This is a genomic window from Opitutaceae bacterium (assembly GCA_015075305.1).
GTDB lineage: Bacteria > Verrucomicrobiota > Verrucomicrobiia > Opitutales > Opitutaceae > UBA6669.
In genome coordinates, this window is sequence record JABTUS010000003.1 from 1 (window position 1) to 57,671 (window position 57,671).

The 57,671-nt window shown below is 61.5% G+C and carries 51 protein-coding genes (1 of these 51 running past the window's edge); 23 read left to right on the forward strand and 28 right to left on the reverse strand.

The genetic code is table 11. The annotated features are described in order from the left end of the window. Positions 1-371: 371 nt before the first annotated feature. Positions 372-3,488, reverse strand: a complete 3,117-nt coding sequence (locus HS122_06740) for a PQQ-dependent sugar dehydrogenase (protein MBE7538091.1) — start codon at positions 3,486-3,488, stop codon at positions 372-374. 465 nt (positions 3,489-3,953) lie between these two features. On the opposite strand from HS122_06740, the gene HS122_06745 reads away from it, so the two are divergent. From HS122_06745 to HS122_06770, 6 genes are all read left to right on the forward strand, one after another. Then, positions 3,954-5,540, forward strand: a complete 1,587-nt coding sequence (locus tag HS122_06745) for a ComEC/Rec2 family competence protein (protein ID MBE7538092.1) — start codon at positions 3,954-3,956, stop codon at positions 5,538-5,540. Positions 5,541-5,557: 17 nt separating this feature from the next. Then, the gene (locus HS122_06750) at positions 5,558-5,842 is read left to right on the forward strand and encodes a hypothetical protein (protein ID MBE7538093.1); all 285 of its coding nucleotides are present in this window, start codon (positions 5,558-5,560) and stop codon (positions 5,840-5,842) included. Between the two features lie 104 nt (positions 5,843-5,946). Further along, positions 5,947-7,473: a glycine--tRNA ligase gene (locus tag HS122_06755; GenBank protein ID MBE7538094.1), complete on the forward strand. Its 1,527-nt coding sequence runs from the start codon at positions 5,947-5,949 to the stop codon at positions 7,471-7,473. Positions 7,474-7,498: 25 nt separating this feature from the next. Next, positions 7,499-9,688: a tetratricopeptide repeat protein gene (locus HS122_06760; GenBank protein MBE7538095.1), complete on the forward strand. Its 2,190-nt coding sequence runs from the start codon at positions 7,499-7,501 to the stop codon at positions 9,686-9,688. Positions 9,689-9,751: 63 nt separating this feature from the next. After that, the gene (gene dusB / locus HS122_06765; GenBank protein MBE7538096.1) at positions 9,752-10,870 is read left to right on the forward strand and encodes a tRNA dihydrouridine synthase DusB; all 1,119 of its coding nucleotides are present in this window, start codon (positions 9,752-9,754) and stop codon (positions 10,868-10,870) included. A gap of 7 nt (positions 10,871-10,877) precedes the next feature. Beyond that, complete coding sequence (locus tag HS122_06770; protein ID MBE7538097.1) at positions 10,878-11,573, forward strand: MarC family NAAT transporter; 696 nt, start codon at positions 10,878-10,880, stop codon at positions 11,571-11,573. Positions 11,574-11,589: 16 nt separating this feature from the next. Here HS122_06770 and HS122_06775 read toward each other — a convergent pair whose 3' ends face one another. Further along, a complete protein-coding gene (locus HS122_06775) occupies positions 11,590-12,843 on the reverse strand; it encodes a hypothetical protein (protein ID MBE7538098.1) in 1,254 nt (417 codons plus the stop codon). A gap of 88 nt (positions 12,844-12,931) precedes the next feature. On the opposite strand from HS122_06775, the gene HS122_06780 reads away from it, so the two are divergent. Next, a complete protein-coding gene (locus tag HS122_06780; protein ID MBE7538099.1) occupies positions 12,932-13,198 on the forward strand; it encodes a hypothetical protein in 267 nt (88 codons plus the stop codon). A 97-nt stretch (positions 13,199-13,295) separates the two neighbouring features. Continuing rightward, positions 13,296-14,225 (forward strand): EamA family transporter RarD, encoded by a 930-nt coding sequence (rarD, locus tag HS122_06785; protein MBE7538100.1) that lies wholly within the window; start codon positions 13,296-13,298, stop codon positions 14,223-14,225. A gap of 34 nt (positions 14,226-14,259) precedes the next feature. Here the strand turns inward: rarD and HS122_06790 are convergent, their stop codons facing one another. The 3 genes from HS122_06790 to HS122_06800 form a co-directional block, all read right to left on the reverse strand. Further along, positions 14,260-14,754: an FKBP-type peptidyl-prolyl cis-trans isomerase gene (locus HS122_06790; protein ID MBE7538101.1), complete on the reverse strand. Its 495-nt coding sequence runs from the start codon at positions 14,752-14,754 to the stop codon at positions 14,260-14,262. A 10-nt stretch (positions 14,755-14,764) separates the two neighbouring features. Then, positions 14,765-15,457, reverse strand: a complete 693-nt coding sequence (locus HS122_06795) for a uracil-DNA glycosylase (GenBank protein ID MBE7538102.1) — start codon at positions 15,455-15,457, stop codon at positions 14,765-14,767. 104 nt (positions 15,458-15,561) lie between these two features. Beyond that, the gene (locus HS122_06800; protein MBE7538103.1) at positions 15,562-15,927 is read right to left on the reverse strand and encodes an RNA-binding protein; all 366 of its coding nucleotides are present in this window, start codon (positions 15,925-15,927) and stop codon (positions 15,562-15,564) included. 290 nt (positions 15,928-16,217) lie between these two features. On the opposite strand from HS122_06800, the gene HS122_06805 reads away from it, so the two are divergent. Next, positions 16,218-16,736, forward strand: coding sequence for a peroxiredoxin (locus tag HS122_06805; protein ID MBE7538104.1), 519 nt, complete (start codon positions 16,218-16,220; stop codon positions 16,734-16,736). Positions 16,737-16,781: 45 nt separating this feature from the next. Here HS122_06805 and HS122_06810 read toward each other — a convergent pair whose 3' ends face one another. The 5 genes from HS122_06810 to rodA form a co-directional block, all read right to left on the reverse strand. Further along, positions 16,782-17,717 carry a hypothetical protein gene (locus tag HS122_06810; protein MBE7538105.1) on the reverse strand — a complete coding sequence of 312 codons (936 nt, stop codon included), beginning with the start codon at positions 17,715-17,717 and terminating at the stop codon, positions 16,782-16,784. Positions 17,718-17,821: 104 nt separating this feature from the next. Then, positions 17,822-19,162, reverse strand: coding sequence for an HlyC/CorC family transporter (locus HS122_06815; protein ID MBE7538106.1), 1,341 nt, complete (start codon positions 19,160-19,162; stop codon positions 17,822-17,824). Positions 19,163-19,302: 140 nt separating this feature from the next. Next, positions 19,303-20,184 (reverse strand): NTP transferase domain-containing protein, encoded by an 882-nt coding sequence (locus HS122_06820; GenBank protein ID MBE7538107.1) that lies wholly within the window; start codon positions 20,182-20,184, stop codon positions 19,303-19,305. A 91-nt stretch (positions 20,185-20,275) separates the two neighbouring features. Further along, positions 20,276-22,024 carry an Rne/Rng family ribonuclease gene (locus HS122_06825; protein ID MBE7538108.1) on the reverse strand — a complete coding sequence of 583 codons (1,749 nt, stop codon included), beginning with the start codon at positions 22,022-22,024 and terminating at the stop codon, positions 20,276-20,278. A gap of 99 nt (positions 22,025-22,123) precedes the next feature. After that, positions 22,124-23,326, reverse strand: coding sequence for a rod shape-determining protein RodA (rodA, locus tag HS122_06830; GenBank protein ID MBE7538109.1), 1,203 nt, complete (start codon positions 23,324-23,326; stop codon positions 22,124-22,126). A gap of 72 nt (positions 23,327-23,398) precedes the next feature. On the opposite strand from rodA, the gene rny reads away from it, so the two are divergent. Next, positions 23,399-25,069 carry a ribonuclease Y gene (gene rny, locus HS122_06835; GenBank protein MBE7538110.1) on the forward strand — a complete coding sequence of 557 codons (1,671 nt, stop codon included), beginning with the start codon at positions 23,399-23,401 and terminating at the stop codon, positions 25,067-25,069. Positions 25,070-25,156: 87 nt separating this feature from the next. Next, complete coding sequence (queF, locus tag HS122_06840) at positions 25,157-25,543, forward strand: NADPH-dependent 7-cyano-7-deazaguanine reductase QueF (protein MBE7538111.1); 387 nt, start codon at positions 25,157-25,159, stop codon at positions 25,541-25,543. Between the two features lie 38 nt (positions 25,544-25,581). On the opposite strand, the gene hisN is transcribed toward queF, so the two are convergent. Next, positions 25,582-26,370, reverse strand: coding sequence for a histidinol-phosphatase (gene hisN / locus HS122_06845; GenBank protein ID MBE7538112.1), 789 nt, complete (start codon positions 26,368-26,370; stop codon positions 25,582-25,584). A 79-nt stretch (positions 26,371-26,449) separates the two neighbouring features. Here hisN and HS122_06850 point away from each other — a divergent pair, with 79 nt between their 5' ends. Next, positions 26,450-27,115, forward strand: coding sequence for a 3'-5' exonuclease (locus HS122_06850; GenBank protein MBE7538113.1), 666 nt, complete (start codon positions 26,450-26,452; stop codon positions 27,113-27,115). Positions 27,116-27,135: 20 nt separating this feature from the next. Here HS122_06850 and HS122_06855 read toward each other — a convergent pair whose 3' ends face one another. After that, positions 27,136-27,783: an HAD-IA family hydrolase gene (locus tag HS122_06855; protein MBE7538114.1), complete on the reverse strand. Its 648-nt coding sequence runs from the start codon at positions 27,781-27,783 to the stop codon at positions 27,136-27,138. A 139-nt stretch (positions 27,784-27,922) separates the two neighbouring features. Here HS122_06855 and HS122_06860 point away from each other — a divergent pair, with 139 nt between their 5' ends. The 3 genes from HS122_06860 to HS122_06870 all read left to right on the forward strand — a co-directional run bounded on the left by HS122_06860 (position 27,923) and on the right by HS122_06870 (position 30,752). Beyond that, positions 27,923-28,897: an ABC transporter substrate-binding protein gene (locus HS122_06860; GenBank protein ID MBE7538115.1), complete on the forward strand. Its 975-nt coding sequence runs from the start codon at positions 27,923-27,925 to the stop codon at positions 28,895-28,897. 83 nt (positions 28,898-28,980) lie between these two features. Beyond that, positions 28,981-29,964, forward strand: a complete 984-nt coding sequence (locus HS122_06865; protein ID MBE7538116.1) for an iron ABC transporter permease — start codon at positions 28,981-28,983, stop codon at positions 29,962-29,964. Next, complete coding sequence (locus HS122_06870; GenBank protein ID MBE7538117.1) at positions 29,961-30,752, forward strand: ABC transporter ATP-binding protein; 792 nt, start codon at positions 29,961-29,963, stop codon at positions 30,750-30,752. The genes HS122_06865 and HS122_06870 overlap by 4 nt, the downstream gene beginning before the upstream one ends. 19 nt (positions 30,753-30,771) lie before the next feature. Here HS122_06870 and HS122_06875 read toward each other — a convergent pair whose 3' ends face one another. Genes HS122_06875 through HS122_06890 form a run of 4 tightly spaced genes read right to left on the reverse strand, consistent with a single transcriptional unit; the run spans position 30,772 to position 33,881 of the window. Further along, positions 30,772-31,680: a metal ABC transporter permease gene (locus HS122_06875; protein ID MBE7538118.1), complete on the reverse strand. Its 909-nt coding sequence runs from the start codon at positions 31,678-31,680 to the stop codon at positions 30,772-30,774. Continuing rightward, positions 31,677-32,417 (reverse strand): ABC transporter ATP-binding protein, encoded by a 741-nt coding sequence (locus HS122_06880; protein MBE7538119.1) that lies wholly within the window; start codon positions 32,415-32,417, stop codon positions 31,677-31,679. Before HS122_06880 ends, HS122_06875 begins: the two co-directional genes overlap by 4 nt. Before the next feature lie 15 nt (positions 32,418-32,432). Beyond that, complete coding sequence (locus HS122_06885; GenBank protein ID MBE7538120.1) at positions 32,433-33,353, reverse strand: zinc ABC transporter substrate-binding protein; 921 nt, start codon at positions 33,351-33,353, stop codon at positions 32,433-32,435. A gap of 18 nt (positions 33,354-33,371) precedes the next feature. Beyond that, on the reverse strand, positions 33,372-33,881 hold the full coding sequence (locus tag HS122_06890) for a hypothetical protein (GenBank protein ID MBE7538121.1): 510 nt from the start codon (positions 33,879-33,881) through the stop codon (positions 33,372-33,374). A 281-nt stretch (positions 33,882-34,162) separates the two neighbouring features. Here HS122_06890 and HS122_06895 point away from each other — a divergent pair, with 281 nt between their 5' ends. Then, on the forward strand, positions 34,163-35,563 hold the full coding sequence (locus HS122_06895; protein MBE7538122.1) for a sulfatase-like hydrolase/transferase: 1,401 nt from the start codon (positions 34,163-34,165) through the stop codon (positions 35,561-35,563). 197 nt (positions 35,564-35,760) lie between these two features. After that, on the forward strand, positions 35,761-36,000 hold the full coding sequence (locus HS122_06900; protein MBE7538123.1) for a prevent-host-death protein: 240 nt from the start codon (positions 35,761-35,763) through the stop codon (positions 35,998-36,000). 28 nt (positions 36,001-36,028) lie between these two features. Here HS122_06900 and HS122_06905 read toward each other — a convergent pair whose 3' ends face one another. The 3 genes from HS122_06905 to HS122_06915 form a co-directional block, all read right to left on the reverse strand. Continuing rightward, entirely contained in the window at positions 36,029-36,871 is an 843-nt protein-coding gene (locus tag HS122_06905) for a sel1 repeat family protein (GenBank protein ID MBE7538124.1), read from the reverse strand. Between the two features lie 76 nt (positions 36,872-36,947). Beyond that, positions 36,948-38,042, reverse strand: a complete 1,095-nt coding sequence (gene recA, locus HS122_06910) for a recombinase RecA (protein ID MBE7538125.1) — start codon at positions 38,040-38,042, stop codon at positions 36,948-36,950. A 192-nt stretch (positions 38,043-38,234) separates the two neighbouring features. After that, positions 38,235-38,951 carry a DTW domain-containing protein gene (locus HS122_06915; protein MBE7538126.1) on the reverse strand — a complete coding sequence of 239 codons (717 nt, stop codon included), beginning with the start codon at positions 38,949-38,951 and terminating at the stop codon, positions 38,235-38,237. Between the two features lie 341 nt (positions 38,952-39,292). Here HS122_06915 and HS122_06920 point away from each other — a divergent pair, with 341 nt between their 5' ends. Then, on the forward strand, positions 39,293-41,896 hold the full coding sequence (locus HS122_06920) for a serine/threonine protein kinase (protein MBE7538127.1): 2,604 nt from the start codon (positions 39,293-39,295) through the stop codon (positions 41,894-41,896). Between the two features lie 35 nt (positions 41,897-41,931). On the opposite strand, the gene HS122_06925 is transcribed toward HS122_06920, so the two are convergent. Continuing rightward, on the reverse strand, positions 41,932-43,152 hold the full coding sequence (locus HS122_06925) for an anion transporter (protein ID MBE7538128.1): 1,221 nt from the start codon (positions 43,150-43,152) through the stop codon (positions 41,932-41,934). 32 nt (positions 43,153-43,184) lie between these two features. Further along, the gene (locus tag HS122_06930; GenBank protein MBE7538129.1) at positions 43,185-44,159 is read right to left on the reverse strand and encodes an NAD-dependent epimerase/dehydratase family protein; all 975 of its coding nucleotides are present in this window, start codon (positions 44,157-44,159) and stop codon (positions 43,185-43,187) included. Between the two features lie 179 nt (positions 44,160-44,338). On the opposite strand from HS122_06930, the gene HS122_06935 reads away from it, so the two are divergent. The 5 genes from HS122_06935 to HS122_06955 all read left to right on the forward strand — a co-directional run bounded on the left by HS122_06935 (position 44,339) and on the right by HS122_06955 (position 51,951). Further along, positions 44,339-44,674, forward strand: coding sequence for a glutaredoxin (locus tag HS122_06935; GenBank protein ID MBE7538130.1), 336 nt, complete (start codon positions 44,339-44,341; stop codon positions 44,672-44,674). A gap of 147 nt (positions 44,675-44,821) precedes the next feature. Next, complete coding sequence (gene gltB / locus HS122_06940) at positions 44,822-49,453, forward strand: glutamate synthase large subunit (protein ID MBE7538131.1); 4,632 nt, start codon at positions 44,822-44,824, stop codon at positions 49,451-49,453. Between the two features lie 30 nt (positions 49,454-49,483). Further along, positions 49,484-50,962 (forward strand): glutamate synthase subunit beta, encoded by a 1,479-nt coding sequence (locus tag HS122_06945; GenBank protein MBE7538132.1) that lies wholly within the window; start codon positions 49,484-49,486, stop codon positions 50,960-50,962. 104 nt (positions 50,963-51,066) lie between these two features. Beyond that, a complete protein-coding gene (locus HS122_06950) occupies positions 51,067-51,528 on the forward strand; it encodes a DUF5069 domain-containing protein (GenBank protein MBE7538133.1) in 462 nt (153 codons plus the stop codon). Positions 51,529-51,597: 69 nt separating this feature from the next. Then, positions 51,598-51,951, forward strand: coding sequence for a hypothetical protein (locus tag HS122_06955; protein MBE7538134.1), 354 nt, complete (start codon positions 51,598-51,600; stop codon positions 51,949-51,951). A gap of 31 nt (positions 51,952-51,982) precedes the next feature. On the opposite strand, the gene queC is transcribed toward HS122_06955, so the two are convergent. From queC to HS122_06990, 7 genes are all read right to left on the reverse strand, one after another. Then, positions 51,983-52,678, reverse strand: coding sequence for a 7-cyano-7-deazaguanine synthase QueC (gene queC, locus HS122_06960; protein ID MBE7538135.1), 696 nt, complete (start codon positions 52,676-52,678; stop codon positions 51,983-51,985). A 63-nt stretch (positions 52,679-52,741) separates the two neighbouring features. Next, complete coding sequence (locus HS122_06965; GenBank protein MBE7538136.1) at positions 52,742-53,173, reverse strand: PIN domain-containing protein; 432 nt, start codon at positions 53,171-53,173, stop codon at positions 52,742-52,744. Further along, the gene (locus tag HS122_06970; GenBank protein ID MBE7538137.1) at positions 53,170-53,463 is read right to left on the reverse strand and encodes a hypothetical protein; all 294 of its coding nucleotides are present in this window, start codon (positions 53,461-53,463) and stop codon (positions 53,170-53,172) included. Before HS122_06970 ends, HS122_06965 begins: the two co-directional genes overlap by 4 nt. 66 nt (positions 53,464-53,529) lie before the next feature. After that, positions 53,530-54,936 carry a sulfatase-like hydrolase/transferase gene (locus tag HS122_06975; protein ID MBE7538138.1) on the reverse strand — a complete coding sequence of 469 codons (1,407 nt, stop codon included), beginning with the start codon at positions 54,934-54,936 and terminating at the stop codon, positions 53,530-53,532. 120 nt (positions 54,937-55,056) lie between these two features. Then, positions 55,057-55,575, reverse strand: coding sequence for a right-handed parallel beta-helix repeat-containing protein (locus HS122_06980; protein ID MBE7538139.1), 519 nt, complete (start codon positions 55,573-55,575; stop codon positions 55,057-55,059). A 43-nt stretch (positions 55,576-55,618) separates the two neighbouring features. Beyond that, complete coding sequence (locus HS122_06985) at positions 55,619-57,220, reverse strand: sulfatase (protein ID MBE7538140.1); 1,602 nt, start codon at positions 57,218-57,220, stop codon at positions 55,619-55,621. Between the two features lie 60 nt (positions 57,221-57,280). Then, positions 57,281-57,671: the final stretch of a rhamnogalacturonan acetylesterase gene (locus HS122_06990; GenBank protein MBE7538141.1), read on the reverse strand. It continues 404 nt past the right edge of the window; only the last 391 of its 795 coding nucleotides appear in the window; the start codon falls outside the window, past its right edge — the gene reads right to left on this strand; its stop codon occupies positions 57,281-57,283.

Consider the following 57,671-nt stretch of genomic DNA (forward strand, 5'->3'; position numbering starts at 1 on the left):
GAGAACCAAATTCGAGAGAATTGTGCCGCCCCTTCAGGGCTCTCTGTTCTTGGTTCACCCGTGAACCCATGGCGTTGCCATGGGCTGGGGATATGGCGCCCCTTTGGGGCTCCCGATTCCGACTCAGTCGGTCACGTCGAACCGGGGGTAATGCGCCCCTTTTGGGCTCCGGATTTCGGCTCACTGGGAACCCATGGCGTTGCCATGGGCTGGGGCTGTTTCGCCCCGTTGGGGCTGAGGCATGGTCGTACAACCTGAGATCATATTGTGCGATTCCGATGGGGGAATTGAGCTGGCGGCGTCTTGCGATCATCGACCCATTCCTCTCCCACTTCTTCACCTGCTCCATGGCGATCCGGAGACTTCGCGGATCAATCCGGCTGAACTTCGTAGATTTCAACGAGGGCGATGCCTGCCACACCGTTGGTCGAACTGACGTGGATGGTGTAGCCGCCGGGTTCGAGAGTGAGGAGGAGTGCGCTGTCGGCGCTGCCGTCCGCCAGGGGAAACGCGCCGGCACGGGTGGATTCGGCGCGAATCACATCGGCGTTTGGAGCCGTGTTCCATCGAGTGTTGGATGCCAGGATGCTTGATCCGCGATAGACGCTGAGCGAAGGCTGCGCCAGGAATCCGGGCACGTTGTACGCCGCGAGCCCGGGGCCGACCGCCCGGATCAGAAGTGTCTTGGGAGATCCGGGAGCGAGAACGATGCCCGGGATGAGTATGCCTCCACCCGAGCCAACCTGGGCCCGGATTGACGCATTGGTCAGGCGCGACGCGGCGGTGCCGCCTGCTCCTGCGATGTCGGCATCGTAGACCTCGATCAGACCTATTCCGGGTTCGCCCGACGCCGAGGTCGCATGGGCGGTGTATCCTCCAGGCGGCAGTGTGGTGACGAGAGCGGAGTCCAGGCTGCCTTCCTCAAGGGGAAAGGCTCCCGCGGCTGCTGCGGTGCTGCGCAGTTCGGAGGCGCTGATGGACGTGCCCCAGATCACATTCGCTGCAATCTGCGTGCTACCGCTCCACAGGCTGAGTGCCGGCCTTGCGAGCACACCGCCGACGCCATAGGCCTCCAAACCCGGACCGACTGCGCGAAGGAGGATGCGTTTTTCGCCGCCGCCCGTGATCGTGAATCCCGTGATGAGTGTGGAGCCGCCCGAGGTGACCTCCGCCCTCGAGGACAGATTGATGATGCGGGATGCCCCGGCTGGCGCCGCCAGCGAAATGATCCAGTCGGACAGGAGCTGTTCCGCGGCCAGGTCGTGCTCGCTGCTTCCGATGGGTGGCATGCGGTCGGATCCGCCCGATGCCAAACGCTGCAGAAGGATTGAGTGAAGGCTGTCGCCGGGCGCGACGACACGATTTGCGGGATCGCTGCCGGGGTTGACGAGCGGGCCGTTGAGAATGCCCGCACTTGTCAAGGGAATGGCGGCTCGCGCGTCCCAGTAACCCAAGGCGGGGCCGCCTGGCTGATGACACTGGGAGCAATTCACGTCCAAATAGGAACGGGCCCGCGATTCGAGCGGTTTGACGGAGTCGTAAATCGCCGTCAGTGCCGGCAGCGAAGATGTGTCGCCGGTTGGAGCCGTGCCCGGTGTGAGGTAACCCGCCTGGGCTAGTGCGCTGATGATGTTTGCGCTCCCGCTGGAGAAACTCTGTTCGTGGTTGAGCTGCCGCGTGTTGAAACCAAGCGCGAATCCGCCGGCGCTTGTGTGGCAGCGCATGCAGTCGGATCGGCTGGGATAACGCCAGGTTTGCCGGTGGTCCACGCCGTTTTCGCGGACAACAAATTCCTGGGAGGCTCCCTCTTCGGGAACCAGCGTGGCATCTGTCTGCTCCTGGTTCCAGCGATAGGTGACACCGTAGGCGCCAGACGGAGTTTTCACGAGGAATCGCGTTTCGACGCGCCTGGCTGAAGCGGGATTGCCACGGGTGAGTTCGAGATCGAGATGCTCGATCCAGACAGCTCCGGTTGGAAGGGACCAGTTGCCTGCCGCGGAGAACCCGAAGGAGGATGATGCATCCTTGAGTGCTAACCAGCGCAGTTTCGATGCGTGGTCGGACCATGCGGACGCGATGGGAGAGTAGGGCACGACTCCTGGTGCGGGAGTCAGCGCAACCAGTGACGTGAACGCGCCTGTGGCGCTCAGTGTGGCAGGTGGCAGCGGGCTGCCGGGTGCGGGTGCGGCGGCGATTCGCTTGATCACGTCATCGAGATGATCCGCGAAGAGAATGTCGCCCGTCGCCGGATTCAGGCCGAAGCTGCTGATGCCCCCGTCGGAGGCGATCTGCGTGACGCGATCGGCGCTGACCTTGTTGCCGCCGTCCGGTCGCAGGGCCCAGATGCGACCGCTTGAGTAGTCGGCGAAAATGTAGCGACCGTAGAGCGAAGGCACCTTGTTTCCGCGGTAGACGATCCCGCCGGTCACCGAACCACCCTGGGAGCGCGGGTAGTCCCAGACGGGATCGACAAATGTGGCGGACGCAGGCGGGTTGGGGCGTGGCCCCGCGATGGCGCCCTCGCGATAATTCCAGCCGTAGTTGCCGCCGCGGACAATGATGTCGATTTCCTCGCGCGCACCTTGTCCCACATCTGCGCACCAGAGGCGGCCGGTGGCGGTGTCGAATGACATGCGCCAGGGGTTTCTCAAGCCGACCGCCCAAAATTCGGTGCGCACCGTGGCGGGGGCGATGGCGGCTCCGTTGAAGGTGGTTGCGCCGACGAAGGGATTGTCGGCGGGCACGGAATAGGATTCCGGATGGACGGACGGGTGGGGGTTGGGTGCGAGCGAACCCGGCTTGCGATCGACGTCGATGCGGATGATGCCTGCAAAGAAGTCGCGGGTGATGAGCTGGCTGTTCTGGTATGCATCGTCGCCGCCGCCCTCGTCGCCGAGGGACAGGTAGAGGTATCCGTCGGGTCCGAAGGCCAGTTCACCGCCGTTGTGGTTGTTTGCCTGGTCACGCTGGGAAATCAGCGGGACTTCGGAATCCGGTTCAGCGGCGTTTGGGTTGGATGGGGAAACGGAGAAGCGGGCAAGCCGATCGTGCATGCCAGTGCCGGCGCCCGTGGTGGTTTGTGTCGTGTACCAAACGTAGAAGAAACCGTTTGACGCGAACTGGGGATGGAAGGCCAGGGCAAGCAGGCCGCGCTCGTCGCTGTCGCCTGTGGAGGTGATGGTGCGGCCTGTGATGTCGAGAAAGAGCTGTCGGGTGGGGACAGGAGCCGTGACATCTGGGACAACCCAGATCCTGCCTGGCTTCTCGACGACGAATAGTCGTCGGGTGTCACCCGGTGGCGAAACGAGGGCGACGGGCTGGGTGAAGGAAAGGGATGGGAATACGCGTTCGGTGGCGTATTGGGTCGCCGGCAGATCCGGCGGCATCGCCAGAGACGTTGCGTTGGTGCGGATGAGTGGCTGGGCGACAAGAGAGGCGGCAGTTGTCGCGAGCGCCGGAAGCAGGAGGTAAAGTGGGATTCGGACCATGCGCATCAGTACCGAGAGAACACGAAGCGAAACACGGAGCGGGACAGAATTGGAATGGGTCAATGAGAATACGTTCCGGCGTTGTGGCGCAAGGCGCGTTCCCTGGGCATGACAAAGCATGTCATCTCCAGCGGAGGGGGGGATGCGTGCCACGCCAGCGGAGAGGGGATGCATGCAGCAATGGCGGGTGCATGGCTGGTCAACGCCAGCGGAAGTTTTCTTTATTTTGGAGATGACATGCTTTGTCGTGCCCTGGGGACGTGCGTCGCAATACAGCGCGAGATAGTCGAATCCCGGCAAGTCAAGGTGGGGAAGGACTCGGGAAAGTCCGTTGGTTGACATGCAACCCTGAATTGGGGTGACGGCGGGCGTGCGGTTTTTCGGGAGCGGGCGCAGGATTGTGGAATGGCGGAGGAATTGTCGTGTTGCGAACGGGCGCCGGTGCTCTGGCTATTGCTTCCGTGGATGGCGGGACTCTCGCTGGGGCGGGTCGTTGAGGCACCGTTGAATCATGCGGTGGTGCTCGGGGCTGGTGTTGGCTGCACGCTCCTGTCCGCGGTGTTTTCGCACCGGCTCGTGGTCTGGGTGATTGGGTTGAATGCTGGTGTGATTCTGGTGGGTGCGAGTTGGTATCAGCTCTGCAGGAACCGGCTGCCGGAATGGGAAGGGCGGGCACCGCGGGAAGTCGTTGTTGGCGTCGAGGTCGAACGCCTCTTTGCGGCCAAGCCGGATCCGCGAAAGGCATCAGGCCTCGGACGCATTGTGCATGCCCAGGCTCATCTTGCCTCCCTCGTGGGGCAGTCGGTTCAATTTTCCGGCAGGCTGCGCGGTGGCGTGCCGAGGCTAGTTCGATCTGCGGTTGTTGAGATGATCGGTCAGCTCGAAACCGTTCCGCGCCTGGCGCCGCCTTCGACCTTTGAAGGTTACCTGTCGGGGATTGGAGTGAACTTCAAACTGACGCGGGCACGAATCACGAAGGAGCGTGTGCCGGCGTCCGTCTATTGGAAATGGTGCGATCGCATGCAGGGTGAGATGGCGGATCGATTGGCCAGGGGACTTGAGAAGCATCCGGGGCTTGTCGCTGTTCTGCGTGCGGTGCTGCTGGGAAGCATCGGTGAATTGAGTGAGCGACAGGACGAGTGGTTCACGCAAAGCGGCACGCTGCACTTGTTCTCCGTGAGCGGGCTGCACATCGGGGTGATGGCTCTGGCGTTGACCGGCATGCTGGTTGTCCTCCGTGTACCCGCATGGGCGCGATTCTTCGTGATCGCGATCCTCATCTGGCTCTATGTCGACATCACGGGACGGGTGCCATCAGCGGTGCGTGCGTTTCTCATGGTCATGCTGTTTCACGGTGCGCGCGTGATGCGGCGACCGTCGAACAACCTGTCGATGCTCGTCGCAACGGCAATGATCGTTCTCGTCGTCGATCCCCTGCAGTTGTTCAGCGCAAGTTTTCAGATGAGCTATGGCATTGTTCTCGCGCTGCTCGCTTTGGGTCTGCCGATGACGCGCGCATGGGAGATTCGCCATCCGCCTTATCCCGGCGTGCCGGTGGCGCTGTGGAGCTGGCGGCACCGGCTGCTGGATGCGATGCGCAGGAGTTCGATCGGTGCGGTGGCGGTGGGCCTGGCCACGATGCCGGTCAGTGTGGTGACGGGGCTGCTGACGTTTGCCTTGATCACACCGGGTGCGTTGATCGCGAATCTGGTCTGCATTCCCCTGGCATCGATCGGACTGCTTGGAGGATTTGCATCGATTGTGGCGGGTGCCTGCGGCGAGACGTCGCTCAGCATCCTGTTCAATCACGCGGCCGCGCTTGTCCTCGCACTGGTCGACCGCGGGGCGGAACACTTTGTGGAACTCCCGGGCGTTTCCATTACCGGAAGCTTCCGGGCTCCATGGATCGGTTATCTTGTGCTCGTAACACTCGTCGCGCTCCTGCTGACTGGCCTGCAGAACGGCTGGTCGCGGCGCGTCGGGGGGTTCTGGCCGCCATTCGTTTTCACCGGGCTGGTGATCATCTTCCTGGTGACATTTCACGGCGGATAGATCAGACTGCCGGAAACATGAAAAGCGCCTACGAACTCGCGATGGAACGTCTTGCGAAGTCCGACCCGATCCAGGGTCGCCCGTTGACCCAGGAGAAGAAGGTGCGGCTGAGCGAGATTGACACGATATTCAAAGGAAAGATGGCGGAGCGCGAAATCTTCCTGAAGAAGCAACTGGAGGAGGCGCTCTCCGCGGGAAAGTTTGAGGACGCCGAGAAGGTGCGGGCGCAGATTGCTTCCGAGCGCGCACGTCTTGAAGAGGAGCGCGAGGACGAGAAGGAACGCGTCCGCCGGTCGGAGTAGACAGCGATTCGCTGCAAGTCTTCAGACCGAAAGCGCTGTTGCCAAATGGCGTCGACAAGACTGCGTTGACCCTGGGCTGAGGCGGCGCATAGGATCGTCTCTTTATGTCCACGCCGTCCGCCACGCCCGACAATCTCATGGATGCCGTCGTTTCGCTCGCGAAGCGACGCGGCTTTGTTTTTCAGTCATCGGAAATCTATGGGGGGCTGAATGGCTTCTTCGACTACGGTCCGATGGGCGTGGAGTTGAAGAAGAACATCAGGGATGCCTGGTGGCGCGACATGGTGCAGCGCCGGGACGACATCGTTGGTGTCGAGACCTCGATCATCATGCACCCGAAAGTCTGGCAGGCTTCGGGTCACGTCGAGGGGTTCACCGATCCGTTGGTTGACTGCAAGGCCTCGAAGCAGCGCTTTCGGGCGGACCAGCTTTTCTTCGCCCCGGTGCTTGTCGATGGAAAGACCGTGGGCTATGTGTCGGTGCTCGAGAGCGAGCGCACGACCGAGGATCTCCAGGAGGCGGCGGAGCTTTTCAAGCGCAAGCGCGGAATCCAGGGGCAGCTGGCGCCGGTGCAACCCCGCGACATGACCGAGTGCAAGCCCGAGGAGGTGGCGTTGATTCCATCTCCCGCGACGGGCGAGCCCGGCAGCCTCACGCCGCCGCGCGCGTTCAACATGATGTTCGAGACCTACGTGGGTGCGCTGCGCGACGCCTCGGCGGTCAGCTACCTGCGACCGGAAACTGCGCAGGGCATGTTTGTGGATTTCAAGAATGTCGTGGACACGGGGCGCGTGAAGCTGCCGTTCGGCATCGCGCAGGTCGGCAAGTCGTTCCGCAATGAGATCACGCCGCGCAACTTCATCTTTCGCTCGCGCGAATTTGAGCAGATGGAGATGGAGTATTTCATCCACGAGGACGCCGACTGGGCCAAGTGCCACCAGGAGTGGATCGAGTGGTGCCGCCAGTGGCTGATCTCGATCGGTCTGCCGGAGTCCCATCTTTCGCTCTACACGCACCCGAAGGAGAAGCTGTCGTTCTACTCCAAGGGAACCGTCGACATCATGTTCCGGTATCCCTTTGGCGTGCAGGAGCTGTGGGGCATTGCGGCGCGCGGCAATTACGATCTCAGCCAGCACGCGCAGGCCTCGGGCAAGCCGCAGGAATTTTTCGACGAGACGTCGAAGAAGAAGTTCGTTCCGCACGTCATCGAGCCTGCCGTCGGTGTCGATCGCATCTTCCTTGCCGCGCTCTGCGCCGCCTATGCCGAGGAGGAGGTGAAGGATGAAAAGGGTGCGGTCGAGAAGCGCACCGTGCTGCGCCTCAGTCCGCGCATTGCGCCGGTCAAGGTGGCGGTGTTTCCGCTGCTCAAGAACAAGGAGGCGCTTGTGGGCCGCGCGCGCGAGCTCTACCGGAGGCTTCAGCGCCGGTATGCAGCCTTCTACGATGACGCGGGCGCCATTGGACGCCGCTATCGCAGGCAGGACGAGATTGGCACACCCTGGTGTGTGACCATCGATTTCGACACCATTGAAAAGGACGGCACCTTCACCCTCCGCGAACGCGATTCGATGCAGCAGAGGCGGATTGGCGAGGATGAGCTGATGCGCCTGCTCGACGAGCAGGTCTATTGAGGAACCGGCGACACCTCGCGGCAGCATGTTGCGCTGGAGTGGAAGAATCCTGATCGCCTATCTGTCCGTTTGGGCGGCGGTCCTGCTGTTCACTCCATCCTGCCGCCGGGCGGACACGAACGAGGCGGCTGCGCAACCGATGACGGTGACCCAGGCGGTCACGCAGACCTCGGAAAGCTGCCGGACCTGTCACGACGGGATCCATGCAGCGTGGGCACCGACGGACCATGCCCTGGCGAATCGGGCGACCGGCCACTCTCCGGAAATCGCCGAGGCGCTGAAAACGTTTCCCGTCGCGGCCGACAAGGCCGAAGTCGAGGCCTGTGAGATGATACTTGGTCACCTGCCGCTCTGGCAGCCGCTGGTCAAGCGCGATGGCGGGCGTTATCAGCCCCATGAGTTTGCCTACGATCCGAAGGCGAAGGAGTGGTTCAATGTGTTCGGCAACGAGCAGAGGCGACCGGGTGAGTGGGGACACTGGACGGGTCGCGGCATGAACTGGAATTCGATGTGCGCCCACTGTCACATGACCGGATTCCGGAAGGGCTATGATGAACCGGGCGACCGTTACCATTCGACCTGGGTCGAGCAGGGCGTGAGCTGCATCCAGTGCCACGGGGCGATGCCGGCGGATCACGGCAGGGGTGCTGCCAAACCGGCGGCACCGGCGTCCGCGGAGTCGCCGGCGAAGACGGCGGAGCGCCGTATCCAGGAAATGCATACCTGTGCGCCCTGCCATGCGAGAAACGAGCCGCTGACCTCGTCCTTCCAACCCGGGGACAGTTACTTCGATCATTTTCGCGTGGAGTTGCCGCTGCGGCGCGGGGTCTTTTTTCCGGACGGCCAGCAGCAGGATGAGGTGTTCAACTGGACGTCCGTCCTGTTGAGCCGCATGGGTCATGCCGGTGTGACCTGCATGGACTGCCACGATCCCCACACGAGCAAGACGGTTCTTCCGGTGTCGAACAATGCTCTGTGCATGCAGTGTCATGCGGCGCCGGGCCGGGTCATGGTCGGCGGAATTCACGCGGTTCCGATCGATCCGGTTGCTCATTCGCATCACGGAGCGGGCAGTGCCGGCAACCAGTGTGTGAGCTGCCACATGCCGACGACGAACTACATGCAGCGCGCTCCGCGCCATGATCATGGCTGGCTCAAACCCGATCCGTTGATGACGCAGGAGCTTGGAATTCCGAATGCCTGCAGCCGGTGTCACGCGGACAAGCCGGTTTCCTGGGCGATTGAGAAGACCGACGCCTGGTATGGAGAAAAGATGGATTCGCTCCAGCGCCGCCGCGCGCGTGCGGTGGATGCCGCGCAGAAGGCGGATGCCAGGGCGGCGTCCGCGTTGCTGGCTTTGCTGAAGGAGGAGCAGATTCCAGCCTGGCGGGCCACCTACATTGGACTTCTTGCGGAAGTGACGGCACCATCCGCCGAGGTTTTCGCCGCTGCGGAGGCGGCGCTTGCGGCCGCGGATCCACTCGAACGCTCCGCAGCCGTGCGGCTGCTGGCGTCGCATGACGCGTACCTCCCCAGGCTCAGGCCGCTTCTCAAGGATCCGGTGCGCCTGGTGCGACTCGATGCGGCGTGGGCGCTCTCCCGGGAACTGACCGCGGGCTCTCCCGAGCGGGCGGAGCTCGACGCGATGTTGAACCTGACGATCGATCAGCCGGCCGGGCGTGCGCGGTGGGCGCAGGATCTTGCGAACCGCGGTCACCTGCCCGAGGCTGATCGCGAGCTCGCGCTCGCCGAAAAGTGGGATCCCTTTTCGCCGGGGCTCAAGGAGTCGCATGGATTCGTGCTGAACGCCATGGGGCGCAGTGCCGAGGCTGCCGCGCTTTTCTATCGCGCGGCCCAACTCGATCCTTCGGCGAGCGACCCCGCCTTTCGCGCGGGGCTCGCCTATGCGGAAGCGGGGCGCATCGCCGAGGCGGAGACATCGCTTAGGCTCGCGGTTCAGCGCGACCCGGCGCTTCACCGGGCCTGGTACAATCTCGGACTGCTGCTTGCGGGACAGGAGCGTCTGCCGGATGCGGCCGATGCGCTTAAACATGCGGAATCGCTGGCGCCCAGTGAGCCGGACTATCCCTATGCGCTGGCCACGGTGCTCCTTCGCCAGGGAGACGCTGCGGGGGCTGCGGCGGCTGCAAATCGCGCACTTGAGATCGATCCTGGGAACGCTGGCGCCCGCCAGTTGCTGCAGCAAATCCGCTAGCGCATCGCGCACAACGGATTCTTTTGTCTTTCGGGAACCACCGCGCGGATGCAGTCTCACGCCATGCGCATCGGCACGCATCCGCTCACCTCGAATCTGTTCCTGTCACCGCTGGCGGGTTACACGAACCTGCCGATGCGATTGACGGTGCGCTCGGTTGGCGGGCTGGGCTGGGCGACCACGGATCTTGTGAACGCCCGGTCCCTGCTGGAGAGGAACCGGGTGGCTCTTCAACTCGTTGCGACGGCACCGGGCGATCAACCGCTGGCCGTCCAGCTCTTCGGGTCGGTTCCCGAAGAGATGCGCGATGCCGCGGCGATGTGTGAATCGCTCGGCGTGCAGTCCGTGGACATCAACATGGGGTGTCCGGTGAAAAAGGTCGTCAGGATCGGAGGCGGATCCGCGATGATGACGGAGCTTTCCAAAACCGCGGAACTCGTTCGCGGCATGGTGAGTGCGGTGAAGATTCCCGTCACGGCCAAGATGAGGCTTGGGTGGGATGAGGAAAATCTGACGGCGCCGGATCTGGCGCGGGTGCTGGAGGACGTTGGAGTGGCGGCAATCTTCATTCATGGCCGCACGCGGGCGCAGGGATTTTCCGGAACCGTGAATCTCGCTGGCATTGGATCCGTCGTCGAGGCAGTGCGCCACATCCCGGTCATTGGCAACGGCGACATCACGACCCCCGAGGGGGCGCGTCACATGATTGGACAAACGGGCTGCGCCGGCGTCAGCATTGGGCGCGGGGCCTTTTACGATCCGTGGATTTTTCGGCGTACGAGGCGTCTCCTGGACACCGGTGAACTGCTGCCCGAGCCTGATTTCGCCGAGCGCATTCGGGTGATGCGCGAACACTTCGAGCGCAACTGCGCGTTCTTCGGTGAGGAGCAGGGGGCGCGCCTCTTCCGCAAGGTGGCACCCTGGTATTCGCGGCGCTTTGGCCCGGCCAAGGAGTTCAATCGACGCATCATCGGCATCACGTCCCGTGCGGATTTCGAAGCCGTTCTGGCTGAATACATCGCCTGGCGCGCGCCCTTCTGCGATGCGCAGGGCAATCTGCTTCCCCGCTTTGCGCCGGGTCCGATGACACCGTCCTTCATGCGCGCTCCGGATGAAGTCGAGGCACCGGTGCTCGCTCGTCAGGAAATACCGGTGCCGAAGGGACCGGTTGAAGTCTGGTAGAATTTCCATGCCTCAAAATCTCGCACTGCCCGCATCGCATTTCTGGGAGCTGATCCTGGGCACGTTTCTCGCGCTCTTCCCCATCATCAATCCTTTCGCGGCCTCGCCGGTGTTTCTCGCCATCACAGACGGCGATTCCAAGAAGCGGCGCGACCAGCAGGCGCGCATGGGATGCGTCTACATGGTGGTCATCCTGGTCGCCTCCCTGGTCGGAGGCACGTTCATCATGAGTTTCTTCGGCATCTCGATTCCGGGAATCCGCATCGCCGGTGGATTTCTCGTGGCGGGAATCGGCATGGGCATGGTTTCGCCTCCGAAAGCCGGTGCGCACGAGGCTCACGAGCGCGCAGCGGCGCAGGCGAAGGAGGATATTTCATTCACGCCGCTCGCCATGCCGATGCTCAGCGGTCCTGGATCGATCGCGGTGACCATCGGTTTTACGTCGCTGGCGAAGCATCCCCTCGACTACGCGGCGATCATTCTTGGCATATTTGTGGTCGCGCTTGCCAGCTATGTCGTGCTGCGGCTTTCCGTGCACGTTGTCCGCTGGATTGGCGTGAACGGCATGAGTGCGATGACGAAGATCATGGGCTTCCTTCTCCTGTGCGTGGGAATCCAATTCATGGTCAACGGACTCATTGGAGTCGCGAGCGATTCCGAACTCCTGCGGGAATTTCGAGGTTCGCTCGCAGTCCCCAAGTGACCAGCCGGGATGCGGGTCAGTACTTTCGGCGAATCGTCGCGCCCGAGGGATCCTTCAGGATGATCTCGCGTGAACCGGGGTTGATGCCGTCGAAGGTCACGCCGAGCGCTGCATCGAGGATGGCGCCCTCACGGACGATGCGCCCGTTGATCGATGCGCGCGCGGGGTTTCCCTGGAAGACCCCGTTGATTCGAAGGGCGTCTGCAAATGCCTGAAATATCGGTGAAACGGCGGAGGGATTGTACGTGCGGAGCGCGGGATCCGCAGATGGGGACGGACTTGTGTTTGTGGCGGTGGACGTGGCGGATTGTGCGCCGGCGCCTGATGCCAGCACTTCATTGAGTTCGGACTCATCTCGAAACGCGACATTCCGGGCGGCCTGAATGAGACGACCCGCCTGCGATGCCGGTGCACCTTGCTGTGGAGCGTGAGCCGCAGTCGAGGCCTGCGGCTGTGCGGCAGCGGCATTGTCGGCGACCTTGGCGGTTCTTTCAGCCGGTGGCGAAACGACGCCTGTGGTTGGGATGGCTGCTCTGGCTGAACGGGGAATGCGCAGGGCCTGAAAGGTCTTGAAGGCAAAAAAGACACCGATACCGAGTGCGATGACTGCCAGGGTTCCGGCCGCGACGACTCCGAACTTGAAGACCTTCCGGTCCTCGGGGCGGACAGGTGTCGGTGCTTCGGTTTTTTCGGGCTTTTCCTTGAAATCGATGTGAATGGGTTTCGGTGGGACGGCCTTGAAATAGGAGGGCCTTGGCGAGGGCATTGCCATGGGTTCGCAGGCCATGCCGCCAATCAAGAGGCTGGATGCAGGTGGAGCCGGGGGAGAGGCTGCGGTGTCCGCCGCTTGCTCAGGAACTGAGATAGCTGGTGAAGCGGGAGCGACTTCCGGTGGTGAACCTGCGTCAAGGACGGATGCAGCCTGAAGCTGGATGCCGGTGAATGCCTCACTCAAGGGTTCCGCCTGGGGTGGAATCGGCGTCGACTCCGCTTCCGCGCCGGGCTCGGGGTGGACTGTGAGAGGCGGTGGTGGCGCGGTCTGGGAGAGGGCTGGCGCATCGGCCGAACTTTCCGGTGCGAGGCGGGGTTTGGAGCGAACCCGCAGGCTTTTGTCCCCGGAAGGCGATGCGGCTTCGGGGGCATCACTTGCAGCTTGGGAGGCCGCGGTCAGAACGCCGGCAGTCTCGGGACTGTCTTGCGCCGGTGCCGAGCCGGCTTCGGAACGGGCCCGTGACCTAAGCTTAAGGGGAGGACTCTTTTCCTCGCTCATCGTTGGAAAGGTGTAGTATTAGGGGCTTTGCCAAAACCCAAAAGATGCGCTCGCGGTTGTTTCAGATGAGCTTTACATTCTTTTTCGTATGACTCGCGTTCTGCTGCTTCTCTTCATCGCCATACCCCTGACTTTCTTAACCCCTGGTTGTCTTTTCTCGAAGAAATCGAAGCCGAATCCGAACATTGCTGAGGAAGTGGAGGAGACCTTCAAACAACGTTGGATCGCGCGACGCATGGGTGAACTGACCGCCGGTGGGCAAGTGACCGATGGGCGCGCGGCGCGTGAGCAGGCTGTGCGTGAATTTGCGGAGAAGTACGAATACACGACCGCAGCCAAGGGGTACGGGAAATAAGGTCGGCACCCTCGTGCCATCGTCGATCGTGGGGTGCGCCCGTGAAGCGGTGATCCTCGATTGACGCTTCACGACCGGGTCCAGACCGTCGATGACCATGACATCCGGCTCATCATCCACGGAATCGACGCGTGGACTGTTCGCTGCGTTCGCCTGCTACGTGATCTGGGGGATTGTCCCGATCTACTGGAAGCAGATGTCCCAGGTGGATCCGCTTGAGCTTGTCGCACACCGGGTGGTGTGGTCGCTCGTCGTTTTTGTGGCGCTGACCATCTGGCTGCGCGCCGGGTCGGAGGTGATCAAGGCGTTTCGAGACGGGCGCGTGCTGGCGTTGAATCTGGTGAGCGGCCTGCTGCTAGCGATCAACTGGGTTGTCTACATCTGGGGCGTGAACGCCGGACATGTCATTGAGTGCAGCCTTGGGTATTTTCTTGTACCGATCTTCAACGTCGTGCTCGGCCGGGTTGTGCTCAAGGAAACGCTTCGACCGCTTCAGGCCGTTGCGGTTGTTCTCACGGCGCTCGGAGTTGGGGTGCTGGTGCTCGACGTTCGGCATATTCCCTGGATAGCCCTGAGCCTGGCGCTCACCTTTGGATTCTATGGCCTGCTTCGGAAAAAATCCGGGGTCGGCGCGATTGCGGGGTTGGTGGTGGAGACATCCGTGATGACACCCCTGGCGGCCGCATGGCTGATCTGGCTGGCGGCTGAAGACCGGGCGTCGTTTGGGCGTGTCGACACGGGCACGATGCTTCTTGTGCTGAGCACCGGCGTGGTGACTGCGATTCCGTTGATCCTCTTCGCGTATGGAGCTGTCCGGCTACGATTGACGACGCTTGGTCTGCTTCAGTTTGCGGCTCCGACCTTTCAGTTTCTGATAGGCTGGCTCATCTATCATGAGCCATTTTCCATGGATCGCGCGAAGGCGTTCCTCCTGATCTGGACCGGACTCGCAGTCTATTCCTATGACACGTGGACCCTGCAGCGGCGCCGGCGCATGCCTGGGTCCGTGGCGGACGCGCCCGCATGAGCGGCTCGCTGGCGTCGCCCCGCAGCGCCGCTGGTCAGTTGGTTGGCGCGGACGGGGGTGCGGGAGCGGGAGGATTGATGGCGAGGAGTTCGACCTCGAAAACCAGCGTCGCCCGCCGCGGGATCTTTGGCGGATTGCCGCGCGTGCCGTAGCCCAATTCGTAGGGGACAATGAACAGGCGGCGCTGGCCCACCTTGAGAAGCTGCGTGCCCTCCTCCCATCCTTCGATGACCTGGCCCCTGCCGATACGGAAGGTAAACGGCTTCTCCGGGTCAGTCGCCTGATCGAATATGGTGCCATCAAGCAGCTTGCCAACGTAGACGACCGAAACCATGTCGCCCTTTTTTGGAGAGGGACCGTCGGAGTCCTGGAGAATCATGGTGCGAAGGCCTGTGGAAGTCCGTTTCGCGGTGGGCCAGGTTTTCTCCACGATTTCCAGATCCTCGGGCGGGAGTTTTTCGCGCTGGGCGAAAACCACGGCGGGAGCGAGGAGCAGGCAGAAGAGGAGAATGGTGCGGAGAGCTTGCATGGGTTGAGTCTCAAGAAGGTCTATCGTGGGGAGCGGGTGGAAGACAACCCTCCATCGCTTCTGTACGGGCGGGGGGCAAAGTGGCGGCCTTGATGGCGGGATGGGCGGCAATCAGGCCCATCGCCTGCCGCAGCAGTGATTTGCCCGGCTCCACCTTTGGCCAGGGGGATGCGCCTGAAGGATGCGGCAGCGGGATGCAGTCGAAGGGGCGACCGAAGCCCTCGATGGAGAAAACCCTGCCGATGGTTTTTTCGAGGGGCTGCGGAGGGAGAAACTGGGCCATCGCCATCTTTCCAACGAGCAGAACGAGCCGGGGTCGCAGCAGGGCGAATTCCACCTCGAGCCAGGAACGGCAATTGAGGATTTCCTCGGGAGAAGGCACGCGATCACCACCGCCCGGCTTCTTTCCAGGAAAACAACGACACAGCGCCGAGAAGTAAATCCGCTCGCGGGTTTCATCCTCAGTCCAACCGACGGAGTCCTGAAACCACTGGAAGAGTGTTTTGCCGGCTGTCCAGGCAAAGGGCCGCTGCAGCCGGGGCTCCTTCTCTCCCGGAGCTTGTCCCACGAGCAGAATGCCGCGGTTCGCCGGACGACCCACCACTGGCGGACCAGTCATGTTGGGACACCGGCTGCATGCCTGAACAGCCGTCATGTGGCTGAGCAGGGTGGTGCTGGTTGAAGCGGACTCGGCGGGACTCATGTCGCACAGAAAATACGTGCGCGCAAAAAAGGCGAAGCGCGGTGGCACTTCGCCTTGCGGTTGGATCGATTGAAACGATCCCGGTCGGATTCGCCGACCGTCGATTAGTAACGACGCTCGCGACGCTCGCCGAAGCCGCCACGATCGCGTCCGCCGCCGCCGCCGAAGCCGCGCTCGCGTCCGCCGCCACCGCCGCCAAAGCCGCGTCCGCCGTTTTCTTCCTTCGGGCGCGCTTCATTGACGGTGATTGGACGTCCGCCGAGGTCGACGCCGTTGCTTTTTTCAGCAGCGACTTTCGCTTCTTCGGCCGTGCCCATGGTGACAAACGCAAAGCCGCGCGGGCGGCCGGTCATCTTGTCCATGGCGACGTACACGTCGGTGACGCTTCCGTATTGGCCAAAATGCTGGCGGAGGTCGTCTTCAGTCGTCTTGAACGACATGTTACCGACGTAGAGTTTCGAGTTGCTCATCTTGATGTTTCGTAGATCACCCCGTCCGCTGCCAGTCCGTTCCCGACCTTCGGGTTTCGAAATCATCCTCCAAGCGTACGCTCGGCTTACGACTCACCAGATACTGTCACCTAACGCTGTTCTCTAACGACAGGCAGCCACACAAGTCGAGAGCGGGGGGAAAAGGCAAGCACTCTTTTGACGGCTGCTTTTGCAGTTTGTTGCATGTTGGGTTCCTGCATGCATGAATGGAGAAAATTCTCATTGGATGAGTTGCGGGGCACGGATTTGCAATTTTCATTCCCACTTGAATGACCTCAACCCTTCGCTTGTTTGTCCTGGCGCTTGGCGCCGTTACAATGACCTCACTCAGCCCGGCAGCTCCTCTCAATGTTGGCGATTCAGCTCCCAAAGTGTCCGCCGTGACCGACAGCGGCAAGACCCTGAATCTTGGCGATGTCTACGGAAACCAGCGTTTCACCTTGGTCTATTTTTATCCACGCGCTGATACGCCTGGATGCACGGCGCAGGGATGTTCGTTGCGCGATGCCTATCAGGAGCTGACGGAAAAAGGTGTGGCGGTCATCGGAGTCAGCAATGACAACGTCGAGGCGCAGCGTGCGTTTCGCGAGAAATACAATCTGCCGTTCACGCTGCTGGCCGATACTGATTTCAAGGTCATTCGTGCGTTTGGCCAGCAGGGGATCAAGTCCGCGAAACGGCAGGCCTATTTGATCAGGGACGGGAAGATCGTGTATGCGGACCACGCCGGGTCCACGTCGAAGCAGGCGGCGGATATTCTCGCTTTCATCGCCTCCGGGCGGAGTTGAACCCGCGGGGGACGGCGCGCTCCTGCGGCGCGCCACTCTGATTGATCAGAGTTCGGAGTCGTCGAACTCACGCAGGAGGTCTGCGCGGGGATTCTGTTTCACGCGGTCGAACCAATCTGCAATCAGTGGATCGGATTGAATGACGCGGAGGGGAACAGGCGCGGCGAGCAGATCAATGGCGCGCAGGGTGCCATCCGACGCGTGAGCTAGATTTCTGCAATGCAGATCCGCAACCAGCCACGCTGTGCTGCCAAGGAAAAGCAGGCGGGGATGATCGCGGTGCGTTCGCAGGAAACGCGCGGGAATCGGGATGAGGACGGGGGGTTGCAGCGAGGAGGTTTCCGTGTCGTCCGGGAGCCGGACTCCGCGGGTCTGCTTCGCAACGATGATGCCCTCGGGTGTTGCCGCAATGATTTCGGTGGGCATGCCCGTGAGAGCCACGATGAGGAGGATTTTTTCAAGCAGGGACCGGTACGTTCCGAGACTTGCCTCGGCGAACCAGGCAGCCTCGTTGTCCCCCGGGTTGAAGACAAAGCTCCCGCCGATCCTGCCGCCTTCGCGTGGAAGATAGAACTTGTAGATTGAGCCGTCGGCGGACTCAAACGCGGTTGCCTCGACTCCGCTCCCGATGCGCCGCAGCAAAGGGCTTCCTTCGCCGAACGGGTCGTCAGAGTTCGCCGGAAACCCGAAGGTGTCGAGTGGGAGCAGGGGCAGGTAGCCGCGAAAATCAAACACGGCGGAGTCCAGATCACTCCAGGATCCGCCGGCGGCTGCGAGCAGGCTCAGTTCATCGGCTTGGAAGAGGACGAGATCGTCGTCCGGATCCGTTCCGAAGCCGACGCGCGCCGCTGCCGCGCTGAGGCGAGCGAGCGCTTCCAGTCGTCGCTCGTGATGGTCTTGAAGAGCGGCGTGTTCGCCGGGATCGAGGACGCGGGATCCACGGATCCGGGAAGGGTGGCCGGTGAAGGGATCTTTCTGCATGCGTCGCTCATTGCTTGAACAGGATTCGCCCGGTCGCGACACAAGGCAAATCGAAGTTGTGCGGAAGTGTCAGGAAGTGCGAAGTCCGAGGGCGATGCAAAGCCTCACTCGTCCGGCTGGGTTCCGGTGAACTCAGCCTTTTGGGGGGAGCGCAGAACAAGCAGCTTGTCGATGCGCTGGCGGTCCATGTCGACGACCTCAAGGCGCCATCCGTCAGAATCAAAGTAGTCGCCGGCGGACGGGACGCGTCCGAATCTCTTCATGTAGTAGCCGGCGACCGTCTGGAAACCAGCGCCTGCATCGCCGGCCAGGCTGCCCGCCCCGAGCAGCGACTTCAGCTCGGAATAGGGCAGCGTGCCGTCAACAAGCCAAGAACCGTCCTCGCGCCGCCTGATCTGGGGTTGGTTCCGATGCCCGGGTTCGGGGATGTCCCCGACGATGGCGGTCAGCACATCCAGCAGGGTTACCAGGCCTTCAACGATGCCGAATTCGTCCAGGACGATGGCGACGTGTTTGCCCGAAGTCTTGAATCGCTCGAGAAGGTGGATGGCCTTGAGCGTGTTTGGAATGGTGAGCGCCGGTTCAACGACGTTGCGGAGGCTGGTGGAAAGCCCGAATGCCGAGTTGGCCCAGATGGCCTTCACCGACACGACTCCAATGACGTGATCCCGGGTGCTCTGGCAGACGGGAAACTGGGAGTGGCCGCTGGTCACAATCTTTCGCCAGTTGAATTCATCGGAGTCGTCGAGGTTGAGAAAGACAATCTTGGGGCGCGGGGTCATCAACTCGGTCACGGGCAGTTCGTCGAGCTCCAGCACCCCCGTGACCATTTCCTGCTCGGCCTCGTTGAATGAACCCGCGTGAAGCCCCTGTTCGATGAGTGCGCGAACCTCGGCGTTGCTGACGCCGGCCGAGTCCTGCGGCGGACGGAAGCGCAGCAGGGACAGGACGCCATCCGTGGCCAATTCCAGGATGCGAAGAAACGGACCCGCCAGCCAGGCCAGGGCGCGCATGAACCCCGCGAGCAGCGCCGCGACGCGCTCCGGATAGGCCAGGCCGATCCGCTTCGGAACGAGTTCGCCGAACACGAGCATGAAGGATGTGAGTCCGACGGTCACGACGAGGAAGGCGACGGCCTGCGAATGGCGGGCGAGCGCAGGCAGATCGCTCCAGACGTACAGCAGCCAGGCGTTCATTCGTCCGGCGAGGTGCACACCGCCGACCACTCCGGCGATCATGCCGCTCAGCGTCAGCCAGAACTGCACGAGGGAGAGAAAACGCCGGGGGTGCTCGAGGAGCACGAGCGCGCGCGCCGCGCGGCGGTCACCCTTGGCGGCCTTCTCCTGAAGACGCACCTTTCGCGACGACACGACGGCCGTTTCCGTCATGGAAAGGATTCCATTGGCGGCGACGAGCAGGATGATGACGATGAGTGCGAACGACAAGGCGGCGAGGGCTTGATCGGGCGATGAAGAGCCTACGGCGAAAGACACACCGGCATCAACCCGATTGCCGGTGTGAACCTGCGGCGCGCCATTGCTGCGGTCCGCGGCGCGCCGGGCAGGGCGGCTGTTCGCATGAGGGTCTAGAAGAGATTCCGCGGGTAGGCGCCGGCGCCCACCAGTGCCGCCAGCGCGGCCTGGACGCGGGGCTTGTCCTCGCGATGGGTCACGCCGAACCATTCGGCCTTCGTGGGAAGCAGCCGCACGGTCGCCAAACCCCCGGCGATCATGCCGGAAACCGCGGTGGGAAGATAGAACTCGGCCTTCAATTCCCCCCCACTTGCCTGGAGGAAACTGCGGAATGCGCGATCGAGCGCGGGGAAAAGCGACGGAGTGAAGCCCCAGCAGTTCATCGACACCCGCTCGTCGCCGCGCAGCGGCCGGCCAGGGCCGACGTCGGCGCGCGCGATGCCGGTGCGTTCGGTGATCCGGGTGAGAAAGCCGTCGGGGCCCGCCTCGCACAGCCCCCGGGACACCGTGCCGGCCTCGGAAAGCGTGGCGTCCAGGCGGTATCCAACCATTGAATACGCATTGCCGCCGGCCGCGGGCTGCGCGGCGAGGAATGCGGCGAGGGCGCTGAAGGCGTCGGCTCCATAGAAGTCGTCGGCGTTGATCACGGCGAAGTTTTCGCGCAGCGCGTGCCGGGCGCACCAGACCGCATGCCCGGTGCCCCAGGGCTTCTCGCGGCCTGCGGGGGGAGTGAACCCGTCCGGAAGATCGATGAGCGACTGGAAAACCGTGTCGATGGCCATCCGGCCCGTGTAGCGCGCCACCACTTTCTCACGAAAGGCGGATTCGAAGTCGCGCCGGATGACAAAAACGATGCGTCGAAAGCCGGCGCGCCACGCATCGAAGACTGCGTAGTCAAGAAGCGTCTCCCCGGAGGGGCCGACCGCCTCAATTTGCTTGAGTCCGCCGTAGCGGGAGCCGAGTCCGGCGGCGAGAACGAGGAGGGAGGGGGCCATTCCAGTTGAATATCACATGCCGGACCGGGGAGGCAACCCTGCACCCGCCCGGCAGTCCATTGAAGGTTCGGATTGTTTTCGGATCCTGCTGTCAGCGGTATTCCTCGCCCGTCACGGCATTGATGATCTTGAAGTTTTCAATGTGGTAGTTCGGATCCGCGCGGAAGGCGAGTTTGACACCGTAGAGTTTCTCCATGCGCACGAGAAGGTCGGCGTCCTCGCTTCTCAGGCGTTCGAGAATGCTTGGGTGCACCAGGACGCGCAGGCTGTAGTCCTTGCCGTCGTTGCGCATCTGGATGCGACGTGCCACCGATCCCAGACGGCGCTGAAGCTCCACAGACATGGTGGTGGCGCTTTTCACTATTCCGCGCCCGCGGCAGTAGGGGCAGTCCGTGTACAGGTTGCTCGACAGGGATTCCTGCTGCCGCTGGCGGGTCATCTGGAGTATGCCGAGCTGCGAAATGGGGAGGATGTGGTTCTTGGCCTTGTCCTCCGCCATGCACTCGACCATCTTTTCATAGATCCCGTTGCGGTGCCGCCGCTCCTTCATGTCAATGAAGTCGCAGATGATGAGGCCGCCGAGATTGCGCAGGCGGATCTGGCGGGAGATTTCGACGGCTGCCTCAAGGTTGACCGAGTAGATCGTGTTCTTTTCGTCCCCGGACCGGTTCTTGTGGGAGCCTGTGTTGACGTCGATTGCGATCAACGCCTCGGTCTCGTCGATGATGATTTCGCCTCCGCTTGGCAGGGTGACCTTGCGATGAAAGGTCTGTTCGATCTGGCGCTCGATGTTGAAGCGTTCGAAGATCGGAATGGTGTCCTTGTAGAGCGCGATTTTTGAGCGGGATCGCTGGGAGATAAGTCCAACCAGATCCGAGGTTCGCTCAAAGTCGGCGCGATTGTCTATCAGTACGCGATCGACTTCCTCCGTCAGGAAGTCGCGAACCGTGCGTTCAACCAGGTCCGGCTCCTGGTAGAGCCCCGCCGGCGAGCGTTCGCTTTGGATCCTCGATGTGATTTCCTCCCACTTTTTCAGCAGGATGTGGAGATCGCGGACAAAGTACCGCGATTTCTTGCCCTCGCCCGCGGTGCGCACGATGACGCCCATGCCTTCGGGAATGGTGAGTTCATTGATGAGCTGTTTGAGTCGCTTGCGTTCGTGGATGTCCTCGATCTTTCGCGAAATGCCGCAGCCATCCGAGTAGGGGGTGAGAATGAGGTAGCGGCCCGGGATGGAAAGGTTGGTGGTGGTGCGCGGTCCCTTGGATCCGATGGGGCCCTTGGTGACCTGGATGACAATTTCACTGCCTGGCGGGTACATCTGGGGGATGTCCTTGACCGTGGGCTCGGCAGGCCGGGGCGCGGCGTCCCGTCGCTTGTTGACACGGACGACCTCCACCGATGAATCGGCGGCCGCCGGCAGCATGTCCCAGTAGTGAAGAAAGGCGTTCTTCGAGTAACCGATGTCGACAAACGCGGCCTTAAGGCCCGGATCGAGGTTCTTGATGCGCCCCTTGAAGATGCCGCCGACCATTCGATCGTCCGAATGACGCTCGATTTCGAATTTTTCCAGCCGACCGTCCACCAGAAGGGCGACGCGCTTCTCCAGCGGCTCCGAATTGATGATCAATTCGCGGTAGGTGGTCTTTTGCTTCTGAAAAACACCCAGGATTTTCTGCAAAAGCGGGCGTTGTTTTGAGCGCTCCTGTGCATTGGCGCGCAGCGCCTTGGAATCTACCTCGGGTGCGTCGGTGATGGGCGGTGGGTTGGCGAGCTCCGAGTCATAGTGAGCGGGATCGTCCGCATTGCGGGAATCGTCGGATGGCGTGGAAGCGGGCATGGTGGATGTTGTCCTGTCTGAAGACGGGGCGCATCCGGGCTGGTGTTGTCGCGCAGGAAATTCCGGCAGAGCGGTCGATATCGCGGAAGGAAGGCACACTCATGTGAAATCCTTTCGGAAGCGATAGACGCTCTGGACCAGTCCTTGCAGCAGGCAGCAACTGAGCACGAAAGAGCCACCGTAGCTTATGAAGGGAAGCGGTATGCCCGTAATGGGCACGAGTCCGATGGTCATGGCGATGTTCACAAACACGTGCACCGAAAACAGCACAGTCACACCGAGCGCGAGCAATGTGCCGAACCGATCCCTGGCGAGAGCGGCGATGCGGATGCCGTTGAACATCATTATTCCAAACAGACTGAGAACCGTGAGGCTTCCCAAAAATCCCTTCTCCTCGGCGATGACCGAGAAGATAAAGTCATTGTGTGCAACCGCAGGCGGCAGGTATCCCAATTGAGCCTGCGTGCCTTGTGTCCATCCCTTGCCTGTCAGTCCTCCGCTTCCAACGGAGATCAGGGATTGGTTCAGATTCCAGGCATCCTTGGTCCCGCTGGGATCAATGACGTCCGGTCGCACAAAGGTTAAAATTCGGTTGCGCTGGTAGTCCTTGAGCGGGATCCAGGTAACCTTTTCATACGCGCCTTTCTGCTTATGAAAGTCCAAGTCATTGGCTTTCATATATTTTACGTAGCCGTAGCTATCCCAGGCGACCAAGCCCACCACCAGCAGAAATGCTCCCATCGCGGCCAGGAAGAACCGGGTCGAGAGTTTGGAGACAAAGAGCATGGAGAACACCATCGGGGGAAGCACGATCACGGACTTCAGATCGGGCTGGAGCAAGATAAGGAACATGGGCAACCCCACCGCAAGGGCCAATTTGCCCAACACTTCCAAGGATTGCCTGACTGTGCCGACCTCAGAACGGATCAGGAGGCCCGCAGTGAAGACGAGAACGGCAGCCTTGGCTGGCTCTGAAGGCTGAAAGGCGAATGGACCAAAATCCAGCCACCGCTGCGCTCCGTATCGCTCCTGGCCCACAAAAAGAACCGCAACCAGCGGCACCAGGCATGCGAGGTAGAACCAGTGGCCAATGCTTAACCATAGGCGGTAGTCGACCAGGGAAACCGCCAGGTAGATCATCGTGCCAGCCGCGAGCCAGACGAGCTGGGTTATCCAGTTGTTCTGCGGGGTTGAAAACTGCGCGCTGTAAATGAATGCGACCCCGATGGCGCAGAGTCCCGCCATGGTCATGGGTGTGATCAGGTCCCACCTTTCGCGAGTGGTGACCTTGAACAAGCCCATGAGGGCTGCGGGTGATGGAAGATTCACAAGCGTTCTGAAGAAAATGGAGATCCGGCTTTCCGCAATCTTCCGATGAGTGAAGGTGCTCATTTTTGCCGAGCATCGCCTGAAGTCTGGAGAAAGCTTGTGCTTTCAGGGACTTGCGCCACGGTGTTGCTCCTCGTGATTTTGCGCGTCGCCGACTTCGCCGCAATCCTTCCTTCCGAGAGCGGACTGCCGTATGGCCTGCTCGGAGGAGCTATTGTGCTTGGTCTTGCTGTCGGAGTGCTGCTTGGCTGGCTCGCAACGCGACAGGCCCGTCGTCTGGCGTCCTGCCAGGCCTCACAAGTGGTGGAGGTTGCAAAACGCGAGGCTCAGGTCTCCGCGCAGGAGACCAGGCAGAAAGCCGAGAGTGAAATCCAGATCCGCCGGGCTGAATGCAATCGCGAGTTGGATCGCCGGGAGATTGAAAGCGAAATCAAGTTGCGGGAAATTCGGGCCCACGAGGAATCCCTCATCCTCCTCGATCGCCAGTTGGAACAGAAGCAGGATCGCCTTGCCCGGGAGAACGCGGCGGTGAAACAGGCCCGCGATGCGATGAGGCAGCTTTCCAAGGCTTTGCGCAAGCGTCTTGAAGGAGTCGCTTCAATGGACGGGGAGGAGATTCGGAAGCAGCTTAGGGAGGAGGTTCTTCTGGAGTGTCAGGACGAGTTGCGTGCGCTTCGTCGCGAGGTGCTCGAGCGCTCTGAGCAGGACGTGGAGAACCAGGCCAAGCGCATCCTCATCTCATCGATGCAGAGGCTGGCCTCGCGTCCAAACAATGACATCACCGCCACCATTGTTCAGCTTCCGAGCGAGGACATGAAGGGTCGCATCATCGGGCGTGAGGGTCGCAACATCAAGGTTTTCGAAGCGGCCACGGGTGTCACGCTGCTCATAGACGAGTCCCCGCAGATGGTGCTTATTTCTTCTTTTGATCCGGTGCGTCGCGAAGTTGCGCGGGTGGCCCTGGAGGCGCTCGTCAAGGATGGTCGCATTCACCCTGCAAGCATTGAGGAGTTCGTGAAACGCGCGCAGGAGGATGTCGGACTGCAGTCGCAACAGGCGGGTGAGGACGCGATTCAGCGGCTTGGCATCAACGGGCTCAACCCGGAGATCGTCAAGCTGCTTGGCAAGTTGAAGTACCGTTTCAGCTACACCCAGAACGTCCTCGATCATTCGGTCGAGGTGGGCTTCCTCTGCTCGCTCATTGCGAGCGAGGTCGGCCTCGACCCAAACCTTGCCAAGCGCGCGGGCGTGCTTCACGACATCGGCAAGGCCGTCGACGCCGAATACGAGGGGAGCCACGCGCACATCGGCGCCGAATTCGTCAAGGGGCATGGAGAGACCCCCGTCGTGGTTAACGCGATCGCCGCCCACCACGAGGAGGTGCCCCCGCAATCCGTTTATGCCGGGCTCGTGATCCTTGCGGATACGGTGTCCTCGGTGCGCCCGGGAGCCCGTGCTGAGTCGATGACCAATTATCTGCAGCGGCTCGACCGCCTCGAGAAACTCGCGCTTTCGATCGACGGCGTTCAACAGGCGTTTGCCATTCAGGCGGGTCGTGAGATCCGCGTTGTCGTGTCACCGCAGCATGTAAACGACGAAAGGGCCTCCGAGCTCGCCAAGACCCTGCGCAACCGCATCGAGGAGGAGCTGCAGTACCCGAGCACGATCAAGATCACGGTGATTCGCGAGTCGCGTTTCATTGAGACCGCCACCTGAGCGGCGGCCAACGGGCGCCGCAAGGATCCCCACCCGGACGGTGCTTTCTTTCTTTTCGCCGGTGAGCCTCTGCGGTTTGATCTGAAAATGGCTGACCCAAAGATTCTTCAATCGTTTCCGAATCCCGCCCCGAGGCGCGATTTCCTGATCAAGCACACCCATCAGGAGTTCACGTCGGTGTGTCCCATGACGGGTCATCCTGACTTTGCCGAAATCACCGTCAAGTACGTCGCAAACAGGCAATGCGTGGAGCTCAAGTCCCTGAAGTTGTATTTCCACTCCTATCGCAATGAGGGTATTTTTTTCGAGGCGGTGACCAACAGGATCTGTGATGATCTCGGCGCGCTGCTCAGGCCGAGAAAGCTCGCCATCATTTCCCGGTGGAAGGCGCGGGGAGGCTTTGTCTCGGTGATCAAGGCCAAATGGAACCCGCGCGCACGCGTCTCCAAAAGCCGCCCGAGGAGGAAGCGCTGAGTGCGGGGCAGGCTCCTGGTTCCCGGCGACGGGAAGGGTCATGGTTGAACTTCGGAAACCTGCTGCGGATTGAGTGCCGCGATCAATTTCGGATGAAGGGTCGGATTTGTCGCAACGATTGAGGTTGCGGGGTAGGGGCTGTTTCCCTGCCAGTCGCTGATGACGCCGCCCGCGCCGCGAAGGATTGGGACGACGGCGGCGATGTCCCAGGAATTCATGATGGGATCGACGACAATGTCCGCCCAGCCGCTCGCAACAAGCAGGTATCCATAACAATCGCCCCAGGTGCGGAAGATGCGCGCTTTCCGTGCAACCGAATCAAACGCCGGACCGTTCTGGTATTTTGCCGGATTCAATGGATCGCTGGTGAGCAGGGTGGCATCCTCAAATGCCGCGCAGGGGCGGACTTTCACCGGCCTGCCGTTCAGCGTCGAGGTTGTGTTGTCGCCGATGAGAAGCTGGCGCAGTACCGGCTGATGGATGATGCCGAGCACAGGCCGGCCCTCATGCAGCAGGGCGATGAGCGTGCCGAAAAGCGGGCAGGCGGTCATGAAGGATTTGGTGCCATCGATCGGATCCAGCACCCATACCCACTCCGCATCGGGGCGGTCGTCACCGAACTCCTCGCCGATGATGCCGTGACCGGGAAATCTGTGCGCGATGCGCGCCCGCATGAGCTCCTCTGCGCCGCGATCAGCCGCAGTCACCGGCGAACTGTCACGCTTCGTTTCCACCACGAGCGCGGGATTGGCGAAATACGGGCGAATGAAATCGCCGCTGGCTTCCGCGAGTTCGATGGCGAATTGCTTGAGTGTATCCGGCAGCATGGGCCCAAGAATTCATCGCTTTCGCGTGGAATCGAACTCGTTTTTGGGTAATCTCCGGCCATGTCCACCCGCGTTCCGCATGTCATGGACTGATCAACCCATCTTTTTCATCGATTTCGAGGGCAGTCGCGCCACGGGAATCCTTGAGTACGGCGTTGCCACGGTGGTCGGCGGGCAGGTCACGGGTGTCCGGACACGACTATGCGGAGCCAGAGGGCTGATATCGCCTGAGGAATCGGCGACGCACGGATTGACTGAGGAGGTGCTGGAAGGCTGCCCCGCTTTCTCTGATGACTGGGATTATTTCGCCGACCTGCGGGAACGGGGGCCCTTTGCCGCGCACTACGCCGGTGTGGAAAATGCACTGTTGAAGGGCATCTGGCCTTACCCGCGCGCGTCGACAAATTTTGCGCGTCCGGGTGAGCGGATCATCGACTGGGGACCCTGGGTGGACACAGCGGCCCTCTATCTTCAGCTCTATCCGAAGATCGGCAGCGGGAAACTAGAAAGCCTGATTGCAGCCATTGGACGCCAGCATGAGCTCGACGGCCTGGCCGATGCCCATTGTCCACCGAACCGACGACGCTACCACACCGCGCTCTATGATGCGCTCGCGGGCGCCCTGCTCCTGTGTGCCTTGGCGCGGGATCCGCAGCTTGCCGCGCTTTCGACAACGCAGATTCTCGCACTGAGCGCCCTGGACGGCGAGAAGCGCGACTCGCTGCGGCAGGGAGAACTCTTTTGAAGCGGCGGCGCTGGTCTCGGTCAGCGAATGAAACGGGAGATCAACGTGTCGAGCATCAGCTCGGCCATTGAGCCGACTCGGAGGTCGGCGTGACTGAAGTCATGATGCGTGCTTGAGGGGTTGGGAATGGCGACGCACCAGAGTCCCGCCCTTTTTGCCGCCAGTGAGCCTGCGTGAGAGTCCTCGAAGGCGATCGCCTCATCGGGTCTGAGGCCCAGCCTTTCAACGGCGAGCCTGTAGAGATCCGGCTCCGGTTTTGGAAACGCGACATCCTCGCGGCAGCCGATGAAATGAAACCGGTCGAGCAGACCGATTCGTCGCAGGTGAGCATCGCAGTGCAGATGGGGCGAGTTGGAGGCCAGCGCCACGGACAGGCCCCTTTCGCGCGCCAGATCCATCATCGAGACAACCCCCGGGAGGATGGGTTCCGCAAGGATGCGAATCTGCTTGCAGGAACGCATCTCGCGCTCGAGCTCGCTTCGGTCGCTCCCACCGGAAAATCCGCTCCAGGGATCAAATGCGAAGTCGGCGTGACCCACGCCGTGGATGAAAAGTTCTCGGTCAAATGCAACGCCATGCGCGGCATGCACGTCCGCGTAGGCATCAATCAGCGGCGTCTCCGTATCAAGGATCAGGCCGTCAAAGTCGAACACGAGGGCGCGAATCATGGGCATTTGGCACGGTGAAAGTCCCGGAGCGAATCCTCTGGTCCTGTGGTTGGCAAAGCGAATTCAGGAGGCATGTTGGACTCCGGGTGATTTCTCGCGACAGAGGCGCAAAGGCCTGCCACGGTTTTTCCGCTTGTTCATGTCCAAATCCACTTCGTTTCGCGTTGCGTTTGCCTGTGACTGCCGGGCGCTGGTGCTGTCCGCCACCCTGCTTGTTCTCCTGACTGCGCTGGCATTCCCGGCCAGAGCGCAAACGGGCTGGCCCGTCGTGGTCAGCGATGCCTTCAGACGCAGTGTAACCATCGAGTCCGAACCAAAGCGCATCATCTCCCTCTCTCCCTCGAACACGGAGATCCTTTTTGCGATTGGAGCCGGCGATCGGGTCGTTGGCGTCACCACGTTCTGCAATTTTCCGCCGGAGGCCGCGACGCGTGCCAGGGTCGGAGGCTTTGCGGGAAGCACGGTCAACCTGGAAATGGTCATCGCGCTTCGCCCCGACCTTGTTGTGGCCGGGGACGAGCATCATCGGGCGGTCATTGATGCGCTTTCCAGGAAGGCAATCCCAGCGATCAGCATCAAGGCGGGCAATATTTCGGAAGTGTACGACTCCATTCGGCTCATTGGCCGGGCCACAGGAGGTCTTCGCGAAGCGGAGGAACTCGTCAAATCGATGCAGGCGCGCGTGAACGCTGTCGCGAGTCGCGCGGCCGCGATCCGCCCGGTCGACCGCGTTCGTGTCTACTGGGAAGTGTTTGACGCACCCCTCATAACCAGCGGTCGAAACAGTTTCATCGGGCAGCTGATCGAAATGGCGGGAGGGGTGAACGTGTTTGCGGACATCGATGCGGAATTTCCGCAGGTGAACACGGAATCGGTGATTGCCCGGGATCCGCAGGTGATCCTTGGACCTGAAGTGCCGGGCGTTGATGAACTGACCCTCGAAAAGGTCCGTGCGCGCAAGGGCTGGGGAGGGATCGATGCGGTGAGAAACGGAAGGGTGTATGCGTTGTCGGGGGATCTGACCTCCCGCCCGGGGCCCCGGCTGGTCGACGGGCTCGAACTGGTGGCCCGAACGCTTTATCCGCGGTTGTTTCCGGCAGCGGCGACGCAATGATGGATGGAGAAACGGGAATGCGAGGTTCTTCATCGTCGGGGGATCTGGCGAAGTCCAGGCGTCGCATGCCGTCCACGGCATGGGTGCTGCTGCTTGTGGTCGCGCTGCTGGCGAGCATCGGCTCCAGCGTGGCGCTCGGGAGCGTTTCGATCTCCCCGGGATCGCTGTACCGCGCACTGACGTTCAGCGACACCGCGGATCCGGTTCATGTGGCCGTGCTCTGGGATCTGCGGCTGCCCCGAACCCTGCTAGCGGCGCTGGTCGGCATGGCGCTGGCGGGCGCCGGCGTGGCGTTTCAGGCGCTTTTTCGCAATGCGCTCGCCGATCCATTCGTCGTCGGAGCATCGAGTGGCGCCGCGTTGGGTGCGACCCTTGCGCTGACCCTGGGATTCAGCGCGGGGTGGGCTGGATTGGGGCCGCTGCCGCTGGCGGCGTTCTGCGGCGCGATCGGCACCGTCCTTTGTGCGCTTGCGCTGGCGGAAACCGGTTCCACATCGTCGATGGCTTCACTGCTCCTCGCAGGCACGGCGCTCAGCTCCATGCTTTCGGCCATCATGTCCTTCCTCCTGCTTTGGGCGAATCAACCCTGGTTTCAGGCGTTCAACTGGCTGCTGGGCAGTTTTTCCGGACGCGACTGGTCCTATGTGAGAATGGCCTGTCCGTATCTGCTTGTCTGCTACACCACACTTCAGCTCATGGCGCGTCCGCTGGATGCGCTCACCGCGGGCGATGACGTGGCCAGGAGTCTTGGCCTCTCGGTGCGATCCGCGCGCCTGATCGTCATTGGTGCGGCGACAATGGCGGCGGCGGTGGCTGTTGCCTTCAGCGGTGTGATCGGTTTCGTCGGCCTGATTGCGCCGCACATTGCGCGACTGCTTTTTGGAGCATCGCATCGGATTCTCCTTCCGACGAGCGCGCTGCTGGGCGCCATCCTTCTCGTCTGGTCGGACCTCGCCGCCCGGACCCTGCTCGCTCCCGTTGAAGTGCCTGTTGGAATCGTGACGGCGTTCCTTGGCGGTCCGTTCTTTCTCTACCTGTTGAAGACGCGAGGAGGAAGGCTGGCATGAGTGTGCGCCTCGAAGCGGTGAACCTGTCCTGCGGATACGACGGCCGGCCGGTTTTCGCCGGCGTGGATTTTTCAGTGCGATCGGGGGAGGTTTGCGCGCTGATCGGGCCCAATGGTTCCGGCAAGACGACGCTGCTGCATGCCTTGGACCGACTGGTTCCGCCACTTCAGGGCGAGGTGCGGCTCGATGGAGTGTCAATCTGGGAGCGACGCCCACGGGAAGTCGCCGCCCGAGTGGCGCTCGCTCCGCAGCGGGCCGCGACTTCCGTGTGGCCATTGACGGTGAGGGAAACGATACAACTGGCGCGCGCCCCCCACCGGGGATGGCTGGCATCCTACACTTCGGAGGATGTCGCGGCCACCCATCGCGCCATGAATCGATTCGGGCTGACCGGTCTTGGCGATCGTTCCATGTCCACCCTTTCGGGCGGCGAAGTCCGGCGGGTGCTGCTTGCACGCGCGCTGGCGCAGACCCCGTCGGTGCTGCTGCTCGACGAGCCCCTGACGTATCTGGATCTGCACTACCAGGCGGAGATTCTGTCCCTGGTGAGGACGCTGGCTCGCGACGAGGGACTGGCGGTGGTTCTCACGCTTCACGACCTTGCACTTGCCGCCCTTTGCGCGGACCGGGTTGTGCTTCTCGCGGATGGACGTGTTCGCGGCCGGGGAGCACCCGGGGAAATTCTCACGCGGGAGGTGCTGTGTCCGGTTTATGGGGAAAATCTGGAGGTCATTCCCCATCCAAAAACCGGGCTTCCCATCGTGCTGCCACGGGGTGACATCGGCTGACTCCCGAGCCGCATGCGGTTCAATCGGTCGTGTGTCGAACTGCCCGGCGTTCCCGCAGGGTAGCGCGAAGCGCGTGAAGCGCCCCGTAGCGCGGACTGAGCAGCGCGGAGAAAAGAAATCCAACTCCGAGGCACAGGACGATTGACGGTCCGCTCGAGAGCCCGGTGTGGAAACTCAGGACCAGGCCGGCGGTTGAGCCGGCCATGCCGAGTAGCATCGCTGAAAACAGCATGGTTCGAAAACGATCGCACCAGAGGTAGACGGTTGCGGCCGGAAGCAGGAACAGTCCCAGGGCGAGGATCACCCCCATGGTCTGCAGCGCGGTCACAAGATTGAGAACCGCCAGGCAGAGGAACCCGAGGTGAAACCAGCGCACATGCATGCCTGAAGCCCGTGAGAAAACCGGATCGAAAACCTCGAGAACGACACCGCGGAAGAAGAGCAGGAACAGCAGGGCTGTAATTCCGGTTGCGACCGCGGTGAGCGCGAGGTCCTCGGGTCCCACGGCGAGGATGTTGCCGAAAAGAAAATGAAGCAGGTCGACTCCGGTTCCGGACTGACTGACAAGCGCAACGCCGCCCGCGTAGGCGACCAGGAAGAACGCGCCGAAGGCGGCGTCCTCCTTCAGCCGGGTGAGGCGGCTCAGGAGCGCACCCGAGATGGCGATCAGAAGCCCGGTGGCCATGGCTCCCACAAGCATTGCGAGAACACCGTGCCCGAAAAGAAGCCATGCGACGGCGACGCCGGGAAGCAGCGAGTGGGACAGGGCGTCCCCGAGCAGCGCGAGCCGCCGCAGCACGAGGATGCTGCCGAGCAGGGCGCCGCTCACGCTCAACATTCCCGCGGAGGCCAGGCCGCGCAGCATGAATTCGTTCCGGAAGGGCTCCACCAAGGCATCGACAAAGGCGAGTGGAGGACAGGCGATCATGGGCGGGCGCCGAGCACCGGCATGTGTGAGTGGAAGGCTCTGTCGATATTGACGTCGTTCAGCGCCTCAGCCGTCGGTCCGGCCGCAATCAGGCGCGTGTCGAGGAGGAGGGCGTGGGAGAAGTGGGCGCGCGCGATGGCGAGGTCGTGCACGGCTGCGATGACGGTGCGACCCTGCCCCAGCCAGCGCTGCAGGAGATGGAGCAGATCTGCGCGCGCGGCCAGATCCAGGCTGTTGAACGGCTCGTCGAGGAGGAAGATATCCGCGCCCTGCGCAACGGCGCGCGCCAGAAACATGCGCTGCTGCTGGCCGCCTGAGAGGCGCCGGATCTGTTCATTCTGCAAACCTACCAGGTCGAGCTCGCGGAGCGCATCGTCCACCATCCTCGTTTCAGCCGCCGTAAAGCGTCGAAAATATCCCAGCGCCGGCCAGCGGCCCTGAGCGACAACCTCGCGCACGGTGATGGGGAAATCCCATTCAACCTCCGGGCGTTGTGGCAGGTAGGCGAGCCGCGGATGGAGATGCCGGGGATGGTGGTCACCGAGTCGAATTTCGCCCTGTGTCAGTGGAAGCCATCCGAGAAGACTCTTCAGCAGCGTGCTCTTGCCCGCCCCGTTGGGCCCAACGAGTGCAACCAGTCCGCCACAGGGTATCTGGGTGGAGATGCGGTCCAGCGCCAGTTTTCGCCCGTAACGAACGGTGACATCCTGGAGTCGAAAAATGTCGTGGTGCGCCATGGGTGCGGGTTCCGTTCAGCGCAGGGCTCCGACAATGCCGCCGAGATTGGTGCGCATCATGGCATCATAGGTTGCGAAGGAAGGCTCGACGGACAACCCGTCGGCGCACAGCGGCGGACCCAGTGCGACCCCGGTCTCACGCACCACGGTCTTGATCAGTCGCGGATTGCTGGAACGTTCGGCGAAGACTGCCTTGATGTGGAGTTTTCGAATTGTGGAGATGATGAAGGCAAGGTGGCGGCCGCTGGTTTCCATCGCCGTGTTGACTCCAAGGATTGGATACAGCGTGAAATTGTTTTCGCGGGCAAAATAGCCAAAGGCGTCGTGGGAGGTGACGAGCAGTCTCCTTTCAACGGGCAGTTGTGCGAGTTCCATCCGTGTCCAGGCCTGCAGGGCACGAAGCCTGGCACGGTAATTTTCGGCATTTCCCGCGAAAGTCGCCGCTAGTTCCGGGCGGCGCACGGCGAATTCGGATTCGACGATGCCCGTGGCGGCAATCATCGGCTCAATACCCAGCCACCAATGCGGGTCGATTTCGCCATGGCGATGATCGTGCGCGGCATCGTGATCGCCATGCGCGTGATCGACGCGGGCAAGCTTAAGGTTGTCCGGCAGCTTGTTTCCGACTTTGACCAAAATGCCGGTGGGGAGATCCCGGGCAATTCTCGGAAGGTAGCTTTCAAGTCCCAGGCCGCTTGCAAGAACGATCCCGGCGGCCTGAAGCGTTCGAATGTCGGCAGGAGTCGGCTCATAGACATGAGGATCGACCCCCGGCCGCACCAGCGCATTGATCTCGATGGCCGCGCCGCCGATTTCCCGGGCCACCTCGGTCAGGATGCTGTGAAGCGTGACGACTCGCAGCGGCGCGCCCAGGCTGGTCGCCGCGAGAAGCGCCAGCAGCACCCCGTTGGGCAGAAATCTCCCGCACAAGTGCATGGGACTGTGACCCCGGTGTCAGTTGCCAGGCGCCGGAGGGGGCGAAATGTCCAGGGAGACATTCTGGAAGACCGAGCCCTGTGCTTCAATCCGGTCGAGGCTGCCCGACACCCCGGTTGCCCCCTTCAGCCAGTCGGCGCTCGCCTCGAACTGCGAAGTATTTCCGACGGTTTCACCGGTGGCGGTGTTGGCGGCAGCATTGAGCACCAGTGTGCGTGCGGGTGCCGGCGAGGTGACATGGATTTCCAAAGAAGGTGCGGAAAGCCGGATGAAGTTTTCCGCATGGGCATCGAGCGCGTAGGCGGTCAGCTTGCCGAGTCTTGAGTCGAGGATGAATTCCAGGTTGAACTGGTGGTCTCCAAGGGCGATGAGCGTGCCGCCATGGGGTGCGGCGTGGACGTGCGTGTGTTCAGAAGCGTGATCGTGATTGTGTCCGGCGGAGGCGCTGTGGGATTCATGTTTGGAGCAGCCGGCGAAAACCAGCATCATGCCGAGGAGGAGGCAGGGTGGAAAAATGGGGAGTTTCATGGATGCGTTTGTTGTTGGAAGCGAAGTCTGTGGGTGACTGTGTGCATGGAGGCGAATGCTTGTGAGAACGGGTAGCCTGGCAAAGTTGTCAAGAGTGTCGGAATCAGGCTGTCTGGCAACCACGCCATTCAACCGTGGGCTCGCGCTGTTCGAGCGTTGGGTGGTTGCGAACCATGGGGCTGAAATGATCCTCTGTCAGGGGAGCTTGGCGGCGTCGAGACCACCTGCACGATTCATTTGATCCGGACGGCTGAGCGCCTTCAAATGTCAGGGCAAGCACCATGACCAGCAAGGAATCCAGCGAGATTCTTCGGAAGCGCGGAGGCCGCCCTGTCGCGGTTGCCGTGCTGCTGGCCTGCATGTCCTGCCTCGCATGGGGCGCCGCGCCGGGACCTGGGCGCCCGAATGTCATTCTGCTGCTGGCTGATGACATGGGTTACGGCGATCTTGGAGTCTACGGAAACAAGGAGGTTCCCACTCCGGAGATCGACCGGCTCACGCGCGCCGGCGTGCGTTTCACCGATGCCTATGTGACCTGCCCCGCGTGCGCGCCGAGCCGGCTCAGCCTGATGGCTGGCGCTTATCCGCAGCGCTTTGGAATGACCTGGAATGACGATCGGCGCGCGCATCGATTGCCGGAGACGCAGCGCCTGTTGCCGGAGTTGCTTCGCAGCGGAGGCTATGCCACGGGGCTTGTTGGCAAGTGGAACATCGTGCGTCCGGCGGAGACGGTGTTCGATGAGGTCCATGATTTCATCGAATGGGAATCGGACTCCTGGCCGCAGCCGGACGGTCGCTACATCGGCAGCAACGCGACAACCAATCCGGGTTTTCGATCGAGCAAGACACAGTACTGGGGGCCGTTGCGGGAGGGTGATGAATACCTGAGCAACCGTCTCGCGCGAAAGGCGGTCGACTTCATCGATCGTCATGCCGACGAGCCCTTTTTCCTGTTCGTCGGCTTCAATGCCGTGCACAGCCCGTGGCAAGGGCGCAGGGCGGATGAGGAGCGTTTCGCCGGCATGCCGCACGAAGTGTTACGTCTCTACGCCTCGATGATCGCAGGTCTCGACGATGCGGTGGGGCTCATCATGCGCGGGCTGCGGGCGCGCGGTCTTGAGGAGAACACGCTCGTGATCTTTCTGAGCGACAATGGACCGGCGATAGGAAGTCCGCAGATCGAAGGATGGAAACCTGGGTGGCCGTCTCGAATCGTTGTGGGCTCGACGGCTCCTTTTCGCGGGGCAAAGACCGAGCTTCTGGAAGGAGGGATCCGCGAGCCTTTCATCGTGCGCTGGCCGGCACGGCTTGCCGGAGGCACGGAGTTTCGCGATGCGGTGATCTCGAATGATGTGCTGCCCACGATCTGCGCCGCTGCAGGAGTCCCCGTGCCCGCTGGTTCTGTCGTTGATGGCGTGGATCTGCTGCCGTTTCTACGCGGCGAGAGGAAAAATGCACCGCACGAAACACTCTACTGGAAAATCAAGTCGGCCGCCGCGCTGCGACGGGGCGACTGGAAGCTGTTGATGCTGGCTCCCGAGTGGACACCGCAACTCTATCGATTGAGTCGGGATGTCGCCGAGGCGCATGACCTTGCGGGCGAACGACCGGAAGTGGTTCGCGAGCTCCATGCGGCATGGAGTGAATGGAACGCGTTGCTGCCACCACCCGCCAAGCAATAGAAGGGCAGCGATTGCAAACTTGGTTGAAATTGTTCGGCTGGGAATTTTCCGCGAGAGGCGGATGGGTAGTTCATCAGGAGCCTTCCCGCTTGTGGACGTTACGGGCTGGGGGTTTTAGCGTTGATGAATATCGAAAACGGACAGAAGCATATTAAAAGCAAATGATACGCGTGTTGGGATAATAAATTTGGTGTATCATGAAAAAAGCCACGGTAGCGGATTTAAGAAACAACTTTCGTCGTCTTGCTTCATGTATTGAGCATGGCGAGACGGTTCAGATTACAAGAAGGGGCTGGCCGTTCGCCCGCCTGAGCCCTGAATCCACGGTTTCGGACGAGCGGAACGTGCCTAAAGTCGACTTCATGGCTCAATTGCGAGAAATCTGGGGCGAGCGCACGTTTTCGGAAGCGGAAATCCGCGCGATGCGCGAAATCTGACTGGAAAGGTTGTCTACCAACAAAAGTGTCAGCGGCCGGGACTGATCGGGGGCGGTGGGATGGCGATTGCTTTGACCGCGCTTTCGCGATCCATGGGAACGGATGAAACGGGATTTGTTCCGGAAGGCGGTGGCGGCAATGGAGCGGGAGCTCGCGACGGTCCGGGAGTCGGTGTGACCTGGGGCGGAGGGGAGTCGGGCAGAAAACTGACCACGGATCCCTTTGCCAGCTCCGCCTGGATTTCCGGGGCGCGCTTGAGGGCCTTTTCGATGAGATCGGTGCGCTTCATCTTTACCAGGCGTTCTCGCAGGAGCGTTTCACCCTGGCTGTCGACTCCAGCCTTTGTCGCGAGGATCAACCAGGCCAGTCCTTCCATGTAGTCGCGGCGAACGCCGCGACCGCTGGCATACGATGCACCCAGATTGTAGAATGCCTCCGGAACACCGCCGGCTGCCGCAGCGCGAAAGTAAGAGAGCGACCTGGTCTGATCGGATTTTACTCCTGTCCCTTCGCCATAAGCTTTGCCAAGGCTGAAGGCGGCGGAGGCAATCCCGGCCCTGGCGGCTTTCTGGAGCAATTCGAGCCCCTGGGGAATGTCCTGCGACGTGTGCTCGCCCTTCAGTTTGAATTCTCCAAGCGCAGCCCATGCACGAGGGTTGTCCTTCGCTGCCGCCGCTTCGAGTTCCTTGATGTCCGACCAGGAGCCTCCTCCCCCCGTTGTGGAGAGCAATACCGGCCTTGACTCTTCCGGCTCACGCTGGCGTCGGGCGAAGCCTGCGGCCACTGTGGCGAGAACGAGAGTTGATGCGACACCCATGCGCAGCTGCCCCAGCCATCGCCGAGAAGGAGTATCCGTGGCGACGAATTTCATGGGTGCAATGTCCATGATTTGCCGATGCTGGTTCCCGCCGGATCGCATATTTTCAGGGCGTAGTTCCACTGAGTCCCTAGGCTTCGATGTCACCCGTCACGGAGGTGCCGCCTGTCACCGTAACTTTTGTCATGACTGCTGTCGCAATTTTTTCCGCCAGTTCTGGTTTTTCGCGAAGAGCCTGTTTGGCGGCGTCGCGACCCTGTCCCACCAGGCTGCCCTCGAAAGCAATCCATGCGCCTTTCTTTTCCAGGACCTTGTGTTCAAGTCCCAGATCCAGCAGCGAACCGAGCCGGGAAATACCCTCGTCGTACATGATGTCGAACTCCACCTCGGTGAAGGGTGGCGCCACCTTGTTCTTGACCACCTTGATCTTGGTGCGATTGCCGATGACCCTGCCCTCGGCTGTCTTGATCTGGTCCTTGCGGCGGATGTCGATGCGAATGGAGGAGAAGAATTTCAATGCACGCCCGCCTGGTGTGGTTTCCGGATTGCCGAACATGACGCCGATTTTTTCGCGAATCTGGTTTGTGAAGATGCAGATGCACTTCGTCTTGCTGACGACCGCCGTCAGGCGTCGCATCGCCTGTGACATCAGCCGCGCCTGCGATCCCACGGTGGCATCTCCCATCTGGCCGTCCAACTCCTGTTTCGAGATCAGCGCGGCGACAGAGTCGATGACGATGACATCAATCGCATTGGAGCGGATCAGCGTTTCCGCGATGTTGAGGGCATCCTCGCCTGAGTCAGGCTGCGAAACAAGCAGGTCGTCGAGGTTCACTCCCACCACCCGGGCATACTTCGGATCAAGCGCGTGCTCGACATCGATGAACGCAGCCAGTCCTCCGCGCTTCTGGGCTTCCGCAATGACGCTCAGACAAAAGGTCGTCTTGCCGGAGGACTCCGGCCCGTAGATCTCCACGATGCGACCGCGCGGCAGTCCGCCCACGCCGAGTGCGAGATCGATGGCGAGGGATCCCGTCGAAAGCGTATCCACCTTCATTTTCGAATTCTCGCCGAGGCGCATGATCGATCCATCGCCGAATTGCTTCGTGATGGCGCTGATGGCCAGTTCAACGTTCCTGCGGGATTCGGCTGAGGCAACCGGGGCGCCCTGTGTGGCGGCAGCGGGTTGGGAAGAGGAGGCTTTTGATGGAGAAGCTTTTGACATGTGTGTGTGTGAGTTGAAGTGAAGATCGGGGCGATGCAGTTGGCGCGGCGACGGCGGGTGCGCCCTGCCTTCGGGAAGACAGCGACCCGCTGTGCAAACCAAAACCTGAATCGGTGTCGCGCCGGGAAGCAAGGTTTGCGTGGCGGGAAAAAACGAAGCCCATCGGGCAATCTGACGAGTGCCCGGGTGCAATTACAACGGGATGAATCGGTTGCGCCGTGAACCCGCTTGCCGGGTCAATGCGCCGCGGCGCTCCGCGGCCGGGCGCATGGGTGTGAGCCGGTATCCGGTTCGAGTGGGATTTGTGGCGCACTTCAATTGAAAGTCCTGCATCCGATGAAACAACGTGATCAGTTGCGCCGGATCAGCATACGTGTCGAGGCCGGCTGACGCCAGGGCGAGCAGCATTTCGTGCGTTGCCTCGAGTGTTGAGAGACAGCCCTCCTGCGGCTGTTGCTTGATCACGTAGCGGCTGACGGTCGTTTGCGCCTCGAACCCGATCCTGGGCAGCGCCTGCAGCGAGGGACTGAGCTTGAGCATTTTTCTTGCGCAACTCCATGTCGCGTCGAGCACGAGCACCAGCAGCTTGCGACCGGCAAGGTCATCCGCTGTCAACTCTCCGCGTGAAACATTCACCGCGCTTCGCCCGGGATACAACAGGGTGGGAAAGAAACCGGGATCCTCAAGCAGCGCCTGCACACGCGGATGCCGGTCGAATTCAACGCCCATGACGATCTCGCTGTGTTTGATCGCGAGGTGAGTGAGGCGGCCGGTCGACGCTTTCTCCTGCTTGAATTCCTTCGGATGCATCAGGAAGACGAAATGAGTCCGCGTTTCCATGGGTGTGATGGATGCACACCAGCAATGGGCCTTCGGCCAGAAGCATCGATAGCAGGTTTCTCGGCTCATCGTGATTTGGTTGGGGAATGATGGACGGCTGTGATCACAAGCCAAGCCCTTCGCTCCGGATTTCTGGCCTATCAAGAAAGCGATCCAGCTTCATGCATCCCTCCACTCTTGAGTCGCACTCCTGCGGGTGAATGGTCAAGTTTCGGGGATTGCTTCCCTGTCGCCGCATTTTTCTCTCGCCCGCAGCCGATTCTGAGTCTGGTCCCATCGCTGGAACGGGCGGAACGTCAGAGCCGGCAATCGAAGAATCGCCGATCCCGGTTCCAAGAAAGCGCTGGAGAAACTATCGTATCGACAAAGCTTCAGGGGGTGCCGGCACGAAATTGTTTCATGGACTGGACATGACCTCCTCGGAAGCTGTGATCATTCAGGCCATTGGGCTTGATGATCCGGCAATCACCAGCCGCCGTCTGGTTTGGGCCAGGCTGCTCGAAATGGTTTGTCCGCCAGGATTCAAGCTGCCGCTGGTGGAGGCTCATGAGGCGGATGGTGTGCGGCATGAAGTCGTGCGAGCGCCTTCGGGCATCCCATTGCAGGCGTGGGCGGCCACCCCGGAGGGATCTTCAGCGTCAGTCGTACCCCTGGTGCGGGATTTGGCGTCTGTTGTTGAAGTGCTGAACAAGGCGGATCTTGTGCACCTCAATATCAAGCCAGAGAGCGTTTATGTATCGATGGGGGCGGACGGACCGGAATTTTCGATCACCGGGCTTGAGAATGCGACACGGATGACGACCAACGAGCCCTTGTCCCACGATGTCGACCTTTTCCATGATCCGCCCGAATCGCTGTCGTCACCGTTGATGACATCGGGTGCTGCGCTTGCGAAATGGGACTGGTGGTCGCTGGGGCGCATTGTCCAGGAGGTCGTGTTGGGCAGGCACGTTTACGACCTTGTTCTCAAGCAGGTCTCCCGGCCACTGACGGAAGAGAACCGGAAGAATCTTCGAATCTTCCTTTCCGAGAGTCCCCGGGGAAAGATATCCGCGGGTGCCACGGAACTGATGACGGACGCTTCAACATCCGTTCTTTCCCTCCTGCGCGGATTGCTGACAACAGCGGTGTCAGATCGCTGGGGTGCGTCGGAGATTCGGCAATGGCTCCAGGCGCAGGCGGGGCCGACACAGGACGACAAGCCGGTGGTGGAAGAGCCTTTTTCCTGGAAGGGCCGGGTCATGACACTTCGTGAAGCGGCTGAATACTTCACCCTCGAGGAGAACTGGAAGGAGGGTGAATCACAGTTCTTTCCTGAGCCCGAAGATTCCGAGACGCTGATTCATTACCTGAGGAGGCATCAAACGCGCCGTGGGGATGCGGAACGCATCGGCGCAGTCCTTGCGATCATGGACCAACCCTCGTGGCAGGAGGTTCCGGTGACCGCGCGGCGCACGGCTCTCACGGCTGCTGCGTGGGTGGCTGCGGCCGGCTCCGATGCGCATGCCTCGCTTCGGCTCATGGGACGTGGTGTTGACTGGCAGGGCCTTCAGGCGACCTTTCGAGCCAACCCAACTGGTGAGTCCGCACCGCTCTTCCATGCGTTGATCGCACCCGGCTACATCGCTCTTGTTGAAGGGCTCGATGCGGCGACGGCACAGTCCTTGAAGCGCCTTTCCGGAAGCGTGACGGATGCGTTCCAAACCGGCTATCGCACGGGCTTCATCTCGCGGGAGGCGATGGACGAGCATGTGCAGATATTTGCCCTCGCGCTTGAATCCGGAATGGAGCTTGAGAACCACGTCAAACGCCTGCGCGGTCGCTTTGCGAGTCACAAGGACGCCGAACTGGCGGGCATTCTGGCGAACCCCAAACCCGAACGCTGGATGCTCGTCCTGCTGGCCTACATTGGCGAGCATCCGGATGGATCCGGATTCATCACTCACGCCGACCAGAATCTGGAAACGTTCCGCCGGTTGAACGGGGAAGCGGAGCTCGTCACGACCATTCTCTTCTGGAAGAGGCTTGCGCAGGCCTTGAATACGGGGCCGCTCATATTTCCTCCCTGGTGGATATTTGGACTCTTCTGGGGTGTGCTTGGCGCGCTCGTGATCAAGTTCAGCGGAGACTGGATGCCCGTGGCCGGCGTTGTTGCGGCCATCCTTGGACTGCGCCTGCTGAGTCACGCCTTCATCCGCAGGCAGGTGCGCCGCCATGGCCGCACCGCGGAGTACTGGCGGTGGACCGATCACTCCGTCCGCTGCCGCCGTGAGATTGAACGCCTCAAGGGATCCCTGTCGCACCCGCTGGAGGCTTCGCCGCGCGCCCGGCTTGAGGAGATCGCGCGCCGCGTATCCGAACTGCAACTACAACCTCCGCCCAGCCCGCCGCCGGCTCCGCCGGGAGTCGCGCTGCTCTGGTCCGGCTCGGGCATCAGCGTCCTTGGAGCGCTGGGCCTCGTCGCCTCCATTGCGCACCCCCTGCTGAGGAACAGCGCCGTCGATGCCGCTCGGGAAATCCCCGCTGCCGCCGCGGACGGCACGCATGCGGCCGGGCCCGTTGCGGAAGCACCGGCGTTTTTCGAGCCGCCGCCCGGATCTCCCCCGGGACTGTACGAGGCCTTCGATGATGGCTTCGGACGGCAGCTGCGTGGACCTCTGACAACCTGGGATGTGCCATCAACCGCGGTCGGCGAACCGTTGGTGCTTCAGTCCGAAGTCCGGGCGGATCCGGAGCAGGTCGCCTATGCGCTGATTGCCGGTGAACTCCTGCTCAAACCCTATCCCAGCCGCGGCGTGAGCGCGCTTCTGGCGGTGAGGGTGCCGGCGCACGGCCGCGTGGCGCTCATGCTCTATGACGGCCAGACACGGAGGCTTGCGAGTCGCGACGTCTTCATTGTCGATTCCCCGCCGCTGCCGCGCACCTGGCATCGCCTTGCCGGAAGGAATGTCGTCTACCTGGGAGTGCCTGACTCGCTTGCCGCGGAACTCGGCGCCGGTGAGCGGAGACACTGATGACGTGCGCGCGTGCGTTGCCCGCGACAGTGGCGTCACAGTGAAAGCCAGGCCACGCCGATCGCGAGCGTCAGGACCGCGATCGCGGTTCCAGCCTTCAGGTATTCGACAAAGGAGAGCTGGACGCCCCGTTTTCCCGCGATTTCAGCGACAATCAGGTTGGCGACTGAGCCGAGCAGGGTGAGATTGCCTGCCAGCGTTGTGGCCATGGCGAGCGTGAGCCACGCCGTGTGGGGTTCGCCCAGGGTTGGCACGATCGGACGGAACAGCATCACGGCCGGAACGTTTGAAACGAGGTTGCTGAGAACGACCGATGCGGCGGTGAGCGGCAGCGGCCCGCCGTCCATCAGCGGAGCCAGCGCATCGAACAACAGTCGCCCGAGTCCGGAGGACGCTATCGCCCCGGTGACGACAAAGAGGCTGCTGAAGAAGACGAGCAGCCCCCAGTCGATGTCCTGAAACACCCGTTCGGGCTCGGTGCGTCGCGTGATCATGAGCAGGGAGGCGGCGATGGCCGCGGACAGGGGAACCGCGACTCCGGCAACGAGAGCCACGATGAGAACAGCCGAGGCGAGGAGCGATTTGCGAAGCAGAGATGGCTGGACGGAGGTATCGACTGACGCTTCCGCGCGCAGCTTCTCGGAGCGGAATTCGGTTCGGTAAACCACCACAAGAACAATCCATGCAACCACCAGTCCAGCCATTCCGACCGGCGCGAGCGAGCGTGTGAAATCGGCAAAGCCGATGCCCGAGGAGATACCCACCAGCATGTTCTGTGGATTGCCCGTGATTGTTCCGACCGATCCGATGTTTGCCGCCGTGACGAGAGCCACCAGGTAAGGCAGGGGATTGCGCTTGAGCGCGAGGGTGACGTCGAGAATCAGCGGCGTGAAAACGAGCACGATGGTGTCGTTGAGAAATATTGCTGAAAAGAAACCCGAGACGGCAATTGTCAGGGCCAGCAGTTGCCGCGGCGTTCGTGCGATCCTGACCACATGTGAGGTGACCAACTGGAAAAAACCGGCCATGCGCAGGTTGACATTCAGGACCATCATTCCGAAGAGCAGAATGACCGTATTCCAATCGATCGCCGCGTAGGCCTGCTCGAGGCTCAGGGCTCCAAACGCGACCATCCCGGTGGCGCCGACCATGGCGATTGTCGCCCGGTTCATTTTCAGCGCCGGGTAGCGTCCGATCGCGACGCCCACCAATGTGATGACCGCCAGGGAGGCCGTGATGTATTCGCGAAAATTCATGTCGAAGGCATAAGCGCCCTTCTTTCCGATGACTACGGCCGGTAGTAGTCGCGATACCACTTTACGAAGGCCCGCAGGCCCTCCTCCAAGGAGACCTTGGGCGAATACCCCATGGCTGCGCCGATCCTGTCCAGGCTCGCGCAGGTCTCGGGCACGTCGGCCGGCTGGGGCGGAAGCAGATTCAAACTCGCCGGCCTGCCGATGACGGAGGCCATCATGTCCACAAAAAGTCGAAGCTCCACAGGGCGATTGTGGCCAAGATTGAAAATCTGAAACGAGGGCCGCGTGCGCTGGAGTGGGGGGTAGAGCAGGACCTTCATGACACCATCAACGATGTCGTCCACATAGGTGAAGTCGCGCCGGTATTTTCCCGCGCCGAACAGGTCGATGGGTTTTCCGGCGAAAATCCTTTCCGCGAAGAGTGTGGGGGCTGTGTCTGGCCGCCCCCAGGGACCATAGACGTTGAAGAAGCGAAGTCCGGTGAGATTCAATCCGTGAAGATGCGCGTAGCTGTGAGCCATCACCTCGTTGCTCTTCTTGGTGGCGCCATAGAACGAGAGCGGCCGGCTCGTGTCGCCGTCCTCGACAAAGGGAGTGGCGGCCGTCGCACCGTAAACGCTGCTGGAGGAGGCGAAGACCAGGTGCCTCGGAGGCTGCATGCGCGCGGCTTCGAGCATGTTGAAGAAACCGATCAAGTTGCTCTGAACGTAGGCGGCGGGGTGGTCGACGCTGTAGCGGACATTGGCCTGAGCGCCCAGATGGACGACGTAGTCTGGCTTCAGGTGATTCCAAAGCCCCTGCAATCTGGCGGCATCCGAAAAATCGAGTTGGATGAAACGAAAGTCCTCCCGCAGGGACAGATCGGCGATTCGGGCCCGCTTGAGATCGACGGAATAGTAGTCGCTCAGATTGTCGATGCCGACAACCTCGCACTTTCGCGAGTCGGCCAGGCGCCTGGCGACGTGGTAACCGATGAAGCCGGCGGCACCGGTCACAAGAACTTTCATCCCGTGCGGTTTACGGCAAACAGCATGAACCGGCTAGAGGAAAAGCGTGCGACGCAAGGGCTGCCGATGCGATTGAGCGGTGCTGAAGGAAATTTCACGACTTTGTAAACTTCCGCTTGATCCTGGAATTCCATCTCTACTATGTTGCTTCGTTTTTGTAAGCACGCACCGTTCGTTTCATGAAGATCAAAGCCTATCTCAAGCCCCACTGTGGGTGGTCCAATGGCGTGCGTGCCATAATGCGGAAGTACGACCTTTCGTTTGAGGACTTGGACATCATCAACAACCGTGCGCTGTATGCGGAGATGGTCCAGAAGTCCGGCCAGCCCCTCTCTCCATGCGTGGAGATTGACGGTGTGATGCTTGCGGATATTTCAGGAGAAGAAGTGGAAAACTATCTCCTTTCAAATCAACTGGTTTCGCCAACGGGCCGTTCCGTCGACACTGTGACCAACTCGGGTTGCAGCGACGAGGAACATGCGAAAATGGCCCCCAAAACGATCCGCTTCTTCTAATCGCGAACGCTCACCCGCATCAATTTTCCGGGCCGGCATCGCGAAATCCGCGTAACCGGCCCTTTTTTTGCTCTACTGCCAGCGACATGGAGTCCTCTTCGTTCAACTTCCGCCAGACACACGGCATCTTCACCGGCTTTTCCTGAAATGAACAGCAGCACCGTCGAAACGACCGAAACCAGCTCACGGCCCTCCGGGCTTCCAAAGAAGCAGGGGCTATACGACCCATGGTTTGAGCATGACGCTTGTGGCGTCGGCTTTGTGGTGGACATCAAGGGTCGGAAATCGAACAAAATCGTTCAGGACGGCCTGCAAATATTGCGCAATCTCGATCATCGGGGCGCCAGCGGAGCTGAAGTGAATACAGGCGACGGCGCGGGAATTCTGATCCAGATGCCGGATGCATTCTTTCAAGATGCCTGCAGAAACACGCGCATCAATCTTCCTCCGGCGGGTGAGTACGGATGCGGGCTGATTTTTCTTCCGCGCAACCCGAACGTTCGCCGCAGGATCGAAGAGCGTTTTGAGCAGATCGTGCAGGCCGAGGGGCAGGTTTTCCTGGGTTGGAGAACCGTGCCAACCAACAGCGCTTCACTCGGGGATACAGCACTTTCATGCGAGCCCTTCATGCGCCACGCTTTCATTGGGCGCGGGCCTGATGTGACTGATTCCGCCGCCTTCGAGCGCAAGCTGTTCGTCATTCGGAGACGCACCTACTCGGAAATCCGAACCTCGACTCTTTCGGGTGCCGAATCCTGGTATGTGGCCAGTCTTTCTCACAAGACACTGGTGTACAAGGGCATGCTGACTACGGATCAAGTGTCGCAGTATTTTCCTGACCTCACTCATCCGCTGATGGACTCGGCGCTGGCATTGGTTCATTCACGTTTCAGCACAAACACGTTCCCGAGCTGGGAGCGCGCCCACCCCTATCGTTATCTCGCCCACAACGGGGAGATCAACACTCTCCGGGGCAACATCAACTGGATGCACGCCCGGGAGGCGCTTTTTGAGAATGCGCTGTTCGGCGAGGATATTCAGAAGATCCTTCCCATCATCAATCCGAACGGCAGCGACTCGTCGATGTTCGACAATACGCTTGAGCTGCTCGTGCTCGCCGGACGCCCGCTCGCGCACGCGATGATGATGATGATTCCAGAACCTTGGTCGAATCACGAGTCGATGGATGAAGCGCGGCGCGCCTTCTACCAGTATCACTCCTGTCTCATGGAGCCGTGGGACGGCCCGGCCTCGATCGCTTTTACCGATGGCAGGCAGGTGGGGGCGATTCTGGATCGCAACGGGCTTCGCCCATCGCGCTACTACGTGACCAAGGACGGCGTTGTCATCATGGCATCGGAAGCCGGCGTGCTCGATGTTGCTCCCGAGGATGTCGTCACCAAGGGCCGTCTTCAGCCGGGTCGCATGTTTCTCATCGATACCGAGCAGGGCCGCATCATTGAGGATGAGGAGATCAAGCGCGAAATCTGCGGTGCGCAACCGTATGCGAAGTGGCTCAAGGAGCATCTGGTCAAGCTGCATGATCTCCCTGAGGCGCCCAAGGTTGAGCCTCCCGATCATGAGACGCTGCTGCAACGGCAGATCGCCTTCGGGTACACTCATGAGGACGAGCGTTTGCTGCTCACGCCGATGGCCCGCGACGGTGTCGAGGCGATCGGTTCCATGGGCAACGATTCGGCGCTCGCGGTCCTGTCGAACAAGCCGCGACTGCTCTACGACTATTTCAAGCAGCTTTTCGCCCAGGTCACGAATCCTCCGATTGACTGCATCCGCGAGGAAATCGTCATTTCGGCCGAGACACGTCTTGGATCAGAGGGAAACCTTCTCAATCCGCAGCCCACCGCCTGTCGTCGCGTTGAATTGAAGTGGCCCATCCTCACGAACGAGGAGTTCGCGAAGATCCGCCGCACCCACCTGCCGGGCCTGCGCGTGGGTGTGCTGCCGATTCTCTTCCGCGTGACTCGTGGAGAGAAGGGTCTCGCAAAGTCCATGGAGGAGCTCTCGATCATGGCGCGCCGCATGATCGAGGAGGAGGAGAACAACGTCCTCATCCTCAGCGATCGCGGGGTGACGCATGACTATGCGCCCATTCCCGCGCTCCTTGCCGTGGCTGGTCTGCATCACTATCTCATCCGCGAAGGCCTGCGCACGCGTGTCAGCCTGGTGCTGGAAACGGGCGAGGCGCGCGAGGTTCATCATTTCTCGCTGCTGATTGGCTACGGCTGCAGCGCGATCAATCCCTATACGGCGTTCGAGACGATCGATGACATGATCCGCGAGGGCCACCTCACCAACATTGATCACAAGACCGCCTGCAAGAATTTCGTGAAGGCTGGTTCGAAGGGCGTGATCAAGGTGATGTCGAAGATGGGCATTTCCTCCATCCAAAGCTACCGCGGCGCACAGGTTTTCGAGGCTCTTGGGCTCAAGCAGGACGTTGTTGATCACTACTTCACCTGGACGCCTTCGCGCGTCGGCGGCATTGGACTGGATGTCATAGCACAGGAGGTGCTCATCCGTCATCGGGCTGCGTTTTCGGATCGCACGGCAAATCAAGTGCTTCCCACTGGCGGTCTCTATCAATGGCGCTCCAGCGGAGAGGCGCATCTTTTCACGCCGGAGTCCATTCACTTTCTCCAGAAGGCGGTGCGCACGGGAAGTGTTTCCGCATACAAGGAGTACGCCAGGCGGATCAATGACCAGTCGGCGACCTTGTGCACACTGCGCAGTCTGCTGCGGTTCAAGGCCGGCGCGCCCGTTCCGCTCGCGGAAGTTGAGTCCGCCGCCTCGATCATGAAGCGTTTCAAGACCGGCGCGATGTCCTATGGCTCCATTTCCAAGGAGGCGCACGAGACGCTGGCGATCGCGATGAATCGCATCGGGGGAAAGTCCAACACGGGCGAGGGCGGGGAGGATCCGGAGCGCTTCAAGCCGCTGCCGAATGGAGACTCGAAGAATTCCGCGATCAAGCAGGTCGCGTCGGGGCGTTTCGGCGTGACGAGCGAATACCTGGTGAGCGCGAGGGAGCTTCAAATCAAGATGGCGCAGGGGGCGAAGCCCGGCGAGGGAGGCCAGCTGCCCGGAACCAAGGTGTATCCCTGGATCGCCAAGACCCGGCACACCACCGCGGGTGTCGGCCTGATTTCGCCGCCACCGCACCACGACATCTACTCGATCGAGGATCTTGCGGAGCTCATCCACGACCTCAAGAATGCGAACCGCGATGCCCGCATCAGCGTGAAGCTCGTGGCCGAAGTCGGCGTGGGCACCGTCGCTGCCGGTGTTGCGAAGGCGCATGCCGATGTCGTTCTGATTTCCGGTTACGATGGAGGCACCGGCGCGTCTCCGCAGACTTCGATTCATCATGCGGGACTTCCCTGGGAGCTCGGGCTGGCTGAAGTGCACCAGACGCTTGTCCTGAACAATCTGCGCTCGCGCATAGCTGTTGAAACCGATGGACAGCTCAAGACGGGGCGCGATGTGGTCGTCGCCGCACTCCTCGGTGCGGAGGAGTTCGGGTTTGCCACGGCGCCTCTCGTCGCCACGGGCTGCATCATGATGCGCGTCTGCCATCTGAACACGTGTCCGACGGGTGTGGCCACGCAGGATCCTCAGCTTCGGGCCCGCTACACGGGCCGGCCCGAGGATGTTGTGAACTTCATGACATTCATCGCGGAGGACATGCGCGAAATCATGGCCGAGCTCGGATTCCGCACCATTGAGGAGATGATCGGTCGCGCGGACAGGCTAGAGGCTGCGAAGGCTGTCAGTCATTGGAAGGCGAAGGGGCTCGATTTCTCGAACATCCTCTACCAGCCCGATGTCGGACCGGAGGTCGGTCGATTCTGCCAGATCAAGCAGGACCACGGCCTCGACCGCTCGATGGATCTGACTTCCCTGCTCAGGATCTGCGAACCGGCGATTGAGCGCGGCGAGAAGGTCATCGCCGAGCTGCCCATCAGGAATGTGCATCGCGTCGTTGGAACCATCACCAGCAGCGAGATCACCAGGAGGCATGGCGCCAAGGGGCTTCCAGACGACACGATCCGGATTCATTTCAACGGATCCGCAGGCCAGAGCTTCGGCGCCTTCATGACACGCGGCATGACCTTTACCCTTGAGGGCGACGCCAATGACTACATCGGAAAGGGGTTGTCCGGGGGAAAGATCATCCTGTATCCGCCGAGGCAGTCCACGTTCGTGCCTGAGAACAACATGATTGCAGGAAATGTCGCGCTCTATGGAGCCACCGCCGGCGAGATCTACATCTGCGGCATGGCGGGCGAGCGTTTCGCCGTGCGCAATTCCGGGGTCAATGCGGTCGTGGAGGCGATCGGCGACAACGGATGCGAATACATGACGGGCGGCCGTGTCGTTGTGCTTGGACGGGCGGGGCGCAATTTCGGAGCCGGCATGTCCGGAGGCGTGGCCTACGTGCTTGATGAAGCCGGTGATTTCGCAAAGCGGGTCAACCTGCAGATGGTCGCCGTCGAGAAAGTCGAGTCAGCCAGGGATGTGGCAGAACTGAAGGGGCTCATTGAAAAGCATCTCTCCCACACCCGGAGCCGGCGTGCGGAAACAGTGCTGCGCACCTGGGACAGCATGCTGCCCAAGTTCGTCAAGGTGATGCCGAAGGACTACAAGCGCATGCTCGCCTGCATTGAGCGCGCCCAGGCCCAGGGCCTCACCGGAGACGAGGCCATCATGGCTGCATTTGAAGAGAACGCCCGCGACCTTTCGCGCGTGGGCGGCAACTGACACGACCCAACACCTCAGACACAATTTCCCATGGGAAAGCCAACTGGATTCATTGACTACCTGCGCGAACTGCCCGTCGACCGCACGCCCACCGAGCGTGTGCGCGACTGGAAGGAATTCCACCAGCACATGGAGGAGAAAAAGCTCCGCCAGCAGGGTGCGCGCTGCATGGACTGCGGAGTCCCCTTCTGCCACACGGGAAAGCTCCTGAACGGCATGGCCTCCGGCTGTCCGATCAACAACCTGATCCCCGAGTGGAATGACTTGATCTATCGGGGGCGCTGGAAGGAGGCGCTGGACCGCCTTCACAGCACGAACAACTTCCCGGATTTCACGGGGCGCGTGTGCCCGGCCCCCTGCGAGGGATCATGCGTTGTCGGCATCAATGCGCCGCCGGTCACGATCAAGAACATCGAGGTCTCCATCATCGACCACGGCTTCGACGAAGGCTGGGTCACCCCTGAAATTCCCAAGACTCGCACGGGCAAGAAGGTTGCTGTCATCGGCTCGGGTCCGGCGGGTTTGTCGGCCGCGGCGCAGCTCAATCGCGCGGGCCACACGGTCACCGTCTTTGAACGGGAGGACCGTCCGGGAGGCCTGCTGATGTATGGCATCCCGAACATGAAGCTGGACAAGAAGGACGTCGTGCTGCGCCGCATCCAGGTGCTGGAGAAGGAAGGCATCAAGTTCATCTGCAACGCCAACGTGGGGGAAAACGTCGAACCGCAGATATTCCTCCGCGAGTTCGATGCCACTGTCATCTGCACGGGGGCAACACAGCCGCGCGATCTCCCGATCGAGGGCCGGTCGCTCAAGGGCGTGCACTTCGCGATGGATTTCCTTACCGAGAACACACGGGCGCTGCTCAATGCAAGGACCGCTCCGATCAATGCAAGGGACAAGGATGTGGTGGTGATCGGCGGAGGGGACACCGGCACCGACTGTGTCGGCACGTCCATGCGTCATGGCTGCCGGAGTCTCGTGCAGATTGAGATTCTGCCGAAGCCTCCGCAGGAGCGCGCTGCGGACAATCCCTGGCCGGAATGGCCGAAGGTCTACAAGATGGACTACGGGCAGGAGGAGGCGGCGGCAAGATTTGGCGCTGATCCGCGCATCTATCTGACAACCGTGAAGAGGTTCATCGGTGACGATCAGGGCAACCTGAAGGAACTGGTCACCGTCGAGATCAAGTGGGAGAAGAACGAGAAGGGGCAGTTTGTTCCGAAGGAGGTGCCAGGCACCGAAAGGACGCGTCCCGCCCAACTCGTTCTTCTTGCGATGGGTTTTCTCGGACCCGAGCAGGCGCTGCTCAAGGAGTTCGCGGTGGAGACTGATCCACGCTCCAACATAAAGGCTGAACACGGCAAGTTCACCACCAGCATCAAGGGCGTGTTTGCCGCCGGCGACTGCCGTCGCGGCCAGAGCCTGGTGGTCTGGGCGATCAACGAAGGCCGCGGTGCGGCACGCGAGTGCGACCGTTACCTGATGGGATCGACGGATCTTCCGTGATTGGCTGAACCATTGCCCGTGTCCGTGGTGCTCCGACGCTGGGGTGCCGCGGGCAAATCATTTCAGATCGCGGTCTCCCCGCCGAACTTGAATGATCGGCGCTCATGCCTTCCCGTCCGATACCTGGTTCAACCGGCGCCGTTCTGACGTGCCTGCCGTCCCCCTATGTTGCGCATCCGGGGACCGGCCTGCTTTACTTGCCGCGCTTTCTTGCCAAGTGCCGCTACGTCAAGGAGCACGGATCACTTCCGCCCAGTTACGCGAAGAACTTCAAGCGCGGACTCGACCGGTTTCTCTGTCTCCATCTCCGGATTGATCCTGCGGAAGTGGAGCGCCTGGTGGCCGAATCGCCGGACGATGCCGCTGTCGAAGCTGGTTTGAAGCGACTCCTCCCCTCGGATGTGCGCGCTGCCGCCTGGAACCGGGAACTTGTCCAGAAGGGGCTAACCACCGAGGGCCAGAAATTTCTTGCCGAGGCACTCACGGCGATGGGCTGTGCCGATCGCGCCGGCGAAATTCGGACGGTCCCGGACTTGATTGATTTCGACGAAGGCCGGATCGAGTAGGTCCGTCGAGAAAACAGGGAACACTCTATTCGTGACCTCCGGGCGTGGATGGCTACACTGCGGCCCAAGATGGTCAAAGGACAGAGAGTGGTTTGCACGAATGACACGTTTCCCGCGTTGATTCGGGCGCTGTACAAGCAGTTGCCGGTCAAGGGCGACACCTACACCATTCGCGAGGTGTTCCTGGGCAGGGAAAAGGTGGTCAAGGGCGGCGACACCGCCACCGTCGGACTGCTGTTGGAGGAACTGAAGAATCCACCGGATCCCTTTCATCAGGGAAAGCAGGAACTCGGCTTTTCGTCAGAACGATTTGCTCCGCTCGACGAACTGCCGCCTGAGGAGGCGGAGGAAGAGGCTTTTGAGGTCATTGGCGCGGGTGCAAAGCAGGAAAAATATCTTCCGTTCGACGTCAGCAGCAATTGAGCGGGCCTTCTTCGCAGCGAATTCAAAAGGTTCAAGTGTGCTGACTGGCGGGGGCAGGGGGCTGGGGGCTGACGTCGTCATAGGGCGTTGGATCGGGTAGTCCCGCGGCGACGAACGCCTCGCGCCGCTCCACGCAGGTTCCGCATCTCCCGCAGTGCACGGCGCCGCCTTTGTAGCAGGACCAGGTGCGCGAGAAGTCGACTCCGAGCCTGTGTCCTTCCGAAACGATTTCACCCTTGGTCATCGCGATGAATGGACGGAGCAACTGCACTCCCGCATAGGTTCCGAGTCGCATGGCGTCCCCCATCGCCCGCATGAAGTCCTCGCGGCAGTCGGGATAGATTGCGTGGTCTCCACCGTGCGCAGCGATGACCAGCCCCTCGGCTCCGGCGCTTTCAGCGAAACCGCAGGCGATGCTGAGCATGATCGCGTTGCGGAAAGGCACCACCGTCTGCTTCATGTTTTCCGCTGCGTAGTGACCTTCAGGGATGGCGCCCCCGGATTGCAGCAGATCAGAGGCGAAGAGCTGGTTGATGAATGGCAGCGCGATCTTCTCGTGTAGCAAGCCAAGCCGCTGCGCATGTTCGAGTGCAAAGGGCAGCTCGCGTGCATTGTGCTTGGCTCCGTAGTCAAAACTGGCCACCGCCCGAACCGTATGGCGGGCGCGGGCCCAGTACAAGGCGGTGACCGAATCCATGCCTCCGGAACAAAGGACAACAACGTTCATTGTGAGGAGAGTCGGAAGGTAGGTGTGGAGAGCCGCGCCTTTACGGCCAATTCGCGGTCATCCCTATTTGGCGGCAATGACGACGCAGGCGGAGGGACCGCCGGGAATCAGGGAGGCGTCGATGCCCTGGTCGAACGTGGCGAACCGGCCGCCGTGTTTGATCGCGAGCGCGAGCAGGTAGATGTCAGTGAGGTTGCCGGCGGCCGGGAGTCTGGGAAAATACCGGGAGTCCGACAGTGAAATATCGTCGGGCAGGAACCGGTGGGCAGGATCGGCCAGAAGGCTCGCCAGAAATCGGCGGGCTTTTTCGGGTGAACCAGGTCCATCGGGATAGCCAGGGTGTCCGAAGATGCGCAGAAAGCCGTTCTGGGTGATCGGGCAGGTGGCCCATCCCGCGGGGCGCACCTGCCGGATCAGGGCCTTGGCCCGCACGTGGTGCTCGTGCCGCGAGTCCGTCAGAGCGAGCAGCACATTGACATCGAGCAAGGTGATCATCGTGAACGGGCGCGGAGCGTTCGCTGGGAGTCCTGTTCTTCGATTTCATCTCGGATTGCGCGGATCTTTCTTGTCGTGATGACGGGCGAACCGCGTTTGCGCCTAAGAACCAGGAACCCCAGTTCGTTGACCTCGCATCTGTCGGGATCGGGATTGTCCATTTCGGGAGGCGGCCGGATTTCACGGCGCAGGGCGCTTTCGACGATGGCTTTGAGGGTGGTGCGCCTGCGGGCAGCGACAGTCTTCGCCTCAATCAGCAAGTCGTCGGGAAGATCGAGCGTGGTCTTCATGCTGGGTGAGAGTATGGGAATATGGGTGATTGGCAAGCTTGTGGCGTGGCACCCCTGCCGGGTGCATCACCTCCCAGCGGCGCTGGCTTGGCCCAGCGATGCACGGTAGGCATCGCAGCGGGCGCGCAGTTCGTCGAGAGCCTTGTGATCTCCCTCTTGTTCCGAGAGGTCGCGCTCCTCGTGCGGATCGGCGGAGAGGTCGAAGAGCTCCTCCACCAGCGGCTGCGTATCGGGATAGCGGATGTACTTCCAGCGTTCGGTGCGAACCCCCTCAACCTTGGGGATCGGGCGGCGCCCCGGGTCGGTGAAAACGTGCTCGTAGTACCAGTCGGCATGCACGCGCGCTGCGGGGTCGAGAAGCACCGGGCGAAGATCGGTGCCCTGCATGCCTGAGGGAATGGATATTCCGGCAAGCGCGAGGATCGTGGGAGCCAGATCGATGTTGAGCACCATGGCCGTGCGGCGTCCGCGTGTGGAGGCGGGCAGGCGCGGGTCCGCGATGATGAGTGGAAGACGGATCGATTCCTCGTACATGAGCCATTTCCCGGAGAGGCCATGCGCACCCATGAACACGCCATGATCAGAGGCAAGAATGACGACCGTGTTGCGATCGAGTCCTCGTGCGGCCAGCGCCGCGTGCACCTGGGCCACGGCGAGATCGGCCCGCGCGATGTAGGCATTGCGCTGTCGTACGTTGCTCTCGAAGGCACTCCGCGAGCCGATGAGGCGCGGCGAGGCGGCGAGGCTTTCGCGCACGACCGCGGGCAGCCGCTCAAATGCTGCGCGCGTGAGTGTGACAGGTGGTGTGATGGGCCCTGCATCGGGCGGCGGGGTGAACTCGGGATCCGGGTAGTTGAGCGGACCATGCGGTTCCTTCAAGGCCATGATGAGGCAGAACGGCTTGTCGCGAGGCGTGGAGTCGAGGAACTCGACCGCCTTTTCAGTCATGACTGTCGTGAGATAACGGGTGTGCCCGTTCTCCGTCTGGCGAAATGAGACGCTCTGGGGAAATCCGTACCAGAGATCGAACAGGTGCGCGGGCAGGGCGCGGCGTTCGTCGACCTCGGGGGAACCCACGGCGAATTTTCCGAGATAGGCCGTGCGATAGCCCTGCTCCCGGAGCAACACGGGAAATGTGAGCGAGAGCTGGGCGTCCGAAAGCGGCTTCTTGAAATCCTCGATGCCGTGCCGGCGCATGTACTGGCCCGTGAGAATGCTGGCGCGGCTGCAGCAGCAGATTGCGGTTGTTGCGAATGCATTTTCGAAGAGGATGCCTTCGGCTGCGAGCTGATCCATCGCCGGCGTCCGGGTTCCGAGATGGCCGGTCGCACTCATTCCATCGTACGGCTGGTCGTCGGTGAGGAAGAAGACGATGTTGGGGCGGCCCGCCTCCGGCGCACCAAAAGCCGCCAGCGCGGCCACCGTGCCGATCAGAAGCGGGGAGATGAGACGTGCGGACAGGTTGATTGGCATGGTTCTACTTCCTGGAGTTTCTCGCGGGCGGCGTCCGTGGCGGAGGACCCGCGGACTTGGCCGGATGATAGGGCACCTGCCCTTGCCGCGTCAGGGCGGTGGACTCGATGTAGGACGCGGCTACTCTTGAGCCGTCGGCGCCTTCCAGAGATCAAAACCATCGTCGGCATTCTCCCAGGCGCGGCAGCCGCGGAAGACGTTTCCCGAGCCGACATCAAATTTCGCGCCGAAGCCATCGGCGTTCTGGCCACGGGTGGGGTAGTCGACATTGCGGTAGGATTCGCAGTCGAGGACTAGCGTATCGCTTGCGGGCGCACCGAGGTTGATGCCGGTGTTCTGATTGGCGTGCGCGCGACAGCGCTCGATGGTGTTGTGATGACCGGTGACCGAGATGCCGAAGCCGGCGGCACTGGTGACTTCGATGCCGGTGAGGTGCCAATGGTCTCCAGTTACAGAGAAACCATGAGCGCGGCGGTCCTTGCCTGCGCCGGAGAAATCGAACACCGGTCGCTCGTGTCCGGCGGCCTCGGTGCCCCCGGCCCCGGCCCGTCCGGAGGGAGCGACAAAGATCGTTGCCGCGTTTGTGCCGACGACAAACACCGCGGCGGAAAAGACGCAGAGAAGGGAGGTGAATGTCATGGGAAACGAGAGCTCGGCCTGGTTGGACCCACGGCGCTCGAGACTACTTGAGCAGGGACAGATCGCGCTTCTTGTTCGGATTGGGGAGAGGCGTGACATTGCCGTCTGTCCGACCTCTGGAGAAATCCCTGGAAATGGAAGGCGCAAAATCGGCCGGGTAGCGTGCAGCAAGTCGCTTCCTGGCGGCCGCTATCTCCGGATCCTTTGACTGCGCGAGATTGTTCCACTGCATCGGATCGGCCTGCATGTCATAAAACTCCTCGGTGCCGTCCTCGTAGCGGATGTAGTACCAGCGTTCGTCGCGAATGGATGCGTTGCCGAGGCCGTTGACGGTCATCGTTGGAAACTCCCAAGGGAGTTTTGGATCCCTGAGCAGGGGTGCGAAGCTGCGGCCGTCGATATCCGCGTTCTTGGGGAGCCCGCATAGATCGATGAGCGTCTTGTAGAGGTCCATGAGATTGACAACACGCTGACTTTCCTGACGCGTGGTCGTGACACCGGGAACCCGCACCATTAGCGGAAGCCGCGTCGCTTCCTGCCACAGCGTTGCCTTGCGAAAGCGGAGTTTTTCACCCAGATGCCAGCCGTGATCGCCGAAGATCATGACGATGGTGTTGTCCTTGAAGGCGCTCTTGTTGAAGGCATCGAGCACGATGCCCACACAGTCATCCGCGTAGGCTGCGCTGGCGAGATACGCCTGCACAGCGCGTTTGAAGAGATCGGTGCGTTCTTTCTGGGTCACCCACCTGAAGTCCGCGGACGGGCTGAATTTTCTTACTCCTGACGGTGTCAGTATGTCATCGAGATCATCTAGCCGGTATTCCGGAATCTTGATGCTCTCCAAAGGGAAGCGATCGAAGTATTCCTGCGGAACATACCAGGGCAGGTGAGGTTTCTTGATGCCAACCACGAGGAAGAACGGCTTGTCATGGGCCGCCGCAAGCACACCCGCAGCCCACTGCGCCGTATGGTAGTCCATGGTGTCCTCTTTCCTCTCCTTCGTTGGGCCCCAGGAAAACTCGGTTCCGTCGTCATTTCTTTCGGCTGGGTCGTCGCTCCGCAGAGGTGTCCCCTTCTTGCCGTCGTACACGCCCTTTTGGCGTGAAAACAGATGAGTCGGATCGACGCCTCCTTTCCCTCCAGTCGGACTCCAATCCATGAAGGCCCACTGTCCTTCATCCCCTCCCTCGGGCGTGGAGTGCTTGTGGAAGAACTTTCCGCGATTGATCGTCTGGTAGCCGTTCTTGGCGAAGTATTCGGGCATCGTCGCGTGGGTTTGGATGAGTTCTGAACTACGCATGTTCGAGGCGTTGCCGTAAACGCCGCTGCGATTGGGCATGAAGCCGGAGATGAAAGCCGAGCGCGATGGACCGCAGATCGGCCCCGGGCAGTAGGCGTTCTGAAAGGCCACGGCCCCCTCTGCGCAGAATCGATCCAGGTTCGGGGTTCGTGTCTGAGGATTGCCGCCGAACTCCCCGACCCAGTCATTCAGGTCATCAATGGCGATTATGAGCACATTGGGCTTGGAGGCATCTGGTGCCGCGAGTGCCGAACAGGGCAGGAGCGGCGTGAACAATGTGGCGAGGCACAGGATGGCATGCCGGAGCCGTGTTGAAGGATGGATGCTGTGCGAGGTTTGTTTCATGGTAATGGGCTTGGCCGGATGTCGCGAGGGATGAGAGCTGCAGGGTCAGCCTCTGCGCTGCTACCGCTTGATGGCGGCGGCCAGTGGCAGATCCGCCAGTTCTCGAATGCCCTCGACGACACATTCGGCATTGATGCGGGCGCCAGCCTTTCTTGTGTGCTGGCGGTCGTTGAAGATGTCCCGGGACTTTTCCTGACCGAGGGCGTCGAGCCGGTCTGCGACGAGCGTGTTGAGGGCGATGAATGCCGCCCCACCGGCATGGGCCGCCTCAGCCGCCCATTCCGCATAGCCATCGAAACCACGATTGATTCGCCCGTTGGTCCATTCGTTGCGGGGCACCGGCGAGCAGATGATGGGTGTCGCGCCCTTTGCCCTGACGTCGCTCACATACTGGCGCAGGTACCACCCATAGGAGTGGACGACCTTGTGCTGACCCTTGATGCCGATCTGG

Coding starts and splice junctions, on each gene's coding strand:
- HS122_06740 (MBE7538091.1), bottom strand. CDS start 3,488: ATGGTCCGAATCCCACTTTACCTCCTGCTTCCGGCGCTCGCGACAACT.
- HS122_06745 (MBE7538092.1), top strand. CDS start 3,954: ATGGCGGGACTCTCGCTGGGGCGGGTCGTTGAGGCACCGTTGAATCAT.
- HS122_06750 (MBE7538093.1), top strand. CDS start 5,558: ATGAAAAGCGCCTACGAACTCGCGATGGAACGTCTTGCGAAGTCCGAC.
- HS122_06755 (MBE7538094.1), top strand. CDS start 5,947: ATGTCCACGCCGTCCGCCACGCCCGACAATCTCATGGATGCCGTCGTT.
- HS122_06760 (MBE7538095.1), top strand. CDS start 7,499: ATGTTGCGCTGGAGTGGAAGAATCCTGATCGCCTATCTGTCCGTTTGG.
- dusB (MBE7538096.1), top strand. CDS start 9,752: ATGCGCATCGGCACGCATCCGCTCACCTCGAATCTGTTCCTGTCACCG.
- HS122_06770 (MBE7538097.1), top strand. CDS start 10,878: ATGCCTCAAAATCTCGCACTGCCCGCATCGCATTTCTGGGAGCTGATC.
- HS122_06775 (MBE7538098.1), bottom strand. CDS start 12,843: ATGAGCGAGGAAAAGAGTCCTCCCCTTAAGCTTAGGTCACGGGCCCGT.
- HS122_06780 (MBE7538099.1), top strand. CDS start 12,932: ATGACTCGCGTTCTGCTGCTTCTCTTCATCGCCATACCCCTGACTTTC.
- rarD (MBE7538100.1), top strand. CDS start 13,296: ATGACATCCGGCTCATCATCCACGGAATCGACGCGTGGACTGTTCGCT.
- HS122_06790 (MBE7538101.1), bottom strand. CDS start 14,754: ATGCAAGCTCTCCGCACCATTCTCCTCTTCTGCCTGCTCCTCGCTCCC.
- HS122_06795 (MBE7538102.1), bottom strand. CDS start 15,457: ATGAGTCCCGCCGAGTCCGCTTCAACCAGCACCACCCTGCTCAGCCAC.
- HS122_06800 (MBE7538103.1), bottom strand. CDS start 15,927: ATGAGCAACTCGAAACTCTACGTCGGTAACATGTCGTTCAAGACGACT.
- HS122_06805 (MBE7538104.1), top strand. CDS start 16,218: ATGACCTCAACCCTTCGCTTGTTTGTCCTGGCGCTTGGCGCCGTTACA.
- HS122_06810 (MBE7538105.1), bottom strand. CDS start 17,717: ATGCAGAAAGATCCCTTCACCGGCCACCCTTCCCGGATCCGTGGATCC.
- HS122_06820 (MBE7538107.1), bottom strand. CDS start 20,184: ATGGCCCCCTCCCTCCTCGTTCTCGCCGCCGGACTCGGCTCCCGCTAC.
- HS122_06825 (MBE7538108.1), bottom strand. CDS start 22,024: ATGCCCGCTTCCACGCCATCCGACGATTCCCGCAATGCGGACGATCCC.
- rodA (MBE7538109.1), bottom strand. CDS start 23,326: ATGGGCTTGTTCAAGGTCACCACTCGCGAAAGGTGGGACCTGATCACA.
- rny (MBE7538110.1), top strand. CDS start 23,399: ATGAGTGAAGGTGCTCATTTTTGCCGAGCATCGCCTGAAGTCTGGAGA.
- queF (MBE7538111.1), top strand. CDS start 25,157: ATGGCTGACCCAAAGATTCTTCAATCGTTTCCGAATCCCGCCCCGAGG.
- hisN (MBE7538112.1), bottom strand. CDS start 26,370: ATGCTGCCGGATACACTCAAGCAATTCGCCATCGAACTCGCGGAAGCC.
- HS122_06850 (MBE7538113.1), top strand. CDS start 26,450: ATGTCATGGACTGATCAACCCATCTTTTTCATCGATTTCGAGGGCAGT.
- HS122_06855 (MBE7538114.1), bottom strand. CDS start 27,783: ATGATTCGCGCCCTCGTGTTCGACTTTGACGGCCTGATCCTTGATACG.
- HS122_06860 (MBE7538115.1), top strand. CDS start 27,923: ATGTCCAAATCCACTTCGTTTCGCGTTGCGTTTGCCTGTGACTGCCGG.
- HS122_06870 (MBE7538117.1), top strand. CDS start 29,961: ATGAGTGTGCGCCTCGAAGCGGTGAACCTGTCCTGCGGATACGACGGC.
- HS122_06875 (MBE7538118.1), bottom strand. CDS start 31,680: ATGATCGCCTGTCCTCCACTCGCCTTTGTCGATGCCTTGGTGGAGCCC.
- HS122_06880 (MBE7538119.1), bottom strand. CDS start 32,417: ATGGCGCACCACGACATTTTTCGACTCCAGGATGTCACCGTTCGTTAC.
- HS122_06885 (MBE7538120.1), bottom strand. CDS start 33,353: ATGCACTTGTGCGGGAGATTTCTGCCCAACGGGGTGCTGCTGGCGCTT.
- HS122_06890 (MBE7538121.1), bottom strand. CDS start 33,881: ATGAAACTCCCCATTTTTCCACCCTGCCTCCTCCTCGGCATGATGCTG.
- HS122_06895 (MBE7538122.1), top strand. CDS start 34,163: ATGACCAGCAAGGAATCCAGCGAGATTCTTCGGAAGCGCGGAGGCCGC.
- HS122_06900 (MBE7538123.1), top strand. CDS start 35,761: ATGAAAAAAGCCACGGTAGCGGATTTAAGAAACAACTTTCGTCGTCTT.
- HS122_06905 (MBE7538124.1), bottom strand. CDS start 36,871: ATGAAATTCGTCGCCACGGATACTCCTTCTCGGCGATGGCTGGGGCAG.
- recA (MBE7538125.1), bottom strand. CDS start 38,042: ATGTCAAAAGCTTCTCCATCAAAAGCCTCCTCTTCCCAACCCGCTGCC.
- HS122_06915 (MBE7538126.1), bottom strand. CDS start 38,951: ATGAGCCGAGAAACCTGCTATCGATGCTTCTGGCCGAAGGCCCATTGC.
- HS122_06920 (MBE7538127.1), top strand. CDS start 39,293: ATGACCTCCTCGGAAGCTGTGATCATTCAGGCCATTGGGCTTGATGAT.
- HS122_06925 (MBE7538128.1), bottom strand. CDS start 43,152: ATGAATTTTCGCGAATACATCACGGCCTCCCTGGCGGTCATCACATTG.
- HS122_06930 (MBE7538129.1), bottom strand. CDS start 44,159: ATGAAAGTTCTTGTGACCGGTGCCGCCGGCTTCATCGGTTACCACGTC.
- HS122_06935 (MBE7538130.1), top strand. CDS start 44,339: ATGAAGATCAAAGCCTATCTCAAGCCCCACTGTGGGTGGTCCAATGGC.
- gltB (MBE7538131.1), top strand. CDS start 44,822: ATGAACAGCAGCACCGTCGAAACGACCGAAACCAGCTCACGGCCCTCC.
- HS122_06945 (MBE7538132.1), top strand. CDS start 49,484: ATGGGAAAGCCAACTGGATTCATTGACTACCTGCGCGAACTGCCCGTC.
- HS122_06950 (MBE7538133.1), top strand. CDS start 51,067: ATGCCTTCCCGTCCGATACCTGGTTCAACCGGCGCCGTTCTGACGTGC.
- HS122_06955 (MBE7538134.1), top strand. CDS start 51,598: ATGGTCAAAGGACAGAGAGTGGTTTGCACGAATGACACGTTTCCCGCG.
- queC (MBE7538135.1), bottom strand. CDS start 52,678: ATGAACGTTGTTGTCCTTTGTTCCGGAGGCATGGATTCGGTCACCGCC.
- HS122_06965 (MBE7538136.1), bottom strand. CDS start 53,173: ATGATCACCTTGCTCGATGTCAATGTGCTGCTCGCTCTGACGGACTCG.
- HS122_06970 (MBE7538137.1), bottom strand. CDS start 53,463: ATGAAGACCACGCTCGATCTTCCCGACGACTTGCTGATTGAGGCGAAG.
- HS122_06975 (MBE7538138.1), bottom strand. CDS start 54,936: ATGCCAATCAACCTGTCCGCACGTCTCATCTCCCCGCTTCTGATCGGC.
- HS122_06980 (MBE7538139.1), bottom strand. CDS start 55,575: ATGACATTCACCTCCCTTCTCTGCGTCTTTTCCGCCGCGGTGTTTGTC.
- HS122_06985 (MBE7538140.1), bottom strand. CDS start 57,220: ATGAAACAAACCTCGCACAGCATCCATCCTTCAACACGGCTCCGGCAT.